This window comes from Cerasicoccus maritimus (assembly GCA_031296935.1).
Classification (GTDB): domain Bacteria; phylum Verrucomicrobiota; class Verrucomicrobiia; order Opitutales; family Cerasicoccaceae; genus Cerasicoccus; species Cerasicoccus maritimus.
This window is the reverse complement of the sequence record JAVDPD010000015.1, coordinates 1-57,671: the sequence shown is the minus strand read 5'-3', so window position 1 is coordinate 57,671 and position 57,671 is coordinate 1. Positions and strand designations below refer to the sequence as shown.

41 protein-coding genes and 4 tRNA genes (1 of these 45 running past the window's edge) are annotated in these 57,671 nt (G+C 56.8%); 20 read left to right on the top strand and 25 right to left on the bottom strand.

What is annotated here, in order from left to right:
- The 6 genes from RBB62_RS11145 to RBB62_RS11120 form a co-directional block, all read left to right on the top strand.
- Positions 1–221: the final stretch of a vWA domain-containing protein gene (locus RBB62_RS11145; protein ID WP_309398917.1), read on the top strand. The gene continues 1,405 nt to the left of window position 1, outside the view; only the last 221 of its 1,626 coding nucleotides appear in the window; its start codon lies off the left edge, out of view; the stop codon is at positions 219–221.
- Between the two features lie 155 nt (positions 222–376).
- A tRNA-Leu gene (locus RBB62_RS11140) sits at positions 377–463 on the top strand.
- Positions 464–468: 5 nt separating this feature from the next.
- Positions 469–554 (top strand) — tRNA-Leu (locus RBB62_RS11135).
- A gap of 368 nt (positions 555–922) precedes the next feature.
- Positions 923–1,348: a hypothetical protein gene (locus tag RBB62_RS11130; RefSeq protein ID WP_309398916.1), complete on the top strand. Its 426-nt coding sequence runs from the start codon at positions 923–925 to the stop codon at positions 1,346–1,348.
- Between the two features lie 177 nt (positions 1,349–1,525).
- Entirely contained in the window at positions 1,526–2,566 is a 1,041-nt protein-coding gene (gene rtcA / locus RBB62_RS11125; protein ID WP_309398915.1) for an RNA 3'-terminal phosphate cyclase, read from the top strand.
- 7 nt (positions 2,567–2,573) lie between these two features.
- Entirely contained in the window at positions 2,574–3,974 is a 1,401-nt protein-coding gene (locus tag RBB62_RS11120) for an RtcB family protein (RefSeq protein WP_309398914.1), read from the top strand.
- Between the two features lie 211 nt (positions 3,975–4,185).
- On the opposite strand, the gene RBB62_RS11115 is transcribed toward RBB62_RS11120, so the two are convergent.
- Positions 4,186–5,412 carry a Rieske 2Fe-2S domain-containing protein gene (locus tag RBB62_RS11115; protein ID WP_309398913.1) on the bottom strand — a complete coding sequence of 409 codons (1,227 nt, stop codon included), beginning with the start codon at positions 5,410–5,412 and terminating at the stop codon, positions 4,186–4,188.
- 259 nt (positions 5,413–5,671) lie between these two features.
- Between RBB62_RS11115 and RBB62_RS11110 the strand changes: the two genes are divergently transcribed.
- Positions 5,672–8,572, top strand: a complete 2,901-nt coding sequence (locus RBB62_RS11110; protein WP_309398911.1) for a glycoside hydrolase family 2 protein — start codon at positions 5,672–5,674, stop codon at positions 8,570–8,572.
- A 396-nt stretch (positions 8,573–8,968) separates the two neighbouring features.
- Here RBB62_RS11110 and RBB62_RS11105 read toward each other — a convergent pair whose 3' ends face one another.
- Positions 8,969–9,700: a hypothetical protein gene (locus RBB62_RS11105; RefSeq protein ID WP_309398909.1), complete on the bottom strand. Its 732-nt coding sequence runs from the start codon at positions 9,698–9,700 to the stop codon at positions 8,969–8,971.
- A gap of 156 nt (positions 9,701–9,856) precedes the next feature.
- Here RBB62_RS11105 and RBB62_RS11100 point away from each other — a divergent pair, with 156 nt between their 5' ends.
- A complete protein-coding gene (locus RBB62_RS11100; RefSeq protein ID WP_309398907.1) occupies positions 9,857–10,720 on the top strand; it encodes a bifunctional transcriptional activator/DNA repair enzyme AdaA in 864 nt (287 codons plus the stop codon).
- Between the two features lie 6 nt (positions 10,721–10,726).
- Here the strand turns inward: RBB62_RS11100 and hspQ are convergent, their stop codons facing one another.
- From hspQ to RBB62_RS11005, 19 genes are all read right to left on the bottom strand, one after another.
- Positions 10,727–11,086 carry a heat shock protein HspQ gene (gene hspQ / locus RBB62_RS11095; protein WP_309398906.1) on the bottom strand — a complete coding sequence of 120 codons (360 nt, stop codon included), beginning with the start codon at positions 11,084–11,086 and terminating at the stop codon, positions 10,727–10,729.
- Between the two features lie 103 nt (positions 11,087–11,189).
- A complete protein-coding gene (locus RBB62_RS11090; RefSeq protein WP_309398905.1) occupies positions 11,190–11,750 on the bottom strand; it encodes a hypothetical protein in 561 nt (186 codons plus the stop codon).
- 82 nt (positions 11,751–11,832) lie between these two features.
- Positions 11,833–16,539 (bottom strand): M56 family metallopeptidase, encoded by a 4,707-nt coding sequence (locus RBB62_RS11085; RefSeq protein WP_309398904.1) that lies wholly within the window; start codon positions 16,537–16,539, stop codon positions 11,833–11,835.
- 9 nt (positions 16,540–16,548) lie between these two features.
- Positions 16,549–16,941 (bottom strand): BlaI/MecI/CopY family transcriptional regulator, encoded by a 393-nt coding sequence (locus tag RBB62_RS11080; RefSeq protein WP_309398903.1) that lies wholly within the window; start codon positions 16,939–16,941, stop codon positions 16,549–16,551.
- 614 nt (positions 16,942–17,555) lie between these two features.
- Positions 17,556–21,719: a DNA-directed RNA polymerase subunit beta' gene (gene rpoC / locus RBB62_RS11075; protein ID WP_309398902.1), complete on the bottom strand. Its 4,164-nt coding sequence runs from the start codon at positions 21,717–21,719 to the stop codon at positions 17,556–17,558.
- Positions 21,720–21,738: 19 nt separating this feature from the next.
- Positions 21,739–25,563 (bottom strand): DNA-directed RNA polymerase subunit beta, encoded by a 3,825-nt coding sequence (gene rpoB / locus RBB62_RS11070; protein WP_309398901.1) that lies wholly within the window; start codon positions 25,561–25,563, stop codon positions 21,739–21,741.
- Positions 25,564–25,786: 223 nt separating this feature from the next.
- Positions 25,787–26,173, bottom strand: coding sequence for a 50S ribosomal protein L7/L12 (rplL, locus tag RBB62_RS11065; RefSeq protein ID WP_309398900.1), 387 nt, complete (start codon positions 26,171–26,173; stop codon positions 25,787–25,789).
- A gap of 111 nt (positions 26,174–26,284) precedes the next feature.
- Positions 26,285–26,806, bottom strand: a complete 522-nt coding sequence (gene rplJ, locus RBB62_RS11060) for a 50S ribosomal protein L10 (protein WP_309398899.1) — start codon at positions 26,804–26,806, stop codon at positions 26,285–26,287.
- Positions 26,807–26,820: 14 nt separating this feature from the next.
- Positions 26,821–27,516, bottom strand: coding sequence for a 50S ribosomal protein L1 (gene rplA / locus RBB62_RS11055; protein ID WP_309398898.1), 696 nt, complete (start codon positions 27,514–27,516; stop codon positions 26,821–26,823).
- A gap of 17 nt (positions 27,517–27,533) precedes the next feature.
- Positions 27,534–27,962, bottom strand: coding sequence for a 50S ribosomal protein L11 (gene rplK / locus RBB62_RS11050; protein WP_309398897.1), 429 nt, complete (start codon positions 27,960–27,962; stop codon positions 27,534–27,536).
- A 55-nt stretch (positions 27,963–28,017) separates the two neighbouring features.
- Positions 28,018–28,596 carry a transcription termination/antitermination protein NusG gene (nusG, locus tag RBB62_RS11045; RefSeq protein ID WP_309398896.1) on the bottom strand — a complete coding sequence of 193 codons (579 nt, stop codon included), beginning with the start codon at positions 28,594–28,596 and terminating at the stop codon, positions 28,018–28,020.
- Between the two features lie 45 nt (positions 28,597–28,641).
- On the bottom strand, positions 28,642–28,845 hold the full coding sequence (gene secE, locus RBB62_RS11040) for a preprotein translocase subunit SecE (RefSeq protein ID WP_309398895.1): 204 nt from the start codon (positions 28,843–28,845) through the stop codon (positions 28,642–28,644).
- A gap of 99 nt (positions 28,846–28,944) precedes the next feature.
- Positions 28,945–29,020, bottom strand: a tRNA-Trp gene (locus RBB62_RS11035).
- Between the two features lie 85 nt (positions 29,021–29,105).
- Entirely contained in the window at positions 29,106–30,296 is a 1,191-nt protein-coding gene (tuf, locus tag RBB62_RS11030) for an elongation factor Tu (protein ID WP_309398894.1), read from the bottom strand.
- 45 nt (positions 30,297–30,341) lie between these two features.
- Positions 30,342–30,417 (bottom strand) — tRNA-Thr (locus tag RBB62_RS11025).
- Positions 30,418–30,549: 132 nt separating this feature from the next.
- On the bottom strand, positions 30,550–31,317 hold the full coding sequence (locus RBB62_RS11020) for a hypothetical protein (protein WP_309398893.1): 768 nt from the start codon (positions 31,315–31,317) through the stop codon (positions 30,550–30,552).
- Entirely contained in the window at positions 31,314–31,814 is a 501-nt protein-coding gene (locus RBB62_RS11015; RefSeq protein ID WP_309398892.1) for an ExbD/TolR family protein, read from the bottom strand. Before RBB62_RS11015 ends, RBB62_RS11020 begins: the two co-directional genes overlap by 4 nt.
- A gap of 24 nt (positions 31,815–31,838) precedes the next feature.
- Complete coding sequence (locus RBB62_RS11010; protein ID WP_309398891.1) at positions 31,839–32,561, bottom strand: MotA/TolQ/ExbB proton channel family protein; 723 nt, start codon at positions 32,559–32,561, stop codon at positions 31,839–31,841.
- Between the two features lie 40 nt (positions 32,562–32,601).
- Positions 32,602–35,262, bottom strand: a complete 2,661-nt coding sequence (locus RBB62_RS11005) for a tetratricopeptide repeat protein (RefSeq protein WP_309398890.1) — start codon at positions 35,260–35,262, stop codon at positions 32,602–32,604.
- Positions 35,263–36,509: 1,247 nt separating this feature from the next.
- Between RBB62_RS11005 and RBB62_RS11000 the strand changes: the two genes are divergently transcribed.
- The 5 genes from RBB62_RS11000 (at position 36,510) to RBB62_RS10980 (ending at position 42,103) form a co-directional block, all read left to right on the top strand.
- Positions 36,510–36,836, top strand: coding sequence for an ArsR/SmtB family transcription factor (locus RBB62_RS11000; RefSeq protein ID WP_309398889.1), 327 nt, complete (start codon positions 36,510–36,512; stop codon positions 36,834–36,836).
- 26 nt (positions 36,837–36,862) lie between these two features.
- Complete coding sequence (locus tag RBB62_RS10995) at positions 36,863–39,334, top strand: FAD-dependent oxidoreductase (protein WP_309398888.1); 2,472 nt, start codon at positions 36,863–36,865, stop codon at positions 39,332–39,334.
- Between the two features lie 363 nt (positions 39,335–39,697).
- Positions 39,698–41,080, top strand: coding sequence for a magnesium transporter (mgtE, locus tag RBB62_RS10990; RefSeq protein ID WP_309398886.1), 1,383 nt, complete (start codon positions 39,698–39,700; stop codon positions 41,078–41,080).
- Between the two features lie 31 nt (positions 41,081–41,111).
- Complete coding sequence (locus RBB62_RS10985; RefSeq protein WP_309398885.1) at positions 41,112–41,489, top strand: VOC family protein; 378 nt, start codon at positions 41,112–41,114, stop codon at positions 41,487–41,489.
- A gap of 2 nt (positions 41,490–41,491) precedes the next feature.
- Positions 41,492–42,103, top strand: coding sequence for a DJ-1/PfpI family protein (locus RBB62_RS10980; protein ID WP_309398884.1), 612 nt, complete (start codon positions 41,492–41,494; stop codon positions 42,101–42,103).
- An 85-nt stretch (positions 42,104–42,188) separates the two neighbouring features.
- On the opposite strand, the gene RBB62_RS10975 is transcribed toward RBB62_RS10980, so the two are convergent.
- Together RBB62_RS10975 and RBB62_RS10970 are read right to left on the bottom strand one after the other, a co-directional pair.
- Complete coding sequence (locus RBB62_RS10975) at positions 42,189–42,863, bottom strand: PEP-CTERM sorting domain-containing protein (RefSeq protein WP_309398883.1); 675 nt, start codon at positions 42,861–42,863, stop codon at positions 42,189–42,191.
- A 69-nt stretch (positions 42,864–42,932) separates the two neighbouring features.
- On the bottom strand, positions 42,933–43,538 hold the full coding sequence (locus RBB62_RS10970) for an acyl carrier protein phosphodiesterase (RefSeq protein WP_309398881.1): 606 nt from the start codon (positions 43,536–43,538) through the stop codon (positions 42,933–42,935).
- A 333-nt stretch (positions 43,539–43,871) separates the two neighbouring features.
- On the opposite strand from RBB62_RS10970, the gene RBB62_RS10965 reads away from it, so the two are divergent.
- From RBB62_RS10965 to RBB62_RS10935, 7 genes are all read left to right on the top strand, one after another.
- Positions 43,872–44,480 carry an SET domain-containing protein gene (locus tag RBB62_RS10965; protein ID WP_309398879.1) on the top strand — a complete coding sequence of 203 codons (609 nt, stop codon included), beginning with the start codon at positions 43,872–43,874 and terminating at the stop codon, positions 44,478–44,480.
- Positions 44,477–45,625 (top strand): glycosyltransferase, encoded by a 1,149-nt coding sequence (locus tag RBB62_RS10960; protein ID WP_309398878.1) that lies wholly within the window; start codon positions 44,477–44,479, stop codon positions 45,623–45,625. The genes RBB62_RS10965 and RBB62_RS10960 overlap by 4 nt, the downstream gene beginning before the upstream one ends.
- 37 nt (positions 45,626–45,662) lie before the next feature.
- Entirely contained in the window at positions 45,663–46,112 is a 450-nt protein-coding gene (locus RBB62_RS10955) for a hypothetical protein (protein ID WP_309398877.1), read from the top strand.
- Positions 46,113–46,127: 15 nt separating this feature from the next.
- Positions 46,128–46,916, top strand: coding sequence for a hypothetical protein (locus tag RBB62_RS10950; protein ID WP_309398875.1), 789 nt, complete (start codon positions 46,128–46,130; stop codon positions 46,914–46,916).
- Complete coding sequence (locus RBB62_RS10945; RefSeq protein ID WP_309398874.1) at positions 46,913–48,145, top strand: aminotransferase class III-fold pyridoxal phosphate-dependent enzyme; 1,233 nt, start codon at positions 46,913–46,915, stop codon at positions 48,143–48,145. The genes RBB62_RS10950 and RBB62_RS10945 overlap by 4 nt, the downstream gene beginning before the upstream one ends.
- Before the next feature lie 126 nt (positions 48,146–48,271).
- Positions 48,272–49,789 (top strand): sulfatase family protein, encoded by a 1,518-nt coding sequence (locus RBB62_RS10940; protein WP_309398873.1) that lies wholly within the window; start codon positions 48,272–48,274, stop codon positions 49,787–49,789.
- The gene (locus RBB62_RS10935) at positions 49,789–50,532 is read left to right on the top strand and encodes a winged helix-turn-helix transcriptional regulator (RefSeq protein ID WP_309398870.1); all 744 of its coding nucleotides are present in this window, start codon (positions 49,789–49,791) and stop codon (positions 50,530–50,532) included. Before RBB62_RS10940 ends, RBB62_RS10935 begins: the two co-directional genes overlap by 1 nt.
- Positions 50,533–50,573: 41 nt before the next feature.
- Here the strand turns inward: RBB62_RS10935 and RBB62_RS10930 are convergent, their stop codons facing one another.
- Both RBB62_RS10930 and RBB62_RS10925 read right to left on the bottom strand, forming a co-directional pair.
- On the bottom strand, positions 50,574–56,243 hold the full coding sequence (locus RBB62_RS10930) for an Ig-like domain-containing protein (RefSeq protein ID WP_309398869.1): 5,670 nt from the start codon (positions 56,241–56,243) through the stop codon (positions 50,574–50,576).
- A gap of 108 nt (positions 56,244–56,351) precedes the next feature.
- On the bottom strand, positions 56,352–57,344 hold the full coding sequence (locus RBB62_RS10925; protein ID WP_309398868.1) for an AraC family transcriptional regulator: 993 nt from the start codon (positions 57,342–57,344) through the stop codon (positions 56,352–56,354).
- Positions 57,345–57,671 lie beyond the last annotated feature (327 nt).

Here is a 57,671-nt window from a genome sequence, read left to right as displayed (position 1 = left end):
AGGAGTGGGAAAAGTTCAAGCGCTACAACCCGAAGGCGCGCCTGGTCTGCATCGACCTGCAACCCTACGGAACCACACAGGCACCGGAGCGCGATGACATCCTGAACATCGGAGGCTTCTCCGACCAGGTATTCAAGATCATCGAAGCCTTCGCCAAGGGACAACTCGACAACGGACATTGGATTCAGCGAATCGAGCAATCGGTTCAACTGGTTAAATGATAACTCAGCCGGGGCTGCACTTCCCCAGCCCCGGCTTTCCCCCTCGTTCTTTAAAATACATTTTTCTCAACTTTGATGCGAATGCACGAAGGACTACATCGCTATGAACGACGTGGACGTGGGTTCGAGTCCCACCCGCCCTACTCTTTGACCATGGCCGAGTGGCGAAACTGGTAGACGCACCGGACTCAGACTCCGGCGCCCGCAAGGGCATGCAGGTTCAAGTCCAGCCTCGGCTACCAACATTGCTTAGATGGTGGAATGGCAGACACACTACCCTGAGGTGGTAGCGCCCGACCGGGCATGAGGGTTCGACTCCCTCTCTAAGCACCATTTTCAAGGGGCGGTAGCTCAGTGGATAGAGCACGTAAAACGTCTTTCGAAATCTTGTCGCATCATTTTATTTCTGGAGCCATCCGGCGCGAATGCCGAAAGGACTACATCGATTCTTAATTGCGAGACGTGGGTTCGACTCCCACCCGTTCCGCCATTGAAGCGCTGGTTCGCCAGCGTTTCACCGTGGGACGGTAGCTTAGTCGGCAGAGCGCGTTAGTGCGTCTTTTCAACCTCTCGTCGCGTCGGATCGCTCCAACTAATTTTGCCAGAATGCCGCTGGGGAGTACATCGCTGTAAACGAAAATCCCTCTCCGCAAACACTTGTCCGGCAATCCATTTTTCCAAGCCATAAACCAACAGCTACTATGCAAAAATTAAACTTAGAACTCCAATGGGGCGGCATTTACATATCCCGCAATCCCGAAGATTCAACCTATGGAATTTTCCGAATACTAGACTTCAATCGCGATGCTTACCATATCGCCATCTATCAAGAAAAGTTCACCACGCCGCCTTCCCTTACCGAAATACTCAAGTTGAAGCCTTTCATTGGCCATGCGCCGATGGCTTTAAGCGCCCTAATGATCAATGATGAGCTTCAGTTAGTTGGCGGTCAGGAACTGAGCAAAGAAGACCTGGAAGGCTACAACTACTATCTTGAAGCCCATGATGTAGAGCTAAGCGAAATAGAAGATTTAACTCAACGACTCATAGGCTTCAGCAAAGAGCCACCCATGCAGTTAAGCTTAGCAAAACAGGGTGATTCCATTGAAATCCTGGAAACCGAGTAAACATAATTTTCCCAAGCCATAATCAAATATCTGCGAATGCTGAAAGGACTACATTGGTAGAGTCGCAAGACGTCCGAGTTCAATCCTCGGGGCTGAGGCGCCCAGTCATGGGCGCGCAGCGCGAGTCTTTTCAATTCTTGTCGCAGATTCCCATTTATTCTCACAAACTCACGATCTATGAAACCCGCAAAGAACAGTCACATCATCATCGATGGAAGCGCCGGAGAAGGCGGCGGCCAAGTACTGCGCAGCTCACTGACGCTATCGATGCTGACCGGCAAGCCGTTCACGGTTCAAAACATTCGTGGCCAGCGCAAGAAGCCCGGGCTCCTGCGCCAACACCTGACCTGCGTGCACGCCGCACAGCGCATTGCCGCAGCTCAGGTCACGGGCGACGAGATGGGTTCCTCCGAGCTGAGCTTCGAGCCGGCGATTGTTTCCGGTGGGCACTATGAGTTCTCCGTCGGCACGGCGGGCAGCACCATGCTGATTCTCCAGACGATCCTGCTGCCACTTTGCAATGCAAAGCAAGCGAGCGAAGTGGTGCTCAATGGCGGCACACACAATCCCTTCGCGCCGACCTATGACTTTATCCAGCACGCCTTCCTGCCGCTGCTAAACCGGATGGGCGCCAAGGTCAGCGCCAAGCTGGAGAAGCCCGGGTTCTTTCCGGCCGGAGGTGGACGCGTCCGCATCAGCATTGAGCCAACGAAGAAGCTAAAGCCGATAGAGCTCGACGAGCGCGGCGCACTCAAGTCCGAACGCGCAGTGGCGATGATCAACAACCTGCCCAGCGACATCGGCGACCGCGAGCTGAAGGTCGCGCGTGACCGCCTGAACTTGCGCCGCGATCAGTTGATCAAGCTGGACGACTTGCAGGCCGATGGCCCCGGCAACGTATTTCAACTATTCGAAGTTTATGAACACATCAGCGAAGCCTTTGTTGGCTTTGGCGAGGTTGGCAAACCGGCCGAGCACATAGCCCGCAGAACCTGCGACCAAGCTGAGCGCTACCGCAGCTCGGATGCGCCGGTGGGCGACTACCTGGCCGACCAGTTGTTAATTCCATTCGCACTGGCAGGCGGCGGTTCTTTCCGCTGCACCGCCCTCACCCAACACTTCTTAACCAACGTCGAAACCGTGGAGCGCTTCCTCCCGATTCGCATTAACACCGAGCGCGAAGCCCGCCTGGCTTGGCGCGTAAACTTCTACCAATAACTTTACCATGAACGCACAAGATCTAGAACGCTGGGGCGTCCCGAAGGGCGACGCAACCCGCGCCGCTTTCCAAATCATTAAGCGCCTGATGAACGAAGCCGTCTCTCCGGAAACGGTCCGCTCGCAGCTGCTCAACGTGATCCGTAATCCCGATGAATATGCAGAGCATTCGCATTGGGCGCCGCTCGCCGATGAACTGCTGTCGGCGCCGAAGTTCACTCCGCGCAAGGAGCCAGCGCCTTGGCGTCAATGGGGAGACGACCTCGACGACAACGCCATCGAGCAAATGCGCAACGCCTGCGATCTGCCTGTAGCCGTCGCCGGCGCGTTGATGCCCGACGCCCACCTGGGTTACGGCCTGCCGATCGGCGGCGTGCTTGCCACGGACAACGCGGTCATCCCGTATGCTGTCGGCGTGGACATCGCGTGCCGCATGAAAGTGACGGTGCTCGACATCCCGCTGCGCGAGCTGCAGGACGAGCGCGGACGCCAACGCCTGACCACGGCGATCGAGAAGGAAACCCGCTTCGGAACGGGCGCTGAGTTTCAAAAGAACCATAAGCGTCAACACGCAGTGTTGGACCGGGATTGGTCGGTCTCCGAAGTGACAAGCCACCTGAAGCCCAAGGCTTGGGCGCAGCTGGGAACGTCCGGTAGCGGAAACCACTTTGTCGAGTTCGGCGAGTTGACCATTGAAAACCAGACCGAGCTGGGCTTGGCGCCCGGAACGTATTTGGCGCTCCTGTCCCATAGCGGAAGCCGCGGAACGGGCGCGGCAGTTGCTGGGCGCTACAGTAAGCTGGCCATGGAACAACACCCAGAGCTGCCCGACCACCTGAAGCACTTGGCGTGGTTGGATATGGACACGGAGCTCGGCCAGGAATACTGGGCAGCGATGAACCTGATGGGCGAATACGCGGCGGCAAACCATGCCTGCATCCACCAACACGTGGCCAAGCACCTGGGCGCGGAAGTCCTGCTCGACGTGGAGAATCACCATAACTTCGCATGGAAGGAAATCCACGACGGACGCGAAGTCTACGTTCACCGCAAGGGGGCGACCCCGGCCGGTGAAGGCGCTCTCGGGATCATCCCCGGCTCCATGGCGAGCTCGGCCTACATCGTTCGCGGCAAGGGGCAACCCGAGTCGCTGCACTCTGCGTCCCACGGTGCAGGCCGCGTGATGTCGCGCACCAAAGCCAAGCAAAGCCTGGATTGGAAAGCCGCCAACGCGCTCCTGAAGGAACGAGGCGTTACGCTGCTGTCCGCCGGCATCGACGAAGTCCCAATGGTCTACAAAGACATCGAGGAAGTCATGGGTGCCCAGAGCGATCTGGTCGACAAGCTAGCTCGCTTCCAGCCCCGCCTCGTCAAGATGGCCGAAGCCGGCGAACGCCCGGAAGACTAGCAGCCAACCTTCAAAGAAAAACCAAACCTCAAGCACGGTCGTGTCATCCACGGCCGTGCTTTTTCATGCCTTCAAAGAGCACGGCCTTCTCCGCAGTTAAACGTCCTGCCTGCCTACCTCAACTATGGCCAGGCCACTCCCGGCACCCAACTCATTAAGCACCTAACCAAATGAGAGTCTCCTACTCGGTCGATCCTCATCAGATACGTATTTACCCTTCACCGCCGGCGGCTTTTTGCTCAGCGGCTTCGTGGCGAGCGCGGACGTGCTCGGGGGAGGATTTGCTGCCCTTCCAGCTCGTGCGGATCGGCACACTGTTGCTGGTAATGACGCGGCGCACGCTTTGGATCGCGGGGAAAATTTCGTGGTTCCAGTCTTCTCCCTGGGCGTCGAAGGCGGCTTGTTCAAGCTCGCAGATCCACTTGTCTTCGTTGAAAATACCGTTGGTAAACCAGATGATCGCCGGCCAGAAAACATCGAGCAGAAAGCCAACTTTTTCCGGGCGCTGGATGCACATGAGGCCGTAGGTTTGGTTGATGCGCTGCTCGCGGTCGACCGGGTAATAGAGGTTCCACAAATCGAGCGCGGGCTCCTTGCTGCCAGCGGTCCAAAACTTGAGGCGCTGGTAGGGATACTCGGTGCGAATCGTCATGATGTCGCGTGTCTTCACGCCCTCGGCTTCGGCCTCGGCCTTGGCGTCGGCTTCCTTGATTTCCTTCGCCTTGCCGCTGCGCTGGATCATGACCTTTTCGCCGAGCGATTGCTTGCCGCCCTTGCGGTAGAATGAGTAGTCGACCTCGACCCAGTTGTCGCCCTCGCGCTTGCCGAGGAAGAGGGTCTTGATCTGGCCCATTAGCTTGCGGTGCAGGAACTGGTGGTTCATGTCCATCAGGTTCTCGTGCATGAACGACCAATGGCATTCGATGCGGCGGTCGAGCGTGCGCACTTTGTAGCGCGGGTCTTCGGCGGCGGGTGTCTCTGGGAAGGGGACTTGCTCCGCCTTGGCCGGGTCTCCGGGGAAAACAAAAATCAGCCCATAGCGCTCCTGGCACGGGTAGGCCTTGATACTGTTCGGATGGAGCGTGCACTTGTCCAAATACGGGACGCTGGTGCAACTGCCAGTGCAGTCAAATTTCCAGCCGTGGTAGCCACACTTGATGCCACCGTCTTCTACCACGCCAACGCTCAGTGGGACTTGGCGGTGCGCGCAGCGGTCCTCCACGGCGAACAGCCCGGCCTCCTTGCTGCGGACCAGGGCGATGGGCTCGCCCGCAAACGATACCGCATGCGCCTTGCCGAGTTTGACGTCCTGGCTGCGCGCCAGCGGGTACCAGAAGTCTGGATCGAGGCCGGCTTTGCGGATGTCGGGAATATTTCCGCGTTCTTCGTAGGGGGGAACCGGCGTCGGCTCGTTGATGTGGAGAATTTTGTGGCTCATAGAGGCGGGGCCAATTTAACAGCGTGAATGCTGCTGGCAATCACGAATACTGATGAGCAAGTTGCGTTCCGGTTATCGGTCTAGATTCACTTTCATGAGGTGCTGGAGGTTGAACAATGTATTTCACTGTAATCAGTGTCTCTGGATCCCTGTGCGATTTCAGATTCTTGAAATATCTCTTCGACTCCTAAAATCAAGCGATAGATAATTGCCTTGACTTTTTGCTTGGAAATCTAACGATTTTGGTGATGATTGCGGAATGCACCTAGATTACACGATTGCTTTACCTCCCCAGATCCGCCTTAACCGTGAGCTTAACGGCATCTGGGACATCGCATTTGACCCCGAAAATCGGGGTAAGGCCGAGGCTTGGCATCAACATTTTCCGGCGTCCGAGAAGATTGCGGTGCCTAGCACGGTGGAGACGATACGGCCGTTCTATGATGGGGTGGTCTGGTACCGCACTAAATTTTCCGTTGAGCGACAGCCTGGGCAAGTGCACCGCATCTGCTTTGGCGCTGCTCAATATTACGCTGAGGCCTGGCTCAATGGCGAGCGTTTGGGCGACCACGAAGGCGGGCTGTTGCCGTTTGAGTTTGATGTTTCCCAGGTGCTGCACGACGGTGACAACGAACTTATTGTGCGCGTGATAGCTCCGCCAATGGATCGGGAGATCGACGGCTTCCGCTGCGGTGCCCCGCTCAACCAAGCAGAGATCCCCATCGCTAAACTAGGATGGTATTTTAACGTGGGTGGACTGTGGAAAGGCGTCTCGTTGCTGACCTCGAAAACAGCGGCGATCAAGGATGCTTTTCTGGAGCCCTGGCCAAGCCAGAATGTGGTCAAGGCCCATGTGGAGATTGACTCGCAGGAAGCTTTGAACGGTGTCGAGCTCAAGGTATCTATTGCCGATTGGAAGAGCGGCGATACGGTTGTGGAACACGTCGAGCATGTTTCGCTGGCCGCTGGCCAAACTAAACTAAACCTCACTGTGCCGTTTGCAAATGCACGGCGCTGGACCCTGGCAGACCCACACCTGTACCAGGCCTCGATTTTGGTGGCCGCAGGTGACGATGCGCTCGACGCGCATTGCGTGCGTTTCGGTATGCGTGAGTTTGACTACGTGGATGGAGAATTTCAACTCAACGGCGAACGCATTTGCCTGAAGGGCTTCTTGCACCAAGGTGATTTTCCACGCACAGCAATCTATCCGGACACGACCGAAATCGTCGTCAAAGAACTACAGCAGCTCAAAGACCTCGGCTTTAATTTCATCCGTTGCCACATGCGCCCGCATTACGAGGTGTTGGACGTTGCCGACGAGCTTGGCTTGCTCGTTATGTCCGAGCCGCCGATTGGCTGGATTGCCAATTCGCCGCACGCGGTCGAGCGCTGTTGGCGGGAAATCAGTGGTTTGGTGCTCAATGACCGCAACCGCCCGTCGGTCGTGATGTGGGGCCTGATGAATGAAGTATTTCACCTGAAGGGCTTCAAGCCAGAGGAAATGCTCAAGCTTGTCGCCCAGTGGATGCAGGAAGTCTATCAAATGGACCCGACACGCCCGGTAATCGATGTGTCCGGTGGCCACAGCCTGGTGGAATACGGTGGCGTATCCGACATGCTGCCTGATACCGCGCACGATGGCAACGTGGCCTACATGCTGAGTCCGAGTCAGCCCGAGCCAGTAGCGATTACCGATACCCATAGTTACCATCGCGTGCCAACGCAGGATCATGACTGGAACGCCTTCCGCACGCTGGGTAGTGACGGCAAGAGCGTCTTTGTCAGCGAATACGGCGCCGCGCAAGTGCCTCCGCAATTCGACGATGTACTGGCGGCTTACAGCCCCGCTGATCGCGAAATCGGTCTGGAAGACTACTGCATGAACGTAGACTTTAACGCCTCGCTGGAGGAAGCGTTTGCCAACGATTGGCTGCGCGCTGCAGTGGGCGAAAAGCGAGACTGGATTCAGCACACGAACGAACTACGGGCGTCAGATATGAAGCTGGTGACTCTCGCAATGCGCGCCAACCCGCGTGTATCTGGCTTGGTCTTTACGCAGTTGGCGGACGCCAGTGGTGAACTTTTTGGCGCAATGGATACTTGGCGTAATCCCAAGCCCATGCTGGCTGCATTGGCTGAGGGCTGCGCCGATGACACCATCGCACTGTTTCCAACGAGTCGCATCCTTGAGCCCGGGCAGAAGTTTGGCCTGGAGGCGATGCTCTTGCATGAATCGTCGGTATCGCCGCAAGCGTGGTCCGTCTCCCTGAAGAGCGAAGGCGGTGAGACTGTGCAGGCCTGGAAGGGCGTCATTGCCGCTGATGCAAAACACCGTGCACTGCTGATCGAAGAAGGCGAATTGAGCTTGCAGGATGCCGGCCTCTATACCGTGGAGGCGTCACTCACTCTGGCTAATGGCAAGACAGTTGCCAACTCCGTACAACTGCGCGTGGTGGCGCAAACGCCGATTTGCGCGAAGGCAGTAGCTGTGGCGGGCGAACGCGGAGGCACTATTACGAAGCTCATCCAGGAATATGGAGTAACAAACCTGCCATTCAGCAATAATTTCCGTGAGCCGCATGCGCCGATTGTCTTCGACTTTAAAGGCATGGCCGATAAGCGTGGTGCAAACATTTTTGAGGATTATCACCAACTGCGCAAGGCAATCAAGGGTGGTGGCTATGCGATCCTCTTTGAGCCTGAGCCGCTGACGCTTTATCAGTACGTAATCCCGGGGCTGATTCGCCAACGTCCGGTCATGCAGCCAAATTGCTACACAACTTGCCCGGACCTGTTCGAAGGTTTGGGTGGCGCGGGCGTGAATGACTTTGGTCAATCCAGTCTTGCTCCCACGAAGTTTGACCGCATTCAGGACGTCCTCGACTTGGGCGGACGCATCATGATGGGTGGTCTCTCCGCTCACATGTGGACGCGCCCCGCGGTGTTCTTCCACGGTGCCGCGATTTACGAACTGCCCTTGGGCGAAGGCGAATTGATGGTCTGCCACGTGCCGCTGCCAACCCTTGCTGAGCAATGCCCGGTAGCCCGCCGCCTGCTCTGCAATTTGATCAACTACGCGCAGTCGAAGATTACCAATCCAAGCATCGACGGCCTCCTTTCCCGCAGCATCGACCCACTGCCAGGCGAGGAGTTTTAATCACGTGGAACCAATTCCCAACCAGTTCTTTCTGGAAAAGTTTATATTGCCTGAATGTTGATTAGAGTGTTTCAGAAAAGGAGCAAATATATGCGGCTAGTCGCACAGTAGGCAGCGTAGAGTCGACAATTTCGAGGTCAGCAAGTCGAATGATTGCCAAGTGGATGACGCATTCGCCGGTACTGCGACTTACCCGCTCGCGTGCGCTTTACCTTGAAAGCGCTAAAGTCAACGCGATCAACCGCCTCCAAGATGAAATGCACCGGCTCGTCCTCAGCAACCCACTCACGCATATAAACCGGCAACAAAAGAGGCGTGTCACGATCTACTGTCACAAAATCCATCCGAGCAACAAATCAAACTCATTCGGACAGTTCGATCAGTTCCGACAGGCTGCTAGGCGATACGCATACGTTGCCAACGAAAGCTCAAGCCTGCGCGCAACCGCGCCACGCGCTTACGCACACCGCTTGGCACTTCGTAACCTGGGCAATGCACCGCCCGCAATTGGCCAGACATGAGTAGATACTGGTCTAGTGAGTGATACTGGTAAGGGTGGGTATGAATACGCACCCCAGGGAGGCCAGCAAGGCGCCCGGCATCCACCACATCTCGCTCACAACCACCACCCACGTGAATGGCATAGCGTGTCTTCCCATTGCCCTCTGCGAGCACTTTCCCCAAATCCAAATAAGCTTCAGGAAAATCCGGGAATTTAAATAAGAGCAGCCGAACACGCTTTGCCCAGACTTTTTTTTCCGCCTCAGGCAGGCACATTTCACCCGGAGCAAAGCTCGTGTAGGGAGCGATTGCTATAACATCATCCGCCTGTAGCAGGCTCCCATACAGGAGCGCGGGAAAACCGGACGTCGACGCGCCACACACCAGTAGGCGACGCGGCTGCACCGTGGAAACAATCTCCCGCAAGCGGGCCAGTACAGAGGCAAAATCTAGAAACTCGGGACGCATGCCAGCGAGGCTCTGGCAGCCGCTCGGGTCAAAGACGCGAACGCAATTACGCCGCTCCAGACCCAATGCCCGAAAATAGCGCTGATTGTGGCGCGTAGCCGTATTCAAGAACACAACGACGAGTTCATCCGAGGAGACCTGGCGAGTGAACTTTAGCATAAGCAGTAACTCAACAACTACAACAAACGCCACTGCGGCAATCAAGGCTATTCCCCACCACACACCAAGCCGAAATCGGCTCCCAGAGAGAACAGACATCCCGCAAGAATCGGGTCGAAATTTGTCGGCGTTTTTTGCTAAGCTGGTTACTCACGCATGACGACCAACGCGCCCAATCAAGAACAGACCTACGCGACTATTGCACGGGCAATTGCCTGGCTACAGGAGCACTACCGCGAGCAGCCGACTCTGGACGAGGTCGCCGCGAGCGTGAGCGTGAGCCCGTTTCATTTTCAGCGCTTGTTCACGGATTGGACGGGTGTGAGTCCGAAAAAGTTTTTGCAACACCTGAGCCTCATGCACGCCAAGCAACTGCTGCGTGATGAACAGGCCACGCTGTTTGACGCCGCGCTGGCTACTGGCTTTTCGGGCCCGAGTCGGCTGCACGATTTATTCGTCAACATCGAGCAGATGACGCCTGGCGAATACAAAAACGGCGGCGCGGAACTGACCATCGACTACGCGCTCGCGCTGACGCCGTTTGGGCAAGCCATCCTCGCCGCCACGCCGAAAGGGCTGACTCAGCTGGGCTTCGTCGAATCGCTCGAAGAAGGCATCGACTGGCTACGCGAGGCGTTCCCCAAGGCAACATTGCGCGAAGGCGAAAGCGTGCATTTTGCGGCTGCGCGACAGCTCTTTCGTGCCGACTGGTCGCAGCTGGACCGCATCAAGCTACACCTGAAGGGCACGCCGTTTCAGCTCAAGGTCTGGCAGGCGCTGTTGCAGATTCCCTCCAACCGCTTGGAGACCTATGGCAGCCTCGCGCAGTCAATTGGCGACCCGAAGGCCAGCCGCGCGGTTGGAACCGCCGTAGGCGCAAACCCGATTTCCTATCTGATCCCCTGTCACCGCGTGATCCGCGCCACGGGCGAAATCGGTGGCTACCATTGGAACCCCAACCGCAAGCGCCTGCTCATTGCATGGGATCAATGCGCGGGGGAGTCAGCAAGCGCCGGTTGACGCCGCCTATTCGATGCCTGGGTCCCAGGGCTTGTCATTGCGCTCGTATTTACCGTCGTCAAAGCCGCTGAAGTATAGATTCACCCACGGGTGCATGATGCAGTCTGTATCTTCGTCGAGCTTCAGGCTACTTTGCGCTGCGTAGGTTGTCTGGTCGGACTCATCGACGAGCACGTAATACCAGGGCTGCTCGCGGTCCGGCTGAGTCTGGTTGCTCAGGTACCACTGCTCCGACGCCTGGCAAACAGTGTCACGATGCACCACTACGCCACGGTAGCCGTAGCGGCGATGCCGGACGAGGTCGCCCGGTGCAAAGTGCGGCTTGGACTCGCCGCCCTGCTCAAATGCTTCTCGCGGAGCGATCATTGGGAATGCAAAATGATAAATTAAAAAGGCAAAAGCCAACAGGTCGCCAATTCTGGATTCCTACTGGCTTTTTAGAATTTTGCATTCTGACTTTTGAATTTCCCTACTTCCCGATCGCCCCCAGGAGCGCCTTGATGCGGTTGCCCCAGTTAGCTTTTTCCGTGGCGCTGGGCGCCGGAGCCTTGAGAGCATCTTCATCCCACCACTGTGGCGCCTCGGTCTTGAGGCCGGTTACATTGCGGAAAGTAAAGAGGAGCACCGGCACGACTTCGCGTGGGTCGATGACAAAGCTCTTGCTGAAAATCAGGTCCATCTGGTGGACGTAGTTCTCACTGCCGCGCATGCTCGCAGGTACGGAGGTGATCGACTGAAGCGCTGGCAACTGCATCTTGAAGGACGACACCTTCAGCTTGTCGAGGGTGGCCTCAATCAGCTTTTCCAACTCAGGCGTCGGTGTATCGACCACGAAGGTCAAACACATGTAATTCACGCGTGCGCTCTGCGAACCGGTTTCAGGGCGGGCGACCTTGCAAATGCCTTCCAGCGTGCGCTTACCACCCGGCGCGGGCTGGTAGAAATTGAAGAAAGCCAGAAACTCTTCTTGAGAGAAAAAGTCCTGCAGTTCGTCTTGCGCATCCGAATTGGGTAAGGGTAAGTCGCTCACAGTAATGTCAGTGTTAATGATGGATTTAACACTAACTTAAAGCCCTTCCCGGTATTGACTAGCTTAAAAATGGCTTTCCCCCTCAGGGAGATTTTTCTTCAACGATGCCCAAGTCCACCGTTTCACGATCAACCACCGCAGCATGTGCCGCCGCGTTTGGCTTAGATCGCCACTGGTAGCCACGCTCTGTAATGATGGCATATTCAGCCGAGCGGATCGGCCCCATTTGAAACTCGCCGTTGGCCAGTGTCGTGATCTTGGGTTCCTCGTAGATGCCACCGGCATGGTCCAATGGGATCGCGCGCACTGTAATATCAGAAGCCGGCTGACCCTCGGCATCCACCACACGCCCCTTCACGAAGCCTCCACCGAGCATCGAAAGATCGAAGGTGAATAACTCACCCGCCTTGGACTCAAAGGGCGCGCTGATTGCCGCGGGTAGCGTCCGCCGTTCATCAGAGTTACCATAGATCGTGTGATAGACACACAAGCGATAGGCAATGCCATTACCCGCCGGCAAAAAGGCCGCAAACTTGCCCGTTTCGCGGTCCACTTTAACATTCGCCCGCGAGTCGCCCGAGAAGCTACTGCGTCTATCACGAACGGGCGCAATCGTCGCCGTAATCGAGCCATCCGGGATCTCCTCCGGCAGTTTCACCGTGCCAGAAACACGAATGCCGCGTTCGGCCGTGATGTTGAACTCGTTCAGGCCCTCCTTGAGATCGACAACCATGTCGTTGGTGCCGTCTGGTCCAGTGGGGGGCATCGAATCAAACCTGGCGTGCTGCTCTCCGAAAAAAACATGCTGGTGTGACCACCAGCGCGTATATTCACATTTGGTTTCGCGGGCCACCCAGGAGGCGATCGAAAAACGGGTTTGCTGAACAGGGAGGTGCTCCCAGATGGCTTGACCGTTCTTATCCGTTACCCGCATACTATTCTTGCGAATGCCTCCATGGTAGGGACCAATGCGTTCACCGACATAAATCGGAAAGCCCACCACTGGCTCACCAGTTTTGCTGTCCCGCAGCGTGAAGACCACTTCGGCGCCAGCGGACATTTTTGCCGGTAGCTCATTAACAGCTCCTTCCTTAACTTCCAGAGAATCGATCACCAGGCTGTAGCCGCGCTCGCTCTCCGCGACCAAGCGATAGCGCCCGGGCGAAATCATGAAATCGTAGGCACCGTTTTCATCGCTTTCGACATCGTAGAAAATGTCATCCATCTCACGCGGTTCGCCACGAGAGTCCCGCCAAGGACGCCGGGCTTCAAAGCGAAAACTCACCTTGCCGGTCAGCTCGCCATTGGGCCCTTCCATCTGACCTTGCAAGCGCGTCTGCTGATGAAGCGTGATCGGCGCTGCCTGACCTTCAGGCACGAGGGAAATCCACTGCGGCGCGTAATCTGGATGCGTTATCTCGATATAGAAAATGCGCAAATTACGCGCATTAGGCAAAATACACCAGCCGTCCACGTTAGACTCTCCGGAGACAGAATCGCGCCCACGATGCGGATCATTGACTACTTTAGCGCCAGCAATGGGATTGCCGTCCACATCCTGGATATACAGAGCAATGTCATCCGCGCCACAGGCTTCAGGCAGGGGCAAACCATCAGCTTGCTCAATGTGCTCTGCAACGAGCTGTAGCGTATTCGAGAATTCCGGGAAAACGCCCTTAACCGATGTCTGCACGCCGTCTTCGAGCTCTGCCCACCAGTCACACTTAGCGCCAGGGCCGTAAAACATCACCTTCTCCTTGGCAATGCTGCGCCAGCCGGCCTGCACCTGCTCCGCGCTTAAGCCATCGGTGGTCAACGGAACATAGGCATGCTCGTTTTGCCCGATCAAACCGCTTGCAGTCGTAGCCAACTCTTTAATTTGCAGCGCCTCACCGTCGGGACCAATAAACTGAACCCACATGCGGTCGCTCAGAGTATACACCAACGGCTCATTTCCTTCCAACAATGGAGGCAATACGCGCTTCCAGGAAACGGCGACATCCGCCAGCCAGAAGTCCATTGAATAGCCCGGTATGCACGGTCGTAGTTCTACCATTCCCTGACCATCCGTCTTCAAACGATGTTGCAATCTGCGGCTCACCGGAGCCACTGATATGGTGCGGTCCAGTGGTTCACTACTGAGCTGCGGACCATAATCAATCTCAACGTTTTTCAATGGTGCCCCATCGATATCCACGATTTGAATAGTGCGCTTCAGCGCGGGCTCTAGCTGGATATCTGGCAACGTTTCTCCATCGGCCTCGATTGCCGGCACGTCAATCACTCTGGCAAAATCGCCTTTCCTCACCACCGCCTGTAACGCCACCCCTATTGGATATTCTTTGCAGACAAACTCTCCCAAATCATTGGTTTTCAAAGATGGCAACGTCAACGTTTTCATCGTATCACTGACGATCTGGCTACGCGATACATTCAGCCGGAAAATGACTTCAGCATTCACAGCGGGCGAACCATCGGGCATCAACACCCGCCCCTTGGCAGAAACCATTGGCTTAACCGCACTCGGTGCATAGATTTTAAGATCGAGTTTGGTCTGATAAACTTCAAACCGCATGAAATGTGGCCGGGCATCATCGTTTGCTCCATTGACAAAATACTCACGAGCGGTTGGTGCCCAAACACTGATGTAAGCCTCACCAGGCGGCGCCCGAAAATCAAATTCACCGTCTTCTCCCGAGAGTAGATACAGCTCACCTCCTGCATGCCTCACAAAGATTCTGATCCCGGCCAATGGCTCCAGGCTCACCGGATCCAGGATCACGCCCTGCACCGGCGTTCCACTTTGCGCCACAAAGTTAATGCCTTTGATTGCTTGCCCGGAATCCAACTGCACCTGCTGCGATTGCGCATCCAGCATCGGGTCCTCCACGCCCATAGTAAAGCTGCCCGTGCCGCCACTATCATCCCAGGCGTCCCCCTTGCCGTAGAGCCCGGTCAGGTTGTATCGCCCCTGCGCGTCGGTGCGCGTAAAGGTATAGTCGGAGAGCGGCCAGTTAGGCGTCGCATAGACCATTATGCCCGCCGCCGGTTGTCCATTGGGCATCCGGACTACTCCGCTTACCGATGCGCCTGGGCGCAGGCACACCGTCGAGGGATTATCCTTGCCCGAGCCGCAGCCCGACCAGTTGGGCGAAAGCCCGGCTTTCTCCGCAGCAAAGACCACCGATCCTTTCGGCAGTTGCTTAAACTCCACCTTGCCCGCGGCGTCCGTCTCCGCCCGCATGGAACCAAAGGCCGGTTGAAAAAACGCCCCATGCCCATTGGCCGAAATAGAGTGCACCCACACATCGGCGCCAGCCACCGGTTGGCCATCCTTGTCCTGCACCATCACCGTGCGTAGCTCGGGCTCGCTTAGCTGGAGCTGCATATCCTGCGTAACAGTCGTTGGCTTGATCGCACGCACATCAAGCGCCAGTCCATCGGCTTCCGCCACTACGTAATAGCGTTCACGCTCGGGGTCCGATTGCCAGGCATTGAACAACAAATCATCCGAAAATTGAAAGCGTCCCTCCTCATCGGTCCGCACCGAATCAACGACGCCATTTTCCAGTCCATAAAAGTATTTCAGGTGGTACAGTGAGACCTGCGCGCCGGCGACTGGATTCCCATTAGGGCCAACAACTGTCCCAGTGGGAGGGGCCTGCCGATGTCGCACAAAGGCATCCGTTTCCGCATTCAACTCGCTCGAATAGACCGCCAGCGAAAGCCCCAGTGACAGTGAAAAAACCGCCGCCAAGCTGGCGATTGCCCGCACGTTTGGCCCTTCTAATGTCGATTGCCCGGCCAGGGCGCGTATCCGCTGAAGCAATGAACCATCGCTCGCAGCCGTCGCCAGCGTGGGTGGGTTCTGCCGCCAAAATTCCAATGACGCCAACGCTTGAGCGTATTCCGCATTGTTAGCAAACTCCTCTGCGCTCATCGCATCGCAGCAGAGCTCGCGAGTGGCAACCGTCTTCCTGTTTAGCCACCAAACCACTGGATGGTAAAACAGGATCGCCGTGACGTACGACTGGACGAAATTAACCAGGTAATCGTGGCGCCTGATGTGAGCCAGTTCGTGCAGTAAAATCGCCTCAACTTGCTCGGGAGTGAGCATCGTTAAAAATCCAACCGGAATGAGAATCACCGGCTTCAAAGCGCCTACCACCATCGGCGCCTTAGCATAGACGCTTTCCAGCACACGCACTGTAGCTGTGACGCCCATGCGCTGCTTCAGACTTTGCAGATCGACCGGCAGGACAATCTCTTTGCCAGCGCTTACCCACACGCGGGTCATGCGCCAGCCAATGGTCAGCCTTAGGCTGAGCAAGACGGCGATGGGGAACCAGCCAACGACCAGCCACGGAACATAAGGCGCCGCACGCTGCGACCATACTTCCCGCCAATCCGACTCAGGTGGATTTTCCACGATTAGCGCACTCGCCTTAGGAATGCCAAGATCATTGGCGGCCGGCACGGCTTGAACGACGGTTAATGGTTTGACGGGCTCGGAGTGGGCAACAACCAATGGCTCGGGCGGAGCGACATCGGATTTGACCACCGCCATCGGCTGGACGACGTAAAACGTCGCCATGGGCGCCAAGGCACAGAGCACGAGCGACGCCACGCTGATCGCATAGCTAACGGACGCTCGGCGCGCAACGGGCAGGCGGAACAACAGGCCTGCCAATAAATCGATCAGCGCACCTTGCCACACAAAGTGGAGCAGCGCCCAGCCGATGCGCTGCATCACGGGCAACTCGATTAGGTACTCCAGAGTATTCGACATGCTGCCTCCTCAACGTTTAGGCTTTTTCGGTGACTGCTCCATGGCGTCGATCAGCTGGCGCATTTCCGCGAGCTCCTCCGGCGACGCTTTGCCTTGGCCCAACGCCTGCATCGCGAGCTTTAAGCCACTCCCGCCAAAGAGTTTTCCCGCCAGTGACTGGACCGCCTGCTGCTTCGTTTCCCCCTCGTCGATGGCAGCTGTATAAACATGGGCGCGCTGGCTCTCATCACGCACCACCAAGCCTTTCTCCGCCATGATCTGCATGAGCTTGAGCACCGTCGTGTAGCCCGTCTCGGTCACGAGGCGCTCATGCACCCCACGCACGGTCAACGCCCCATGCGCCCATAACACTTTAAGAATATCCAGTTCCGATTCCGTTGGTCGCAGCGGTTTTGCTTTCATACACCTATCTACGAACACTTTCGTAGGCCTGTCAACGAAAAGCTTCGTAGTTAGATTATTTTAATCTTTATTCAACATGTTCGACTATAGGACACCTCGATTAACCAACCATGGCCGAGATTGCGTAGGTTAATCGAAGTGGCCTATAGGCATTGGCAGAGTCACCCCTATGCACAGCTTCTGCCTAACCGTAGCAGAGTCCATGTTACTACCATGCATTTGTAAAGGAATCGCCGATCCGTAATTGGGGAGTCGGCGATACACAGGGTGGGAGTCAACTTAAGCCGACTAGGGAGTCGGCGTCTCCCGATTACTGCCTTCAATTCGTGACATACCGAGCGTCAACGGCAGGTTTCGGTATTGGTCGAAAACACAGGTGGATTTTAGCACAAAGGGTCGGACATATAGAGGGGAAGGCCAATTTTTCTCCACTAGAGATAATATGAAGTTGCCGGGGCCAGCACTTGCTCAACCCGGCAACTTCATGTTATCTCTAGGACTCCCCCATTCACCCAACTCGAAACTCACCACTCTCTCCTCCGAACTACCGCAAAAAAACGGCGCCTCCGAGAACGGAAGCGCCGTGTAAAGTTTTAGATCGTTGACGATCGACCTTAGCCGACTTGCGGCGTGAAGGAAGACTCACTGGACTCGTCGTCGCTCAGGGAGTAGTCGCGCTCAACCATCGGGTTGTTTTCAACCGGAGTGCCCAGTGCATTGACGCTGAGGCGGCGATACTTCGGAAGGCCGGTGCCAGCAGGGATGAGGTGACCCATGATCACGTTTTCCTTAAAGCCGGTCAGGCGGTCCTTCTTGCCGAGGGTCGAAGCGTCGGTCAGCACGCGGGTGGTTTCCTGGAAGGAAGCCGCGGAGATGAACGACTCGGTCTCGAGCGATGCCTTGGTGATGCCCAACAGGATCGGCTCACCTTCGGCCGGCTTACCACCAGCTTCTGCGATGCGCTCGTTCTCGTTGAGGAAGTCACTCTTGTCGATCTGCTCACCCCAGAAGTAATCGCTGTCACCTGGATCGGTGATGCGCACCTTGCGGAGCATGCGGGCGATGATGAGCTCGATGTGCTTGTCGTTAATCGGCACACCCTGCATACGATAGACCTTTTGAATCTCGGACAGGAGGTATTCCTGAACGGTATTCGGCCCAAGGATGTCGAGGATTTCATGCGGATCGGCGGAACCTTCGGTGAGGTGCTGGCCCTTGTGGACCACGTCGCCAGCGTGCACGATGATGTGCTTGCCGTGCGGGATCAGGTGTTCTTCCTGCTCGCCGGTTTCCTCGTTGGTCACGATCAGCTTCTTCTTGGAGCGAACTGCGCCGCCAAACGAAACAACACCGTCGATCTTCGCCATTTCGGTGGCGTCCTTCGGGCGACGGGCTTCGAAGAGCTCAGCAACACGCGGCAGACCACCGGTAATGTCCTGCGTCTTGGACGCCGAACGCGGAGTCTTGGCCAGCAGGGCGCCCGGGGCGATGGTGTCGCCGTCGGAGACGGAAACCTGCGCGCCCACCGGAATTGCGTAGGTCGCAAGGACCTTGCCGGCGTCGTCACGGATTTCAACCTGCGGGTTGAGGTCTTCCTTGTGCTCGATAACCACGGTGGCGATACGGCCGGTGGAGGCGTCAAGCTCGCGCTTAATCGTCACACCCGGAATCATGTCCTTAAAGGCGATGTTACCAGCTTTTTCCGAGAGAATCGGAATGTTATGCGGGTCCCACATGGCCAGAACGCTGCCCTTTTGGATCTCGCCGCCGTCTTGAACGGTCAGCACCGAACCGGTGACAATCTGGTAGTCTTCCATGACGCGGTCGTCTTCGTCCAGGATCTGGACCGAACCGGTCTTGTTGAGCACGATGCTAGCGCCGTCAACGGTCTGCACGAGGCGGAGGCCGGTGTAGCGGACGAAACCAGTGTTGCGGACCTTGATTTCCGGATTCTTCATCGAACCGGTAGCAATACCACCGATGTGGAAGGTACGCATGGTCAGCTGGGTGCCAGGCTCACCAATCGACTGCGCGGCGATGATGCCCACAGCGGAACCGGGCTTGACCATGTCGCCCGTTGCCGGGTCGAGGCCGTAAGAAAGCGCCGGGATGCCGTTCTTACGCATGTGCGTCAACGGCGACATGACCTTGATGCGCTCGATGCCCACGTCGACGATCTTCTTCGCCATTTGCTCGGTGATGATCTCACCATTCTTGGTGATGATTTCGTCCGGCTCAAGCGGGTTGATCACGTCTTCGCTCGGGCAACGACCGGTGATGCGGTCTTCCAGAGGAACGATTTCGTCGTCACCTTCGTAAATGGCGTGCTTCCAGATACCGTCGCGATTGCCGTCGTCAGCTTCGGTGATGACGCAGTCCATTGCGACGTCACAAAGCTTACGGGTCAGGTAACCAGCGTCCGCGGTCTTAAGCGCGGTGTCGGCCAGACCCTTACGAGCGCCGTGAGTGGAAAGGAAGTATTCCAGAACGGACAGACCTTCGCGGAAGGAAGACAGAATCGGACGTTCGATAATATCACCGGACGGCTTAGCCATCAGACCACGCGTTCCGCACAGCTGGCGAACCTGTTGCTTGTTACCACGAGCACCGGAGTCCATCATCAGGTAAACCGGGTTGATGTCCGGGCGGCCCTGGTTGGTGTTCAGTTCGCGGAATACGGAGTTGGCAATCTGGTCGGTAGCGCCGGTCCAAATGTCGATGATCTTGTTGTAGCGCTCACCGGTGGTGATGATACCCTTGGAGTATTGAGCTTCAACTTCGTCGATCTTCTTACGGGCTTCGGCGATGATGTCCTTCTTGTCTTCGGGGATGATCATGTCACCGATACCGACGGAGATGCCGGCGCGGGTCGCCATCTTAAAGCCAATGGTCTTGAGGGCGTCGAGCACAGGCACAACGTCACGCTTACCAGCGGTCTTGTAAGAGTTCATGATCAGGTCACCGAGCTTCTTCTTGGTGACAGCGAAGTTCACGAAACCGATCTTCTCCGGCCAGATTTCCGCAAAGAGAATGCGGCCAATGGTGGTGCGGATGATCTTCTTTTCGTGGTTACCGTAAATGGTGCCGGGCTTGCCGTAGTCCGGGTTCACGAAGTCAACCCAGGTGTGCAGATTGAAGTCTGCGCGGGTGGACTCGGCCAGGATCGCTTCGTTGCGGGTGGCAATCAGCGGCACACGCTCGCCCTTGGCGGGCTTCGTCTTCGGGTCGGCCGTGGTGTAGTAAGAACCGAGAACAACGTCCTGCGACGGAGTCAGAATCGGCTTACCGGAGGACGGCGAGAAGATGTTGTGCGTGGCCAGCATGAGCAGCTTGGCTTCCATGACAGCTTCGACCGACAGCGGAACGTGCACAGCCATTTGGTCACCGTCGAAGTCCGCATTGTAAGCGGTGCAGACGAGCGGGTGCAAGCGGATTGCGTTACCTTCAATCAACTTCGGCTCGAAAGCCTGGATCGAGAGGCGGTGCAGCGTCGGCGCGCGGTTGAGCATGACCGGGTGCCCCTTGGTCACTTCTTCCAGAATGTCCCAAACTTCCGGCGACTTCTTTTCGATCATCTTGCGGGCGCCACGAACGGTGTGGACAAAGCCCAGCTCCTTCAGGCGACGAATGATGAACGGTTCGAAGAGCACGAGGGCCATCTTCTTGGGAAGACCGCACTCGTTGAGCTTCAGTTCCGGACCGATGACGATAACGGAACGACCGGAGTAGTCCACGCGCTTACCGAGCAAGTTCTGGCGGAAGCGGCCCTGCTTGCCCTTGAGCATGTCGCTGAGGGACTTGAGGGGGCGGTTGCCAGCGCCGGTGACTGCGCGTCCGTGACGGCCATTGTCGAAGAGCGCGTCCACAGCTTCCTGCAGCATGCGCTTTTCGTTGTGGATAATCACGTCCGGGGTCTTCAGTTGCAACAGGTTCTTGAGACGGTTGTTGCGGTTGATGACGCGGCGGTAAAGGTCGTTCAAGTCGGAGGTCGCGAAGCGGCCGCCTTCAAGCGGAACGAGCGGGCGAAGGTCCGGCGGGATGACGGGCAGGACGTCGAGCACCATCCACTCGGGACGGGTGCCGCTGTCGATGAAGCCCTGGATCACCTTGAGGCGCTTCGCCAGCTTCTTCTTGATCTGCTTCGAGCGGGTGCTGTGCATTTGCTCGTGCAGGGTGCCGATTTCCATCTCGAGCTCGAGCTGGGCCAGGCTGTCGCGGAGTGCTTCCGCGCCCATCTTGGCCACGAATGCGTCTTCGCCGTATTCGTCCTGAGCCTGAATGTATTCCTGCTCGGTCAGGAGCTGCTTGGGCTCCATCGGAGTCTTGCCCGGATCGACCACCATGTAGTTCTCATAGTAGATGACCCGTTCGAGGCTGCGAGCGGTCATGTCGAGGAGCAGACCGAGGCGGCTGGGCATCGACTTGAGGAACCAGATGTGGCTAACCGGAACGGCGAGCTCGATGTGGCCCATGCGCTCACGACGGACGCGGGCGACAGTCACTTCGACGCCGCAGCGGTCGCAGATGACGCCCTTGTACTTGATGCGCTTGTATTTGCCACAGGCGCACTCATAGTCGCGGACCGGCCCGAAAATGCGCTGGCAGAACAGGCCGCCCGGCTCGGGCTTGAACGTGCGGTAATTGATGGTTTCAGGGTTTTTTACTTCCCCGCGCGACCAGCTGCGAATCGTGTCCGCGCTGGCGACGGTAATGCCGACCGAGTCAAAAGACTGGTCTTGGTCGAATCCAAGTGCTTCGCGTGCTTCTTGCGTGCTCATGTTTGGTCCCCTCCCCTAATTAGTTGGCTTGCGTTTTAAATTCGAGCGAGTCGTCGCTACCCAGACGGACGTCGAGGCAGAGTGACTGCATTTCCTTAACGAGCACGTTGAACGACTGAGGCGTTCCGGCGTGCAGCGTGTTGTCGCCCTTGACGAGCTGCTCGTAAATCTTGGTGCGGCCTGCAACGTCGTCGGACTTCACCGTCAGGAGTTCCTGCAGGGTGTAAGCCGCGCCGTATGCTTCGAGCGCCCAAACTTCCATTTCCCCGAAACGCTGACCACCGTATTGGGCCTTACCACCGAGCGGCTGCTGGGTAATGAGACTGTAGGGGCCAACTGCGCGGGCGTGGATCTTGTCCGCGACGAGGTGGTTGAGCTTAAGCATGTGCGTGTAGCCGACCACGACCTCTTGGTCGAAGGCGTCGCCCGTGCGGCCATCGTAGAGTCGGCTCTTGCCGGACTCAGGGAGGCCAGCCTTGAGCAGGAACTCACGAACCGTCTTCGGCTCGTCGGTTTCGACGTTAAAGCCTGGGCGGACTGCTTCACCAATACCGTCGAAGACCGGAGTCGCAACCTTGAGGCCGAGGACCTTACAGGCCCAGCCAAGGTGACACTCCAAGATCTGACCAACGTTCATTCGGCTGGGAACGCCCAGCGGATTGAGGATGATTTGGATCGGCTCGCCATTGGGCAGGAACGGCATGTCTTCCTCGGGAACAACCTTGGCGATAACGCCCTTGTTACCGTGACGACCGGCCATCTTGTCACCAACCTGAATCTTGCGCTTGGCGGCGATGTAGACCTTGACGTTCTTGATCGCGCCGGACTCGTCGAGAGCGCCGGACTCGATGCCTTCGATCTTGCGGCCCTTTTCGTCCTCCATCTCGTCGAACTTGCGCTGGTAGTTCTCGACGATTTCCATGATCTTGATGCGAACCGGGCTCGGGTCGATCGAGATGCTCTTGGAAACCTGGGCGAGCTTACGCAGGAGGGTCTTCGTGATCTTGCGGTTGGCCGGGATGATGACTTCGCCGGTGTCGCCGTTGGTCACGTCGAGCGGAATTTTTTCACCGAGCAGGATGTTCGACAGCGCTTCGGTGAGGTCTTCACGGAGCTTGTCGGTCTGCGAGCGGTACTCTTCGGTGATCTTCTTGGTCTGGCGGCGGCGGTCAGACGGCGAAAGCTTTTCGCGTTCGCGGTCGGCGCGGCTGGAGACCTTGACGTCCATCACCATGCCATTGCAGCCGGACGGAACGATCAGCGAAGTGTCCTTAACATCCGCAGCCTTTTCACCAAAGATCGCGCGGAGGAGCTTTTCTTCCGGAGCGAGTTCGGTTTCGGACTTCGGCGTGATCTTACCGACGAGGATGTCACCAGGCTTCACCTCGGCACCAACGCGGATAACGCCATCGCGGTTGAGGTTCTTCAGGGCTTCATCACCGACGTTCGGGATGTCACGGGTAATTTCTTCCGGACCGAGCTTCGTGTCGCGGGCGGTCACTTCGAACTCTTCAATGTGGATCGAGGTAAAGACGTCGTCCTTGATGAGCTTTTCGGAGATGATGATCGCGTCTTCGAAGTTGTAACCGTTCCACGGCATGTATGCGACGAGGACGTTGCGGCCCACGGCGATTTCACCGTCTTCGGTCGAAGCGCCGTCAGCGATGACCTGACCAGCCTTAACCGGCTGTCCCTTGGCCACGATCGGCTTTTGGGTGAAGCAAGTGGCGGCGTTAGAGCGGAGGAACTTGCGCAGCTCGTAAACGTAAACGCCCTTCTTGGCGTCGGTTTTGAGCGTGCGGCTGGTCGGCATTTCGCCGTCTTCCGTCACGATGATCCGGTTAGCGTCGACGGAGGCGACAATGCCATCCACAGCAGCAACTGCCACCGTGCCGGAGTCAATCGCGATGCGCTCTTCTACACCGGTGCCGACAAAAGCGGACTCCGTGCGGAGAAGCGGCACACCTTGGCGCTGCATGTTAGAGCCCATGAGCGCGCGGTTAGCATCGTCATGCTCAAGGAACGGAATCATGCCTGCGGCAACCGAAACCAGCTGCTTTGGCGACACGTCCATGTAATTCACTTCCGTCGGGTCGGCTTCGTAAACTTCGTCCAGCTTGCGGACGGTGACGCGGCCCTTGAATTCGCCCGTATCTTCGTCAACGATCGAGTTAGCCTGCGCAATAACGCTGCCCTCTTCTTCGTCGGCGGTTACGTAAACGACTTCGTCAGAAACCTTGCCATCCTTCACCACGCGGTAAGGCGTCTCGATGAAGCCAAACTCGTTGATGCGGGCGTAGGTCGAAAGCGAGTTGATCAAACCAATGTTCGGACCTTCCGGAGTCTCAATCGGGCAGATACGACCGTAGTGAGAGTTGTGAACGTCACGCACTTCGAAGCCGGCGCGCTCACGATTCAAACCACCCGGCCCGAGAGCCGAAAGACGGCGCTTGTGGGTGAGTTCGGCGAGCGGGTTGATCTGGTCCATGAACTGGGACAGCTGGCTGCGAGCAAAGAAGTCGCGGATCACGGTGGACAGAGCCTTCGGGTTGATCAGCTTTTGCGGCGTGATCGTGTCAACGCTCTGATCATAAAGTGTCATGCGCTCCTTGACGAGACGCTCGGTGCGGGCCAGGCCGATGCGGCACTGGTTGGCCAAGAGCTCGCCGACGGTGCGGACACGGCGGGAACCGAGATGGTCGATATCATCGATGGTGCCCTCACCCTGCTTCAGCTTGCAGAGGTAGCGGGTGGCTTCGACGATGTCTTCAACGGTTACGGTGCGGACTTCGAGGTCCGTCTTCAAGTGAAGCTTTTGGTTGATCTTGTAGCGACCAACGCGACCGAGATCGTAGCGCTTCGGGTCCTGGAAGAGACGCTTGAGCAGGGCCTTGGCATTGGCGACTGTCGGCGGCTCACCGGGGCGGAGGCGCTTGTAGATGTCACGCAGCGCTTCTTCGTCGTTGCGGGTCGGGTCCTTCTTGAGGGAGCGGATGATCGCGCCATCGTCGACGGTGGTGTCGATCACCTTTACGGACTCGAGACCAGCGGTTTCGAAGGAACGGATAATCGTCTTGGTCAGCGGCTCGAAAGAACGTGCTAGAACCACACCGCGCTCGGCGTCGACAATGTCTTCAACCAACACGAGGTTGGAGACATTTTCCATGCTCAGAGCCTTGCGGATCTTGAGGTCGCTGATCTCGTAGAAGAGATTCAGGATGTCAAAGTCAGTGCTGTAGCCGAGTGCGCGAAGCAGCGTCGTGATGAGGAACTTGCGGCGACGGCGACGGCGGTCGAGGTAAACGTAGAGCAGGTCGTTTTGGTCGAACTGCGTTTCGATCCAGGTGCCGCGGTCAGGAATGATGCGGAATGCGTGCAGTGTCTTGCCACTGGTGTGCGTGCTGTCCTCGAAGCAGATGCCCGGCGAACGGTGCAGCTGGGAAACGACCACGCGCTCGGCGCCATTGATGATGAAGGAGCCACGCTCGGTGCACATGGGCAGCTCGCCCATGTAGATCTCCTCGTCCTTGACCATTCCTTCGTTTTCACGGAGGCGGAGCTTCACGTAGAGGGAAACCGAGTAGGTAACGCCTTCGCGAATGCACTCCATCTCGGACAGTTTCGAGAGGGTCACGTTGTAGGAAACATACTCGAGGGTCGATTCCTCGTCGTAGCTTTCAATGGGGAAGACTTCCCGGAACACAGCCTCGAGCCCGACCGCCTTGCGTTGCGACGGGGGGACGTCCAGCTGGAGAAACTCCCTGTAGGAGTTAATCTGGTTCTCGATAAGATTGGGCGGAGCAATGACCTCCTTCAGCTTCCCGAAATTGATGCGTTCTGCCATGGTGCTTCTGATGGGACTGGTGTTGTTCGGTTAACCTGATTGGTTGCGGTTGAAACGGCCGCCGACAAGGCGCTGGAACAAATTTCCAACGCGCTGTCGGCGAGCGTCGTCACCGAGAGGTAGAAAACGCCGACAGCGGACCCGCCGATTGGCGAGCCCGCTTGCCTGCGGAAATAAAGGATGCTTGAAACAAATTTCTGCTTCCTGAGATGCGTAAGGAGGGTTACTTGACTTCGACTTCGGCGCCAGCGTCCTTGAGCTTCTTTTCGAGCTCGGCAGCTTCTTCCTTGGATACGCCTTCCTTGATGGCCTTCGGTGCGCCTTCAACCATTTCCTTGGCTTCCTTGAGGCCAAGACCGGTGATTTCGCGAACAGCCTTAATGGAGGCAATCTTGTTGGAGCCAGCAGCCTTGAGGATGACGTCGAATTCGTCCTTCTCTTCAGCAGCAGCGGCTTCGCCACCTGCAGCAGCGCCGCCAGCGGCAACAGCAACAGGAGCAGCAGCGCTAACGCCCCACTTTTCTTCGAGGTCCTTAACGAGACCGGCAACTTCAAGAACGGACTGATTGCTCAGCCATTCGATAACTTGATCTTTGGTGATGTCTGACATGATGTTTCCTTGAATGACAGGTCGCCGAAAAGCGATTTAAGGGACGCATCCCCCTGAACGGTTCTTTGGATGTTTGTTTGTTTCTTACCTGTTGGGTAAAAGTGATGTGGATTACTCCGCGCCGCCGTCCTTGTCGACCTTGGCTTGGAGAACGTTGAGCAGGCCTTGCGGGCCAGCGATAAGAACGCGAACGGTCTGCGTAGCCGGCGTGTTGAGCAGGCTGAGGAACTTGGCACGGAGCTCGTCGAGGCTCGGAAGCTTCGAGAGTTCTTCGACTTCTTCCTTGCTAAGCGTTTGCTCGCCGAGCAGGCCCTTCTTGACTTCAACCTTTTCCTTGTCCTTGAAGAACTTGATCAGAACCTTGGCCACTTCCGAAGGATTCGGGCCACCAACCACGATTGCGGTCGGGCCTTCCAGCACGTCTTCGACGCTCGGAAGCTCGCGCTCCTTCATGGCATTGTTCAGGATACTGTTCTTAACGACGTGGAACTCTGCGTTCTGGGTGGCGAGCTGGCCACGCAGTTCAGCGGTTTCCGCCACGGTCAGGCGGTTGAAGTCGGTCAGGAAAACGTATTCGCTCTTGGCGAGGTAGTCGGAAACTTCCTTAACGAGGTATTGCTTTTCTGGTCTCATGGTTAAGCGCCTCCTTAGTTATTTTGAGCGGCCTTGACGTCGATCTTAACGCCGGGGCTCATGGTTGAGCTGATGGTGAGGCTCTTCAAGAACGCGCCGCCCTTGAAGGTTTCAGGCTTCGACTTGGCGAGGCTATCGATGACGGTCTTGGCATTGTCCAGGATTTGCTCCTTGGAGAACGAACGCTTACCAACGACAACGGCAACATTCGCAGTCTTGTCCATCTTGTATTCGACACGGCCGGCCTTCACTTCGTTCACGATCTTGGCAACATCGTCACCAACCGTGCCCGTCTTCGGGTTCGGCATCATGCCGCGCGGACCAAGAACGCGCGCAACCTTGCGCACTTCCTTCATCGCGCCGGGAGTGGCTACTGCGACGTCAAAGTCGAGCCAGCCGCCCTGGACCTTTTCGATCAGGTCATCGAGGCCAGCGAACTCAGCGCCGGCAGCCTTGGCTTCATCGGGGTTTTCGGTGAAGACGGCGACTACGACCTGCTTACCACTACCGTGCGGCAGAGCGACCGTTCCGCGAACCATTTGCGTGGTCTGGCGGGGGTCGACGCCGAGGTGGGCGTAAACTTCAATGGTTTCGTCGAACTTGGCAGTCGGGAATTTGCTGAGCGTATCAACAGCTTCGTCGAGAGTGTAGGCCTTGGTGAGATCAACGCCTTCACGCGCTGCGGCCATGCGTTTGGATAATTTGGACATGGTTATAATCTCCTGGGTTAGCCTTCTACTTCAATACCCATCGAGCGCGCGGTGCCGGCAATCATGCGGGCGGCCTGCTCCGGATCGGATGCATTGAGGTCGTTCTTCTTGATTTCGACGATTTCGAGGAGCTGCTTGTGGGTGACCTTGCCGACTTTTTCTTTGTTCGGCACGCCAGAACCCTTAGCGATTCCTGCTGCTTTGCGCAAGAGAACCGCTGCGGGCGGGCTCTTGAGGATGAAGGTGAAGGAACGGTCTGCGTAAACCGTGATAACCACCGGCAGGATCATACCAGCCTGGTCCTTTGTCTTCGCGTTGTATTCCTTACAGAAGCCCATGATGTTCACGCCATGCGCACCCAGTGCCGGACCAACGGGCGGCGCAGGGTTGGCGGCTCCAGCGGGCAGCTGTAGACGAATCTGTCCTACTACTTTTTTCTTAGCCATTGTATATTATGCGGTGATTGCGAATGCCTTTTGCGATAACCAGAGTGGTCGACGCTTAGGACTCTTCCGCTCGTTCGACTTGCCAGTATTCCAGCTCGACCGGCGTAAAGCGGCCAAAAATGGAAACGGAAACTTTGAGTTTTCCACGCTCCGGATCGACCTCGTCGATACGGCCCGTGAGATTGAGAAATGGTCCGTCGGTGATTTTGACTTCTTCGCCGACTTCGTATTCGACCTTGGGCTTTTCGTGCCCTTCGGCCTGCTTCACCTGGTCCAGGATGCGGTTGATTTCTTCCTGCTTGAGGGGGGTGGGATTGTCACCACCAATGAAACCAATGATGCCTTGCACGCCGCGAACGAAATACCACGGCTTCTGCAGAACCTTGCCGTGGTCGTCATACACCCGCATGTGGATGAAGACGTAGCCTGGGTAAAGCTTGCGCTGCTTCGTGTATTTTTTGCCGGACTTGACCTCGGTAACGGTCTCGGTCGGCATCAGCACTTCCTTCACGAATTCGCCCATCTCCTCAACTTCGATGAACTTGTCGAGGTAGCGCTTAACTTTCGCTTCCTGGTTGGAAAGCGTCTGTACGGCATACCACTGGAGTTCGCTCAACTGTATAGGGCTAGGCATGAATCAAGGACCGGTTGGAAATAAAAATGAGGGGAGGAAAAAGACTTAGCCCACCAGCTTGGTGAACAACGATACAAAGTTATACAGCGCAAAGTCCGCGAGGGAAATAAATGCGCCAATAATAACGATCCCCACACATACCACAGCCGTCAACTCCCGGAGTTCCTTGGCGTTTGGCCACTGGGACTTCTTGAGTTCAAGCGCGGTTTCGCTGTAAAAGAGACGGATCTTGGCGAAGGGATTTGCCATCGGTATCAGTGTGAATGAGTGGAGGTGGTTTCGATATGCGTAGGCGTCAAAAGCGCTGACAAAAATCAGCGCGGTGACACTTTCTCACAATCTGGAAAGTGGCAGGGCGAGAGGGAGTCGAACCCCCAACTTGCGGTTTTGGAGACCGCTGCTCTACCAATTGAACTATCGCCCTACGTAAAAAATGAAAATTTGTTTTTAAAACAACCAAGCCGGAAGCCCGATACGGGGCTTCCGGCGAAGGCTGGAAAAGTAAAAACTTACTCGATGATCTTGGTCACACGACCAGCGCCAATGGTGCGGCCACCTTCGCGGATCGCGAAGCGCTTGCCTTCTTCCATCGCGACGGACTTGCCGAGCTCAAGAGTGATGGTAAGGTTATCACCGGGCATCACCATTTCAACGCCTTCCGGCAGATTGACCACACCAGTCACGTCGGCGGTGCCGAAGAAGAACTGCGGGCGGTAACCCTTGAAGAAAGGAGTGTGGCGGCCACCTTCGTCCTTGGTCAGAACGTAGATTTCGGCTTCTGCCTTGGCGTGCGGATTAATGGAACCGGGCTTGGCAATGACTTGACCACGCTCGATCTTGTCCTTGTCGATACCACGGAGAAGGAGACCAACGTTGTCGCCAGCTTGACCCTGATCGAGAAGCTTGCGGAACATTTCAACACCGGTAACAGTGGTCTTCTGAGTGTCGGAGAGACCAACGATCTCAACTTCTTCACCTACCTTGATGATGCCGCGCTCGATACGACCGGTAGCAACGGTGCCACGACCGGTGATGGAGAACACGTCTTCGACAGACATCAGGAACGGCTTGTCGATGTCGCGCTCTGGCTCAGCGATGTCAGCGTCAATGGCGTCCATGAGGTTGCCAATTGCTTCAACACCTTCCGGCTTGCCGTCGAGGGCTGCAGTAGCGGAACCACGAACGATGGTGATGTTGTCACCGTCATACTGGTACTTGGAAAGGAGGTCACGGACTTCCATTTCGACGAGCTCGAGGAGCTCTTCGTCGTCGAGGAGGTCAACCTTGTTCAACCACACAACGATGTTCGGAACGTTCACCTGGCGGGCGAGAAGGATGTGCTCGCGAGTCTGCGGCATAGGGCCGTCAGCTGCGGAAACCACGAGGATAGCACCGTCCATCTGAGCAGCGCCCGTGATCATGTTCTTAACGAAGTCAGCGTGCCCAGGGCAGTCAACGTGCGCGTAGTGACGATTTGCGGTTTCGTATTCTACGTGTGCGACAGCGATGGTGACCGTCTTGGTTTCGTCACGGACCGTTCCGCCCTTAGCAATATCAGCATAGGACTTGAACTGTGCCAAACCCTTGTCGGACTGAACCTTAAGGATAGCAGTGGTCGTCGTGGTTTTGCCGTGGTCAATGTGACCGATGGTGCCCACGTTCACGTGAGGCTTCGTGCGTTCGAAGGTTTCTTTAGCCATGTTTGATGTTCGTGTGTGTGTGTGTGGAAGGAAGCTAGACTGGAATGGAGCTCCGGAGCGGACTTGAACCGCCGACCTCGTCCTTACCAAGGACGCGCTCTACCTACTGAGCTACCAGAGCATTAAAAACCGTTCCCTCCCAGTTAGCGGGAAAAAACGGAAAGCTGGCGAGATTGCTAAGCCTATTCCTATCCGTCAATGAAAATTTAAAATATTTTTTCGGCCGGAAAAAGTTCAGGCCGGAAAAACGGGTTTAAGGGCCGATAACAACACGATAATAGCCCGGTGCCAAGCTCCATTGTGGGATATTTTCATCTAAATACTTAGCCGCAGCAGCATCGACCGACTCAAGTCCACTGCCTCGAATTAAAAGTGGCTCGCCGACAACACCCGTATCCCCGATCTTGAGCCCCCACTCTTGTACGCCGCTCAAATTATCCGCCGCCTCTTCAAAGACCCCTCCAATAAGCTCTTTTTCGAGAACGACTTGTGACTTCCCTTCGCGGTAGACCTCTACGGAACCACCCCGAGCCGGGAGCGCCGTTTGCGCATCTACCAATTGTCCAAACGCCCCGAAACTTCCGGCAGCATCGCGCTCTAGCATCTCTGGCGGATCGCTCAAAGGCGCCACCTTATCACGCCCTACCTCCGGAAAACGCTCTTCGCTAATCAGAAGTCGAGGCGGTAATTCCGTAAACGGCTGCGTGCGCTCGACGAGCTGCTCCCAACCGAGATAAACCGAGGCATTGCGGGAAGTCGGCAGAAAGAGTGGCTCAAAATCCAACAAGTCTGACTGTTCCTGCATCAAGTCGTTCAGCTCGTCGTTGGCACCCAGATAATAGATTTCCGGTGCCGGCGGGGCCATCACTTGCTCGGACGGTAACTCCAGGTTGAACGCAAAAAAGCCCGCCAAGTGCGCAATTACGCCCAAAACCAAAGCCCAGATTGCAATTGGGTTGCGCCAGATACTCTTTTCGCGACGCACTACCCCAACCGGCTCGACTGCCGACGCGCCGCTCATTGCAGAATAACTCCGCCACGGTTGCTCGATGATTGCAGCTCAGCAGCCCCCTTGGCTGGGCGCTCGGCAATCTGAATCCGCGTGTAGCCCGCCTGACGCGCACGGTCGGAAATCCGTAGAAACGCCTGCAAGCTGATGCGCCCATCAGCCTTGATTAGCAAAATCGCGTTGCTACTCCGGCGCACCTCGACCATGCCATCCTCAAGGGCCAGGGACCACGCTTCCGCGGTCATAAACTGACCATCGTAGATCACGCGGTCGTCTTGCAGCAGCGTCAGCACGTCCACTGTCGGCACGCCAGCAAGCTCGCTAAAGCTCGATTCCGGCAATTCGAAATCCTCCAAGCCAATCGTGCTGCCCGGGGCAAAAACAAAACGCGACCCCAGCAACGACAGCATCACCACAATCAGCAGGATATCAAACAAGGCCGCGACATCCGCGCCCGTGGGCGGGGTCCGCAAGCGGCTTTGCAATTCCAATGGCTGAACGAGCGACATCTCTTCTTATATATAGAACGAAAATTACGAGGCGTGCTTACCTGGTGTCTCATCATCCGACGGCGGCGGAACACGCGGGTCTTCGATGCCAGTTTCGCTGGTTGCCTCTTGGCCAGCCAGCTCATCTGGCAAATCCAACAACAGAAATTGCATGATCTCGTTCGCCACCCACTCCATGTCGTGGACGAGCGCACGGACGCGGCCGTACAAGAAGTGGTGCGCCAGATAAGCCATAACGGCGATCGATAGTCCGGCCGCCGTCGTGATCAGCGCTTGGGCAATTTCGCCAGAGAAAATCGAGGCATTCGCATATGGCCCCTCCGCCTGCATGACGGAAAACGCGCGCAGCAGAGACACCACCGTCCCGAGCAAGCCCAGGATCGGCGAGGCCTTGGCAATCGCGGCAATAGTCCCAATGCGGCGTTCGAGTGCCGGGATTTCAATGATCGCCGCCTCCTGCACGGACGAGCGGATCTTCGCCTCCGGCTGGTCAAAGTTCATCAGCGCCGCCTTCACAATCGCCGCCGTCGGCCCGGGCGTTTCTTCGCACACGGTCAGGGCTTCGAGCACGCGCTGCTTGCGGACGAGGTTCTTAATGCCGTCCAAAAACGAACTGGCGGCGATCTGTCCGCGGTGCAAGTAGAGCGCGCGCTCCACAAAGAACACAAAGCCCAACAGGCTAAGCGCCAGCAACGGCCACATGATCGGGCCGCCTTTTTCGATGAGCGATAGGTCCAGGTAATTCACAGGAATTCGATTTGATCAGGCTAAGATTAAAAGACCAACTTCAATTTTGCGCCGGCGCGGCGGCGGCGAGTTGACGGAGTTTTTCGCGGCGGGCGGAGGCCAGGTTTTTACCCGGCAGACCGTATTTGCCGATCAGTGAGTAAACCTCGCGCGCATCCTCCACGTTCCCCGCGCGCTCCTGAATGTCGCCCAGCTCAAGCAGGCAGCGGGACATCCAATACTTGCCATTGGCGCCGAGCTCGGCGGCGGCGGCGGGGTCGCGCAGGTAGCGAGAAATGACGAGCCACAGCGTTTCGGCGGCGCGCTGCGGGTTGTTTAATTGCAGCTGAATGCGGCTCAGCGTGTAGCCGGCTTCGACGCGGACATCAATCGGCACACTCGGCTTATCTAAGCCTTCCAAGCCGTTTTGCGCGGCGTCGAGCAGCGCCGGGTCATTGCCTGAGCGCGCCAGCAGCGTGTTGGCGCGATAAAGTTGGGCCAGGTAAATCTCCGGGTGGTCGGCGAAGTCGCGCAACACGGTTTCATAGACCAGACGCGCGTCGCCAAAATCGCCCAACTGCCGGGCAATGTTGCCTTGCAGCAGACGAGCGCGGAAGACCAGCGGATGATTCGGGTAGCGCGTGATCAGGTCATTGAGAATCGTGATCGCCTCGCGGCGGGTCGACTCCAAGCCCTGGCGGTCCGCCAGAATCGCGGCTTCGTAAAGTGCAGCCGGAGCATGGGGGCTGTCGCGGTAGCGGTCAGCCAGCTCACGCAGACGGCGTTGGGCCTCGGCGTCGCTGAACTTGCCCGCGAAATAGCGCGCCTCTTCCAATATAGAAAGAATTGCCGGGTCGCTGCCGGGGAAATCCTCGCGAAGCTTGGCGAGCATTGCCAGCCCCTCCTCTGGTTGGCCAGAGCGGATCAAGGCCTGCCCTTCCAGCAAACGCAGGTGGCTGACGATTTCCGGGCCAATGACCGGCCAACCCTCTTCCTCCGCCAAGGCACGCTCGACCTCGCTCGCCAGCACGCGCGCTTCCTGAGCGGCTTCTTCCGAAGCGCCAGTATCGTAGGCCAGACGGGCGCTTAGCCACTCCACCCGCCAGCGCAAATCCTGGTCAATTGGCAGCGGATTGCTTGCCATCAGACGACTCAGGCGGTCGCGCGCGGCTTGCGCTTGCCCATCGGCTCGCAGGCCATCAAGCAAAATCCATTCTGCGCGCCAGCGAATGTCCGGAGGGCAATCATTCGGCGCATCGAGCAGCGCGCGAGCGTTGTCCCAACGCTTTGCCAGCGTGTTGGCGAGCACTGCCTGATAAAAGAGCATGTTCTCAAAGAGCGACACCTGCTTCTCGCTGAGCACGCCAGAATACATGTCGGCCGCGGCAGCGTAGTCACCTTTAAGGAACAGCACGTCACCGATCTGCTCACCGATGCGCACGCGGGCCGGGCCAGCGGGCATCTTGTCGCGAATCTGCCCCAGGGCCTCTGCGGCGCTGCGGTAGCGACCGTCTTTCCAGGCAATGTAGGCGCGGAGCCACAGCGCCTCGTCCACCAAAGGCGAGGCCGGGTAGCCTTCAATCAATTCACGCACATCGGCTTCGGCGCCCGCGGCGTCGCCGCTCTCCAAACGCAAGCGACCGCGCATCATCAGGAGCTCATCGCGAAGCGGGTGACCCGGCTGCGCCACCAACTCGTCCAAAGACTTGCGAAATGCCTCACGCGTGTCGCCTGGCTGAGTGGCCGATGCGGCCAATAAATACAAGGCCAGGCGCTGCGTATCCACTTCGCCCTTGCCGCCCAAAATTTCGCGGAATGCCAATTGACCACGTGCGGAGTCGCGCCCCGAGATCAGGCCGATCAAAAGCAACATCTGGCCAGCTTCCGCCTTTTCCCGATCCGTGATCATGCCCATCTGGTCGCGCAGCACGGCGATGGCCTCATCTTTCCGATTCAGACGGTCCAGCACCACGGCCATCTGACGCGCAAAGTCAAAACCCGCGCGCGTGCCCCTAGAGTCAGCAACGCGCCTCTCAAGCTCTTTGAGCGCCTCCAAATCGTCCTCTCCAGCCATGACGACGCCCTTAAGCCTCACGGCTTCAATCTGCGCTTGCTGGGCGGGCGACACCGAACGCTCCAGGGCCTCTTCCAAAGCCACCGCACTCGCAGTCTGGTCTCCCCGCGCACGCGCCTCCATGCCGATCAGCAGGTAATACCACGGCTGGTCGGCCAGGCTAAGGTCACTGGGCGCAATGCGCGAGAGCAGGCTAGCGGCACGCATCAATTCCCCATCATGATAGGCCAAAATCGCCTGACGCAACCGAACGGCTTGTGCGATGGCACCTTGCGCCGGAGGAAGCATCTCTTTGGCCTCAGCAAAACGCCGTTGGGCAATCAAAGCCGAAGCGAGCTTTACCCTCAGCAAAGCCTTGGCCTCCTCATTCAAGTCTGGATTCGTGCTCAACACCCCGCGATAAAAGCCTTCGGCTAACCCCGGTAAACCAAGCTGCAAGGCGTCGTCTCCCGCCAAAATCTTCAGGCGCCATTCCGGCCAGTCGGAAATCATCTGCACCGGCATTGCGCTGAGCGATGTCGGCTCCGCCACTGCTACGGCTTTGGGCTCGGACTCATCCTGCGCGAAAAGACCCGCCGCCGAAAGTAACAACAAGGCGACAGCCACCCTACCCTGACGGAGGGATAATCTGCGAATCAGTCCAGCCATATAAATTTGCCACGCAACAATGAACGCCCCCGCCAACCAATGGCAAATGCATTCCGAATCGTGAGCAACTTACTTCACCAACCCCGTAAAGCAGCTAAAAGTTCGATGAGATCGGGTTCGGGCTCAGCGCTTAGAAGATTAAAGGAAAAAGTTTAAAGGAAAAAGCAGGCTCGGTCATTTTTGGCCGGGCCTGAAATCCCACCGAGACGCCAGCCACTTTATGGAGTGCGCCAGTCCTCTGGCGCTTTGGCATGGAACGCAGCGGATACGAACCTTTTCCGCTCGCGCAAAATGCTAAAAGCGCCAGAGGGCTGGCGCACTCCATATCGCAAATTCGCGCACGGCTACTTCTTCCCTTTTCCTGTAATCGTTCTCCTCGCAAGGGGGGGGTAAAAACTGTTTTTCCGTTTTCAAAGAACACTGGGCTACCCGCCCGCTCGCCGGAAACGAGGCGCAGGTGGGGCGCAGGCGGCTCAGGGGCCACCGGCTGGAGCGTCGATCAACGACAGCTCACACGTCGACGCTGCGCTGGGCAGGCTGGCATAGTCCGTCGGGCGAAGTGCGGTTCGCGCAAACATTGGGCGTCGGTTAACTGCTTGCTGTCACCAAGGCAGTCAGCGAATGGGCCCGTTTACGCGACGCGAACAACCCTCGCGGAGCGAATGCCCCCGCATGGCGTCGACTGGGATACCTCCCAACCTGCGGTTGGATCCAGAGTTTGCCGCAATGCGGCAAAGGCGAAATTGATGGGAGAAGAGTGCATGGCGAAAAAGTGATGTGTTGGTGAGGCGGGGAAAGGGGTGAGGCGGGGAGAAGATGAAGTGGGAATTGAAGTGGTTGGAGCGCGAAGCTTTAGCGAGTGCTGCGTTTGATGTGTGCGACACTGAGGGGCAGCATAAACACTCGCTGAAGCTTCGCGTTCCGGCAGTGAGGCAACGCAGACCGCCGAATAAGTGATCAATTAAACACTAGATCAAACGCCATTTTCCGCCAACAAAAAAGTGAACGCACGAGCATTTTATTAGTGAGTAGCTCTCACTATTAATCTGCGTTGGGGTTCAACGACTTACACACGCAGAAAAGGCCCTCCCACCAAACCAACCAACTACTGCAACGACAAAGCGTTGCCTTCCGCCAAACCAACACGCCCCACCACCGGCTTTCGCCGAAAAATCACATCCCGCGCATTTTTTTGAAAGGTTTACGTGCAAAACTTAACTATTATCGTATATTTACGATATACAATCATGGCATTCTCTAAATCCAACATCTTTACCCGCGAGCAAATTGCGCTGGCGGACTTCGCCAAGTGCCTCGCCCATCCGGCGCGCATCGCGATCATTACCCTCCTGAAGGAGCATGGCGACCGGACCTGCGGCGAGCTCGTGGAAGCCCTCCCCCTGGCCCAGCCTACCGTTTCCCAGCACCTCAAGGCGCTGCGCGAAGGCGGCCTGCTGCTCGCCGAGAACCACGGCAACTCGATCCGCTATTCCATTAACTGTGAGAACATTAAGCACTTTTGCCACTCGTTCCAATGCACCCTCGGCACCGTGGCTGATGGCGCAGGCATCTAACCAATCTAAAAATCCGAACAAGCACTATGAGCACCCAAACCTCACTCACTTCACCGCAACGCATCGTCATCGTTGGTGGCGTTGCCGGTGGCGCATCTGCCGCCGCCCGCGCCCGTCGCCTCAGCGAAGACGCCGAAATCACCGTCATTGAGCGGGGGCCCGACGTGTCCTTCGCCAATTGCGGCCTACCCTACCACATCGGCGGCGAAATACAGGACCGCTCCAAGCTCGCCGTCCAAACCCCGCAATCGCTCACCGCGATGCTCAAGCTGAACGTGCGCAACTTGACCGAGGCCGTGTCCATCGACCGCGACGCCAAGACGCTGAAGATCAAGGACCTGAAGTCTGGCACCGAGGAAGACCTGACCTACGACAAACTCGTCCTCTCGCCCGGTGCCTCGCCGCTGCGCCCGCCGCTGCCCGGCATCGAGCTACCGCAAGTCCTCACCCTGCGCAACCTGCAGGACATGGACCGCATCAAGGCCGCCGCCAGCTCCGCCCAGCGCGTGCTGATCATCGGCGCCGGCTTCATTGGCCTCGAAATGGCCGAGCAGCTCATTCATATTAAAAAGAGCGTCACCCTCGTCGAATTACAGGAGCAAGTGCTGCCGCAAATGGACCCCGAAATGGTCCAAGCCGTCCAGGCCGAGCTGCGCGACAACGGCGTGAACCTCGTGCTCGGCGATGCCGTGGAGTCATTCAAAGCCGCCGGCAACGCCGTGTCGGCCAAGCTCAAGTCCGGCCAGGCTGTCGAGACCGACCTCATCATTTTGTCCATCGGCGTGCGCCCGGAAAGCGGCTTGGCCAAGGATGCGGGCCTCGAGCTCGGCACCCGCGGCCACATCAAGGCCAATGCCCACCTGCAAACGAACGACCCGGACATCTACGCGATTGGCGACGTCTGCGAAACCGTGGACCCCATTCTCGGCGGCCCCGCCGCGATTCCGCTCGGTGGCCCGGCTAACCGCCAGGGCCGCGCGGCAGCGGACCACATGTTCTCCGGCGACAGCGCCCGCCCCTACCCGGGCTCGATCGGCACGGCCATTGTCCGCGTGTTCGACGTCACGGCGGGTGTCACCGGCCACACCGAAAAGCGCCTCCAGCAACTGGGCGTCGATTACGGCAAAACCATCGTTACCGACTACAACCACGCGGGCTATTTCCCCGGCGCGACCCACGTAACCGTCAAGCTGCTGTGGGACAAAGCCACGGGCAAGATCCTCGGCGGCCAGGCCTTTGGCGCGGACGGCGTGGACAAGCGCCTCGACGTGCTCGCCACCGCGATTAAGGGCAAGCTCGGCGTCGAAGACCTCGAGCACCTGGAGCTCGCCTACGCGCCGCCCTTCGGCTCGGCCAAGGATGTGCTCAACACCGCCGCCTTCTCGGCCAATAACTTTAGCGACGAGCTCGTAAAGCCCGTTTTCACCCTGGCTGAAGCCCCCGAAGGTGCGCAGCTCATCGACGTGCGCCCGAAGGAAATGGTCGAGCTGCAGCCGATCCCCGGCTCGCTGAACATCCCGTTCAACGGCCTGCGCACCCGCCTGAGCGAGCTCGATAAAGGCAAGCCCGTGGTGACCATGTGCGCGCTTGGCAAGATGAGCTATTTCGCGGCCCGCATCCTGGCCCAGAATGGTTTCGAGACCTACGCCCACGTCGGCGGACGCCGGGTCGAACCATCTTTGCAAACGAACGAATCCACCCTCACACCTTCAACGCAATCACCCGCCCAAATCATGGCCCACCCACTTGCCGAAAACCTCGAAACGATCAAACTCGACGCCTGCGGCCTCGCCTGCCCGGGGCCGATCCTCAAGGTCAAAGACGCTGTCGCCGCGCTCCAGCCCGGCCAGGTGCTGGAGGTCACGGCGTCCGACGCCGGCTTTAAGAAAGACCTGCCGGCCTTCTGCCGCGCCAACGGCTACGAGTGCCTCGATGTGATCAAGGAAAAGGGCCTGGTCGTGGGCCGCGTCGCCCTGAGCAATGCCCCGGCCCCCACCAGCAGCGGCGCGCCGGTCAGCAACACCCGCAAGGGCGCAACGCTGGTCTGCTTCTCTGGGGATCTGGACAAGGCGATGGCCACCTTTATCATCGCCAATGGAGCGGTCGCAATGGGCGGCGAGGCCACGATCTTCTTCACCTTCTGGGGCCTGAATGTTCTCCGTAAGGACCAGGCACCTGCAATTCCGGAGAAGACCTTCATGGACAAAATGTTCGGCTGGATGCTCCCGCAAGGACCTAACAAGCTCCCGCTCTCGCAGATGCACATGGCCGGCATGGGCACCGCGATGATGAAGCAACGTATGGCCGACAAAAATCTGCCCAATCTGCCCGGGCTAATGCAGGAAGCCGTCAAAAACGGCGTCCGCCTGGTTGCCTGCACGATGTCGATGGACGCTATGGGCATCCGCGAAGAAGAGTTGATCGACGGCGTCGAACTCGGCGGCGTAGCCGAATTCCTCGGCGCCTCCAGCGACACCGGCACGAACTTGTTTATTTAGGCAGCGTGCCGCTGCACCCAAGGATTTGCGCATTGCGCAAATGCCAACAATACGCCTCAGCCAGCCGGTTGGGGCGTTTTTTGTGACCCAAAGGTGGCGCGGATCGTCTCGATCCACACATCGACTTGCTGGCCAACAGACTGAAACTGCGGATCGAGACGATCCGCGCCACCTTTTGGCCAGCCCTTTCATCGCCACCACACGTTACCGCATCCACTAAACGTCCTAATAAGCCCATTTTCACAATGTGACGAAGCTTGCGGAGATGGCGGAGCAAAATCTTTGGGTGCAGCGGCACGCTGCCGGGATGTTGGCTTGAAGTTGTGAAATGGGCCGACATGGTGTTAGGCCGGAGTCGACGTTATGAGCCAGACTGACATGCCTTTTCCCGAGAGCCCGGTATCGCCCGATGAGTATTCGTTGGACGAGCTTTTGCAGTTCGCCGAGGCCAATACGCTCAACGCACTGGAAAAGGAGAAGCTCGCCCGAACCTCGCCTTATACGGTTGGCCGCTTGCTGACCCGCCTGCCCGTCGACGACCGACGCGTCGTCCTGCGCCTGCTCAACATTGAGGGCGTGGCGGACGTGCTCTCCGAAATGGACAGCGAGCACGCGGCGGAGGTCATCGAGGCGATGCGCCAGTCCCGTGCGGTGAAAGTCCTCGAGGCCCTCGACCCGGATGACTCGGCGGACATCGTTGCCGACATGGAGGAGGTCAATCAGGACCGCCTCCTCAAGGACGTCGACCCCGAGACCGCGGAAACCGTCCGCACGCTGATTAGCTACCCGGAGGACTCCGCGGGCGGCATCATGACGACCGACGTCGCCACGGTGACCAAGGAGTGGACCGTGCGTCAGGCCGTTGACCACCTCCACACGCTCGACGACGAGCTGGAGCATATTTACTACGTTTATGTGGTCGATGCGGAGAACCACCTGGAGGGCATTGTGTCGATGCGCGACCTCGTGATGGCCAAGACCAACGAGATTATCGGCGACATCATGAAGACCGAGGTCCGCGGCGTGCTCAACGTGCTGACCGACCAGGAAGAAGTCACCCTGATCATGGCGCAGCACAACTTCCACGCGCTGCCCGTGGTGGACGATGACAACCAGCTGCTGGGCATCGTCACGGACGACGACATCATCGACATTATTCAGCAGGAGGCCACGGAAGACTTTCAAAAGGCCCTCGGCGCGGGTGGCGACGAAGCCCTCAGCGACGCGATCACGGAGAGCGTCAAACGCCGCAGCCCCTGGCTGTTTGTTAACTTGCTCAGCGCGTTTTTCGCCGGCGGCGTGATCTCAATGTTTCAAGACCAGATCAGCCACATGACGATCCTCGCCGTGTGCATGCCCATCGTCGCCAGTCTCGGCGGCAACGCCGGCGGCCAAACGCTGGCCATCGTGATCCGCACCCTGGCGCTCGGCGATTTCGAAGACCAGGACGCGCGCAAAGTGCTCCTCCGCGAAGCCGCCAAAGCCGGGCTCAGTGGCATCCTGGTCGGCATCACTGCGGCGTTCGCCGTGGGCATCCTGGCCGGGCATTGGGATGTAGCGGGCGTTATCCTGGCCGCGATGATTATCTCGATGACTTATGCCGGGCTCGCCGGCGCGTTGATCCCCATCACGCTGCGCAAGATGAAGCTCGACCCTGCGCAGAGCAGCCAAATGTTCCTCACCGCATCCACGGATATCGTCGGCTTCGCGGTCTTCCTCGGTCTCGGCAGTTGGATACTACTTTAACTCTGCAACACAAAGTAACCACACACCCATCATGAAATTTAACAGCGTTACCCCCGGCATTTTTTACACCGACCTCAACCCAGCGAAGGCCTTCTTTGTCGACTTCATGGGCTTTAATATACTCCATGAAGAGCCCGGCCTATGCGTCGTGCAACGCGACGGCGTCAAGTTTCACCTGGCCATTGACGAGGCGGAATACGCCAAGAATCCGGCACCGCTCTTTCGCATCGAAACGGATGATATCCAGGCCATCTGGCAAGAGCTCCTCGCGAAAGATCCGGACAAAAAAATCCTTCACCCGCGCTTTCCCAACGGCCCGGAACTGCGCCCCTGGAACGCATGGGAATTCGCCGTCGGCCACGGCGAGGACCGCGTCTGCCTGGTCTTCCAACAATGGGTCACCGAGTAACGATGAGCGCGCCACTCACCATCGGTATGGTCCTCTTCGAAGGCTTCGAGATACTCGACGTTTTTGGGCCGCTGGAATTTTTTGGCCGCTACCCGGAGCAGTTTAAAATCGTCATGCTCGGCGAATGCGTTGGCCCGATCCAAAGTGCTCAAGGCCCAACCGCCGTTGCCGACACCGACCTCACGACACACGTCGACATCCTCATCGTTCCTGGCGGCCAAGGCACCCGCCGCGAAGTGAACAACGAGGCATTCCTTGCCGCTCTTCGCACCCTCGCCGACAACGCGCAATACGTGTGCTCGGTTTGCACGGGCGCGGGGTTGCTCGCGAAAGCTGGCCTACTCAACGGCAAGCGCGCGACCACCAACAAACTCGCCTACGCCTGGGCTACATCGCAAGGCCCCGAGACCGAGTGGATCGCGGAAGCGCGTTGGGTCGCCGACGGCAATACCTTAACCAGCGCCGGCGTCACCGCAGGTATGGATATGGCCCTCGCGCTGATTGCCGAAATCATGGACCTCGACGCCGCCCGCGAAGCCGCCCGCTACGCTGAATACACCTGGAACGAAGCCCCCGGCAACGATCCATTCGCCAAACTCGCGGGGCTGGTGTAACGAATTTTAAACGCTAGAGATAACATGAAGTTGCCGGGTCCAGCACTTGCTCAACCCGGCAACTTCATGTTATCTCTAGTAAGCGCTACCGCTTCCGACGACGGACAGCAACCAGTGTTAGCAAGGAAGCCCCCACCAACAAGGCATAGGTGGTCGGCTCGGGAACCACTGTGGTCATTAGCACTGCATTGATGCCCGTTGAGTTAAAGGTCAGCGGTTCTTTTGTGCTACGGACGATAAACTGATCATTCAAATCCGGAGAAATATCGTCCCAGATAAGCCAATTCTGCGGCGCGAAACCATCGGTCTTAAAGTTCCAATCTTCGGAGGGAACCGGAGTCCCTTCCACCGTGCGGCTTGGAGCTTGGCCGTTGATCGTGAAGGTAGCGCCGTATTGGTCATCCGCAAAATTAGCGGATAGGAGCACTTCCAAGGTATAAACGCCAGGTGTCACATCTTTAAAGTAAGCGATATTGGCAACATGCTGCGTGGTAAAAAATAAATCTCCGCTTGCCTCCGTCGTTACCCAATCCTTCGCGAAGGAGCCACCGGCGCTAGCAGGCGTGCCACCGCTGCCGGCCAGGATTCCAGTAGCCAAGCCAGTATTGTAGTCGACCATAGCGAAATCGGTTAGACTAGTCGTGACATTGTTCCAGTTTCCGCTGGACAATGTGGAGCCGTAATCAACGCGAATCTCGATGCCAGCCTTCAGACCACCGGCCAATGACAGAAGAGCAATAGTAGTAAGCAGTTTCTTCATTAACAATAACCACCTACACAAATCTGAAACCAATGACAAGCAATAAGCCCCAAGGGATATACTGAATCATCAACAAAACATAGCCTTGGGCTCCTCCGCAGCGTTCGCGTGCGCCATGAGCTGCGGAAAAAACTCCAGGAAATCTTCTTCGATGCCGTCGTAAGCATCGACCAAGAGCGGGATGTATTGAGTCATGGTTTCACGGCGGCGAATGCGCTCGGAAAGGCGCTCGTCAATGCGCGCCATCGCGAGGTGGATGGACTTTGGGTCGCCGTAACGCCCGAGCCGATCACTCTCCACCAACGACTCCACAAAGGCACGCGCATCGTCCGGCAATCCCTCGGTGTGTTGCTCAGTTTCGACGTAGAAGTCATCCAGAAAGTCACGCATGCTTTGCGTTGCAAAGTTCATCCAATGCTTCGTCAGAAAGTGGTCATACACCACGTCGATCACCACCCCGCGCAAGTAACCGCGCTCCGAGAGGCGACGGCAACTGCGCTTCCACAGTTCGTGTGAGTCCGTGTAGTGGTCGATGCGGTAGTGGAGTTTGATCCCCGCGCTTAGATCGTCGCTCATCTCCGGCCACTTGCGGCCCTTGAGCAGATCGGCCAGCAAATTACCAAGCTGCATTTCGCAATTTGGCGGCGAGAGTGTTACGTGCGCGAGCCAGTTCATCTAATAATTTTACCTAAGCAAGTTATCGGCCGTTTTGTGGCTGCATTAAAAAATATCTCCGATGCCAAAACAGGAAACCACCGAAAGTATTTTCGAACAGAAGGCAGCAAAGAGAGCAAAGCCAGCAAGACATTTATTTAAGATTAGCGTGAATCGGTTAAAATTCTGAACTTCACCGTCCTACCGCCTTTCCACCCTCCGCTGCCTTCTGCTCAAGAAACATACGCCCCGCCCATTTGCCCAATGGGCAAATCCTCCGGTCCAGCAGGATGCTGGGATTTGCGCTTGTTAAATGGGGCCGCAGCGGCTTCAATGCGCGCGATACTGGCAACTATGGCAAAGAAAAAGAAACCGGTCTGGGAACTGCGCGGCTCCTCAATTCACAATCAGGGGATGTTTGCGCGGGTCGACATCAAGGAAGGCGAGAAGATCATCGAATACGTCGGTGAGCTCGTGCCGAAGGCCGAGTCCGAAAAGCGCTGCCTCGAGTGGGACGCCAAGGCCCGCAAGTCCGGCGAAGGGCTCGTTTACATTTTTGACCTCAATGAGGAATACGACCTCGACGGCAACACCGACAACAACCCCGCCAAATACATCAACCACAGTTGCGAGGAAAACTGCGAGGCCATCAACGAAGAGGACCGCATTTTCATCTACGCCAAGCAGGACATCAAGAAGGACGACGAGCTGTCCTTCGACTACGGCTACAGCATCGAGTGCTTCCTCGACCACCCCTGCCGCTGCGGCAGCGAAAAGTGCGTCGGCTACATCGTGGCCAAGTGCGATCGCCCGAAGCTGAAGAAGATTCTGAAAAAGAAAAAGGCCAAGGCCGCCGAAAAGGCGAAGAAGAAAAAGCAGGCGGCCAAAAAGAAGAAGTCCGCCAAGAAAGCCAAGACCGACAAGCAGGCCAAAGCCGCTAAAAAGAAAAAGAAGCAGTCGTGAAGCTCCTGGTGCTGACATCGAGCACCGGCGGCGGTCACGACATGCGCGCGCGTTCGCTCAAGGCCTGGGCCGAGCATCCTTCCGCCGCCAGCCTCGGCATCCAAGTCGAAGTTTTCCAGACACTTGAGAGCCTCGACGGCCTCTACAAGTTTGGCGTCGAAACCTACAACTGGATCCAGCTCCACGCGCCCTGGCTGCACCACGGGTATTTCAATTTCCTCGAGCTCGCCGCGATGCACCGCAAGGCCTCCGCGATCAAGGGCCGCGAGCGCTTTGCCGAAGAGCTCCTGCGCGTTCGGCCGGACGTCATCGTCAGCACGCACGCGCACCTGAACCACGGCTTCTTCGCGCTGGCCAAGGAGGTCCTCGGCGCGGACAAGGTCAAGTGCCTCACCTACTGCGGCGAGCTGTTCGGCGGCTACGGCTTCAGCAAGCACTGGGTCAACCCCGCGAGCGACGGCTTTATCGGCGCCGTGCAGGAGACCTGCGACTGGGCCGCGCACCTCGGCATGGCCGCGGATAAAAACCACGTCGGCGGCTTCATGCTCAACCCCGGCTTCTGGGTCGACCCGCTCTCGCCCGAAGCCAAACGCCAGTGGATCACCGACACGCTCGGGCTCGATCCCGACCAGTTCATTCTCGTGCTCGCGACCGGCGCCAACAGCGCCAACAATCACCTCGACCTGCTCGACGGATTGGCCCGCGCCAAGGTCTGCCCACAGGTCGTCGCGCTCTGTGGCCGCAACGAAGTCGCGCTCGACGCGCTCAACGTGTGGGGCATCGCGAACCCGGAAATCAGGATCAAGCCGCTGCCCTACTTCACCGAAATGTTCAAGCTGCTGCAATGCGCCTCAGCGGTCGTCGCGCGCCCCGGCACCGGCACCACGAGCGAAAGCATTCTCGCCGGCTGTCCGATCATTTTCAACGGCCTCGGCGGCATCATGCCGCAGGAGTGGATCACGGTAAAGTTCATGCGCGCCCACGGCATCGACCTCGTCATGAACCGCGCCGGCCAGCTCCCCAAGCTGGTCAAGCCGCTCCTCGACAACCCCGAGCAGCTCGCCGACACCAAGGCCAAGATGGTCCTCGTCCGCCCGCAACAGCACCCGCTCGACATTTTGAAAAGACTGGCGTCGCTGGCCTAGATCGATACGCTTCAATCGCATCGGTCAACACAAACCAATGAAACGCAACAAAAACAACCTGCTGGGCATCATCGGCTGCATACTCGGTTTTATTGCGCTGGTCGCAGCGTTTTACTCACCAGAGATTGCGGCTGCGATTGGCCCACCGACAAAGCCCCTCGAAGAAAACGTGGTCGATTTCGCCATCAAGTTGAAAGAGGCCGCCGAATCTAAAGCCAAGGGTGTGGAGTATCATGCCGAACCTACAGAACCCCTGCCTTCAGCAATCGTCATCGACGCAATCATCGCAGCTGGTCTAATTGCCGCAGGCTTCGGACTGGCATCGCTGATTCGCAAGGAACAGCGAGCGATTGCAGCCGCAGCCATGTGTCTAGGCGTTGGGGCTGCAGTAGTTCAGATTTCTATCCTAGTGGCGGCAGCTCTCATTTTCGTCATCTTGGTAATTGCGGCGCTAAGCTACCTCGGTATTGAATTCCCTTCCGCTTAAATTGAAACTGCGATCATGAAGTCCGTCGTTGCCCTGAAGCATCTCCAAGCCCGCCTGTTTTTGCACGCGGTGTTTCCGACATTGGACGATGTGATCAAGGCGTCGCCGAAAGCACAGACGCTGCTCAAAGACAACGGCTTCTCGCTCTGCTTCCGCACGCGCTCGGGGTTGCGCGCGAGTTACTTCTTTAAGACGACTGGCTGCGAATACATTGCGGGTGATTCGCAAACGGGCATCGAGCTGATGTTCCTCAGCGACGGCCAAGCCGCAGCAACGTTTTTTGAAAAGCCCGCCCTGCCCCCGCTTCCGCTCAAAGGCTTCAGCGCGCTCGGCAAGATGAAGACCTTCATCGCACTGACCAAAGAGATGGAGTCGTGGCTCAAGCCCAGCGACGAACAACTGGCCGATGAAAACTTCCGCCAAGTCTTTGCGCCAATGTCGATCGGCCTGGCGCTGCGCGCGACCTGCCAACTTTGCGTTGCAGAGCGAAAGAGCCGCGAATGGCTGGCCAGCGGACCGCAGGGCCTCGCCGCCTTCCAACTTGGCGAAAGCGGCACACCGCGCTGGATCAACTTTGTGAGCGGTGCCTTAAAAAGCGGCACTGGGGAACCACCGACCGAGCCCGCCGTCCGCGTGATTTTCAAGGACTCCACCATCGCCGCCAACGCCGTGCTCAACCGCCTCGATTCGATGGCCGCCGTCGGCCGCGGCGACATTAAAATCGTTGGCCTCGCGCCCTTGGCCGACCACCTCAACGCCCTGATGGAACGCGTGCAGGGCTTCATCGATCCGCCAAAGTCATGAGTTCGCATTACGAAAAATCCCTGTCTTTGTTTGAGCGCGCATCGAAGGTCGCGCCAGGCGGCATCTATGGTCACATGAGCCCCGCGGCCTGCCTGCCCGGCGCCAGCCCCTACTACGCGGCCAAGGCCGACGGCTGCCGCTACTGGGATGTGGACGGCCATGAATACATCGATTTCATGTGCGGCTACGGGCCGATCATCCTCGGCTATAATCACCCGGAAGTCGACGAGGCCGCCGCCAAGCAACGCGAACTCGGCAACTGTTTTAACCACCCCACCGAACGCTTCGTGGAGCTCGTGGAAAAGCTGGTTTCGCTGGTCGACTTTGCCGACTGGGGCGTGCTGGCCAAGAACGGCGGCGACGTGACTACGTGGGCAATCCAAGTCGCGCGCGAGCACACCAAGCGCAAGAAGATCATCCGCTTCAAGAGCTCCTACCACGGCGTTGATCCTTGGTGCACGCCGGGTCATGGCGGTCTGATCGACGAAGACCGCGAGCACATTCATAGTTTTGCCTTCAACGACCTGACCGCGTTCGAGGGGCTCGTCGATAAATACAAAGGGCAGATTGCCGCGCTGATTGTCAGCCCGTGGCATCACCCGGTGTTTGCCGATAGCGCATTCGGTGCCGATGGCTTTTTTGCCGGCCTGGAAAAGATTTGCCGCGCAGAAGGCATCGTGCTGATCAGCGACGACATTCGCGGCGGCTTCCGCTTGAACATCGGCGGCAGTCACGCGGAGTTTGGCTACACGCCGGACATTGTTTGCTTCTGCAAAGCCCTGGGCAATGGCTACCCGATTTCCGCCGCACTCGGCGCCGAGCAACTCCGCGTCGCCGCGAGCAAAGTCTTCCTGACCGGCAGCTATTGGAACAGCGCGGTTCCGATGGCCGCCGCCCTCAAAACGCTGGAGATCATCGAGCGCGACGGCGTCATTGCTCAACTCCAACAAACCGGCCAACGCCTCGCTGACGGCCTGGTGAAAATCGGAGAAAAGCACGGGCACGAAATCCGCCCCAGCGGCCCGCCAGCGGTCCCCTTCTACCGCCTCACCGAAGAAACGAACTTCGTGCGGCAGCAGCAATGGTGCGCCGAGGCCATGAAGCGCGGTGCCTTCCTGCACCCGCACCACAATTGGTTCCTCTGCGCCGCCCACACCAACGCCGACATCGACGCCGCGTTGCAAATCGCCGACGACGCGCTCGCCGCGTGCGTGGAAACGTGGGCCTAAGGCAGCGTGCCGCTGCACCGGAGTCTTGCGCCACTGGCGCTGGAACTCAACCACCGTTCTGTTCGCCTTGATATGCATTTTACGGTTATGCTTGCGTTTTCGTTATTAACTTTCGTTATTGAAACCATGCAAACAAACCCGCGCCCCAACATTCTCTTGATCACCAGTGACCAACAACATTGGATGACCATGGGCTACAACAACCCGGAAATTAAGACGCCGAACTTGGATCGACTCGCCGCACGCGGCCTGATTTTCGACCGGGCGTATTGCCCCAATCCGACTTGCACACCGACGCGTGCCAGCATCCTGACCGGCATGTATCCGAGCCAACACGGCGCTCACACGCTGGGCACCAAGCTCGACGAGTCGGTGCCGACGATGAACGACTCATGGCACGACGCGGGTTACCAAACCGCGCTCATCGGCAAGGCCCATTTCCAGCCACTCAAATCGACCGAAGAATACCCGTCGTTGGAATCTTATCCTATTTTGCAGGACCTTGAGTTTTGGAAAAACTACCAAGGGCCGTTCTACGGATTTGATCGTTTCGAGCTCGCGCGCAACCACGCCGACGAAGCGCACGTGGGCCAGCACTACGCGATTTGGATGGAAGAGAAGGGTTTCACCGACTGGCGCAAGTGTTACCAAAAGCCGACCGGCACCTCCGGCGAACAGTATGGCGAGTGGAACATTCCGGAAGAATTTCATTACAACACGTGGATAAGCGAGCGCACAAACGCGATCATCGAGGACTTCGCCGCAAGCGATACGCCGTTCTTTGTATGGTCGAGCTACTTCGATCCGCACCCGCCCTACATCGTGCCCAAGCCGTGGGTCGACATGTATGATCCGGACAGTCTCACCCTGCCCGAAGGTCGCGAGGGCGAGCACGACAAGAATACGATTTTCCACCAGATCACGCAGATGGAAAACCCGGTCTTGGCCGAGCATGGACTTGCCGCGGGTCAGTGGATGCATGGCGTGAGCAGTCACCTTCGCTCCGAGGCCGACAAGCGTAAGGACATGGCCATCTATTACGGCATGGTTTCGTGCATGGATCACTACATCGGCAAGACGCTCGACAAGCTCGACGAGCTGGGCTTGACCGACAATACGCTGATCGTTTTCACCACTGACCACGGGCATTACTACGGGCAACACAACCTCATCGCCAAGGGTCCTTTCCATTACGAAGACGGCGTCAAAGTGCCAATGATCGCGACCTGGCCGGGACACGTCCCAGCTGGTACGCGCACCGATGCCTTGCAAAGCCTGGTCGATTTGCCCGTCAGCTTTCTGTCCGCTGCGGGCATTGGCAAGCCGCAGAAAATGACCGGCCTCGACCAACTCAATGTCTGGACCGGCCAACAGGAAAAACTGCGCGATTGGTGCATCGTGGAAAACAACCACGAGCCCGGCGTTTGCGAGAACAAGACCTACATCGAAGCCGACTACAAGCTGACCGTTTTCCGCAACCTCGAAGCCGGCGAGCTCTATGATTTAAAGAACGATCCCGGCGAGTTTGAAAACCGTTTCGACGACCCAAGTTATCTGGAGATAAAATCGAAGTTGCTCCAGCGCTTCATGCAGGCTGAGATGGCAAAAGAAGTTATCAGCATGCCACGCATCTCAGGCGCCTAATGTCCGACGGAGTTTCCAAAAACGCACTGCCCGCGCTCGACCGCGGTCTCCACATTCTCAACCAGATCATTCGTGCTGGCGGCGCGGTGCGCTACTCCGAGCTGCGCGCAAATCTGCCGGGCATTCAGGACTCCAGTCTTTCGCGAACGCTGAAAGCGCTTGAGGCCTATGGCTACATTAGCCGCGACGCGGACATTGGCTACAGCATCACCGAACAAGTCCGCGCGTGGGGCAGCTACCTGAATAACGAGCGCCCCACCCTCGCCACGCTTGCGCAAAAAGAAGTCGACCAGCTGACGAGTAGCGCTGATGAATCCGCGGCGGTGGTGATCCTCGAGGGCGACCACATTACCACCTTGCACTCGAAATCCATGAGCGGCGGCATCTCGGTATTGCCGCCCGGCGGGCTGCTTCACTTCGAGCCCGACCACGCCGCGGCCATAGCGGTGCTCAGCGAATTACCGGCAAGCGAACGTAACGCATACCTCAAGGGACCACTGAGTAAGTTCCCGACAAAGCCCGCCTTTCGCCCGCACCTCGATGCCATGCGGCAAGACAGCGACTGCTTGATCGATCGCTCACAAGAGCGCCCGGGCGTTTGCCGCATCGCCCGTAGTTTTAAACATGGCGCGCAAATCGGCGCGGTCTTTTTCTGCCTGACAATCGAAGCCTGCCTCGCCAAGCAAGCAACCTTGGAATCACTGCTTTGCGGGGCAACGGACCAGCTCGGGCAAGGGGCTTAAGCTTTTATAACGACCGCATCGGGACATCCCCCAAGAAGCTTTTACGGAATATCCGCTTCCACCTTGAAGAACAGATTGGAAGACGACATTTCCAGATCGAGTATATCCTCCGGTGGACTAACAGCATTTTCCCAATCGCGCGCAACTGTCCAGTCAATCAAATCCGAACTAATCCAAACCCTGTACTGCACGCCAGAAACGCTGGGCCAGCCAATTCTAAGCATGCCGGATTCGGGAATCATCACGCAAGAAGTGATCGCAAAAACAGAACTCGGATCATGAGGGTCCGTGCCCAATGCAATTTCATCAGCATCGTTCCAACCATCGTTATCCGCATCAGTATCCTCACCAATATCCGTCACTGCGAGGGCTACAGAGAGGACCCCTACCGTTTCTGTAGCCGCATCGATGTTTAGCTGAATGTGATCAACAGCGGCAAACTGAGAGTCGCTGTTTTTTGCGCCAGCCAACCCACCCACTAACACCGCGATGTAATCGTAGTCATTTACGAGGGCGACCGTTTCCTGAAAGACTGTGTAGTCGCTCCCCGAGAGCTCTGCATCGGTGAGCCTCCGCTTGGCCACCAAGTCATCAAAGGCGCCACCGGTAAATGCATATCTACCGCCGATGTCCACGCTCAGATCAGTGAAGCTGTTGAAGCCAACAATTTGGTAGCAGCCTACATCATCCAAATTCTGTAACTCACGTCCCGGTGTCGCAAAGGAAGCGGAAAAGGTAAGTTCCTTGCCTGATAGATCGACAGCAGTGACGTCAACAATCTGAACGAGCCCCCGCTTTGAGGTGGATTGAAACAACATAGAAACGCTGCCGTCCTGACCACTCACAATCGAGCTAATATCAGCAAGATCCATGTTACTATCCTCATTCACCTCCCGCGTAAGCCATTGCCCAATCATGTCCACAGTCAGAGGTAAGTCCCCGGCGTTCCCGGTGAAGTTGAAGTTTGCCGCTCCAGACTCAAACGAACCGTTTACCAATAAATTGAGCGAAGGCTGAGGAGCCGCAATCACCGCTATCGTTACAGTGGCAGGATCACTAATATCCTGACCGTCATCCACCGTAAACGTAAAGCTGTCAGCGCCACTGTAGCCAGCACTTGGAGTGTATGTCAGATTGGGCGCCGCACCACTCAACTCACCATGAGAAGGAGCCGATGAAACACTGTAAGTCAGTGAATCATTTTCTTGGTCTGAACCGGTCAGTGTAATGACTACAGAGTCGCCTTCGGCAACTGACGCAGAGCCATCATAGGCGACAGGAGGGGTATTCGAGGCCGTCTTAATTGCCAGCATGACATTATCAACGGCCACATATTGAGCGTCGTCGTTATTCGAGCCAGCCAAGCCCCCGACCAGCACCGCAATGTAGTTGTAATCATTTTGCACGCTAATGGTTTCACTGAATACCGTGTAAGTGCTTTCCGAGAGTTCGGCATCCGCAATACGGCGCTTAAACATCAGCTTGTCATAATTGCCACCACTGAATCCATAGCTTCCACCAATGTCCACAGTCAGGTCAGTAAAATCATTGAAGCCAACAACCTGATAGCAGGCCATGTCGTCCGATTCGAGCTCACCGCGCCCTGGCGCAACAAATGATACAGACAAAACCAAATCGCGCCCGGAAAGATTCATTTGCGAAACATCAACGACCTGAACCAAACCTCGCCGGTATGCCGATTGAAATAACATCGACACGCTGCCGTCCTGGCCATTGATGTTCGAACTGATGTCGGCAAAATCCATGTTACGATCCTCATTCTTCTCGCGCGTGATCCATTGCCCAACCATATCCAGCGTCAAAGGCAGATCGCCAGCGTTGTCAGTAAAGTTGAAATTAGCCGCGCCTGACTCGAATGAGCCATTAACCAACAAATCAGATGATGCAGGCAGGTCGAATGCGGGTTCGAAAGTAACTTGTATCGAGTGCGCCGTCGTTACATCACTGAAAGTGTAAGCGACAACAGCTCCGACGCTCACGCCATCCACCACGACATCTGCCACTTGATAACCAAAGTCTGACATAAACGTAAAAGTCTGGCTCGCCCCTTCCGCAAGCTCGACAGCATTCGCGGGAAGTACCGAACCATTGGCGTTATGCGTTACACTCAGGCTGTGCGTCACTGGGTTATCCGGATTATTTGGATCAACTGCGGACCTAAAATATTCTGCTGAAATCGTTTCCCTTTCGATGCCCGGACCTTCCCAATCCAAGGAGAGTTCGTTGGTATCATAGCCCTCGAAGGTTTCGGTATCCAGCTTGTGCAACCCCTGCTCCAGGTAGAGCTTCAGCGGAATGTATAAGTGACTGTCTTTAACACGCGCAGAGTCGACCACCAAGGTGTCGTCAATCCATAAGCGACCTCCTCCGCAGTGGAAATAAAACGTGTAGAGTCCAGTAGTGGGGATGTCGAGATAGCCCTCGGCTTTCATTGCACTATAGGTGTTCGCCGTCAATGGATTGGATAGCTGCGCTACGTTTCGCAGAGTCGCAGGTGTCCCCCAATCATCAGATTCAGAAACGACCCCACTGAGCCCCGGATGATCAACCCCCTGGTATTCGCTGATCCATATTCCCTCACGCAATGACACCGCAACGGACTGCGCCGGGAACATGGAAAAAACCTGGTATTCATTGATTACCGACGGATAAACGCCATCCGCATTTTCCTCGGTAATGCGGACCGTCGAGGCAAGGTTACTCGGCGCCAAATAGGTGCTGGTAGCTGTCGCGGCAGCAAAGGCGCCGCCATCAACAGAAATCTGCGTATTGCCTGAATCCCCATTAGTCATCCACTCAAAATCGCCACCATTGGTCAGTGCGATTTCAGGAGTGAATTCCAAAGGGAAGAAAAGATCGTCGCCCAACAGTTTTGGCGTGGGAATCGAAGAAACGCTGTTAGCCATGCGTAGATTGATATGGTGCGCTTCACGCCAATTCTTATAGCCTTCAATTACGGTATCACCATCGATCGTGAAGGCGACATCCTCCTTAACCACGACTCGCTGCTCGGCGCCTTCTTGCACCACGTTCAACACCGTGAACCCATTGACAAAAATGACATTGCCGGATACATCACAGAATTCCAACAGAGCAACTTCTCCGGCTAATTCCTCACCGACAGGCAACCCTGCATCGGTAAGAAAGCTGTCTTGGCTGTCACCATCCTGACGGCGGGTGGGGCTCGAAACCGCTCCCGTAAACTCTGCCACCGAACTGGTGAGTGTTTTCCCGTTGGCGGATACGGAAACACCGCCAACCATCCAAAGATCCGTATTGTCTCCATGAATGCTGGCCATTGCGCATTGGGCATTCGCGCTCACCGGACCGTATGACATTTCGGCCTGTCCACTGAACGATAGCAGATAATAGTCGGACCGTCCACTCGTGGTTGTAATGGTCACGCCAAGTGTATTGGCGCCAAGCCATTCCTGCTCAACTGACTGGATCGACGATGCGCCATTCTTTAACTCATGAACCGCAACGAAAGTAGATTCCAAATTGCCCGCCGAATCTTCGCGACGAAGAACGATTTGGGCAGAGTTTCCCGAGGCTCCACCAAACAGCGCCTCGCCACGCGCAATGATGAGTTCGGTTGATTCATCCTGAAAGAAATGACTACGCGTTCCAACGCTGGGATCACTGTCAAAAGACAGCTCCACGTAGCCACTTTTATCGAGCGGCCCTGATACGGTCTCGCTTAAGCCGAGTGATTGAATGTCGGCATCATTTTGCAAGTTGAAATTAGTTGAGAAAGACTGAACTTCATGAGCCGACCCAACCAGGCGGTAATCATGCGTACTGCCACCGGCTACCTCAAAAACGTCCAGCACATAAGGATGTGCCAGGTCCATAGTGTTAAGCGCAATGGTGCGGCGATAGCGATTAGCCCGAGTCGACCCGTTATCATGTTGCATACCGGGAAGTCCATCCGTCCGCGTGATGGATATTCCCCTGAAGTTGGGTGTATACCATTCCAGATTGCCCCGATTGTCGTGGGAGAGATCGTTGCGGTAGGCTGCGTTACCATCGACATAAACCAAAGAATGCTGCGCACTGCTTTTAGAAAGCCGGTCGCCAAACAATTCGCGTCCGTGCCCCCAGAGATACAGATTCAGCATGTCCATATGGGCGTGATTATTGCCACCCGACCAGTGCAAATGAGCCTCGACCTGCTCGTCACCAGCACCATCTGCCAGCACCACTTGCCCCAGTCCTGGTAAGATTCGAGTTTGGGTTTCTCCAATCAATCCGTGCAAATACGGCCCATCGAGGATATCAGCAGCATCGTGCCAAGGCAGATCATTGCCATCCGGGAGAATCAGTGAACGCCAATTCCAATTCAACCTTTGCATATTGGGCGATGTGCGTGGATCGAAATAATCAAGCCGCACACCATCCTCATCCACATAGCCGACCGGGTCGCTGTAATGCGCCAAGGCATAGGAAGCCCAAACCGGGTTACTCATCCAAAGGCGATGATACCATGGCCCCTGTGTTGAAACAGCATCCCAGCCAAGGTCATACATGCTTTCAGAATACGCGATCACATCACGAACATACCGTGCATAATCCGGGCGCCCGCATATCGCCGCCAATTCAGCCACCTTGCGAAAGTGCGACTGAGTGTTGCCGCGGATATGAAACGTCCATTCATAAGCCTGCACATAGTCAACTGCAGTATCAAAGATGCGGTCCTCGATCAACTCACGCAGCGTCTGGCCCCAACCCGGAACCGTGTCGTCCATGCCCGGAGAGGCATAGCAAATATCGTAAACATACGCGAGGTCACTGGGAATTGAGCCTGTCCACGGCCAACGCACCCACAAGGAACCCGTATGTGGATATGCGGGTCGCCAATCTTCGACTTCCTGCCCATCCAAAACTCCTGGGGCGCCGGTGTCGTAGTAGATGCGATTATATTCGTCGACTGGCAGATACGTCGGATACACCTTGGCGTATTCAAGCAGCACAGCTTGTACGCGCTCAGCGTAGTAGGCGGCTTTTTCTGGGTCAGTATCCTTGTTTTGAAACCAAGCACGGGCCAGATCGAGGTATCCCTTCTGCATCGTTTCAAAGCGGCAAGTATCCAATTGCCCGCGAAGGTAGTAAACATTTCCTTCGCTATCCTCATAATATTGAATTGCCGTTTCGGTTCCCCAAGGCGTTTGCAAGACCTTCGTCTGCTCTGGGAAAGAGTCATTGTCCGGAAATTGTTCGGAGCAGTGGGCACAGGTAATGTGATCCGGATCATTGAAATCAAATTGCCAATCATGATTACCACAATTTGGACAATCCGAGGTCATACTTGGGACCTGTTCCGGCACAAGATCCGCCCACTGCTGTGGCGTCAAATCGTGGCTGCCTGCCGACTGCAAATAGGCCTCTCCATTGCGCATGTTATGGCTATAGATCGGATGCGCCTTCGCAAAATCAGGTGATAGTTGAACCGACACATCAGGATAATCCGGCGCCCCCAAGTCGAGGTTTTCGTTTTCTCCAGCCCAAGCAGTTGCCTGAGTGACCAACAATAAACCGAACAGAGCACTCAGCCTTTTGATGCAAGGCCTACCCACAGCATTGGAGAGTATAACTTCGAGAACAAAGGCGAACCACTGGCGGCGCAAAGAATACAGGGATAGATTGAGTATAGTAATCGACATAATACGAAGATTGGTTTCACACTGCATGGCATGGGAAGTTCAGTTAGTTACTAAACGACCTCACGCATGCCTACGCCTAAACTATACGCCGTATTATGAAGACAGAATATCCGAATTCGGACACGCTGTAGATATTCAGAGAAAATTAACGTTTAACCGTCTCAACGCATCGAGGTCACGGTACCGTGTTTCCCTGGGCAGCTCACCAAACAGCTCACTGTAAAACTGACTCGCGCGGGATAGATGCGTAAACCCATGATCGCTAAATGCGCGGGTGATGCGCCCCCTCCCAAGTCGGCTCTGTGTTAGTTGCTGGCGAACCCGATTCAGGCGTTTGCACAGAAAAAAACGCTCTGCCGAAAGTCCGGCCCAAAACTGAAATGCCCGATTGATGGTGCGCGGCGTAACTCCAACGGAATCAGCCAATTGGCTTACCGTCAAAGCTTCCCCCCGCTCTTCATAATAATCGGATAAAGCGATCGCTTCTTTTAAAATTTGATTGTAGCGGCTGGCAGTGGCGTTAACGGGAGACCGCTGTTCCAACTGCATGGCAAAGTGCGCATCGAGCACTTCTTTTAAATGTGCGAGCAAGCGATTACGCTGCAAGAGTGGGAAGAGCGGATCAATCAGTTGGTCAGCAGTTGGCAATGCATTAGCTAAGGCGTGACAACAGCTCAAAAGCGCCTGCAATGAATCTGGGTGCGGCCGAAACCAGTATTTATCCGAGACAAGCCAATTCATTTCGCCAGCTAAGGCTTGCGAAAGATGAATGAAGTATCCTTTCCCACCCGGAGGAGAAAGCATTTCAAAATCACCGAGCTGTGGACCAATTGCAATTTCTCCAGGCGCGCCGACATTAGAACACCATTTGAACGCAATGTGATCAACGTCATAGGGAACAATGAGGTGTATGCCGCTGCCTTTGAAATGCTGCTGCGTACGCATGAGAGTGAATTGTTGTACTCTCGTAAAAATCAGTTCTGGCATCATTAAAGTTTCCAATGATGTCAGGGCAGGACCAGGCGCCAACTGCGTCACCTCCTGCGTGATAAAAAAAGTTGGCTGAGTGAATTCCTCTGCATGAGTAATCCGCTGAAAATCAAATTTAAATGTGGGCTGCTGGTCCACGCATTCCAGCCTTATAATTTCAGGAACCAGGTCAACGCTGGTTTGCTACGCGTGCAGATTAAGCAGAAGAAGTCTGCCATCATGCTGCCCATCCTTCAACAGATATAACTTTGCAATGCAAAGTTATATCAAAGGTAAAAAACATCGGTCGAAGCATCGATCTACCCGCCTCCGAAAGCGAAGAAAATTTTCCAACTCCTCGCCTGGCACCCAAGGATTGATCGAGACAAAAATCTGCTCAACCCGTGAACTGAAGTAGTTACGAGGCAATCTGACAGTTGTGTGATAGACCATGGATTATCAGTCTGGTCCTAATGCAAGAACGAC

Bases quoted from the DNA above. Each gene is read 5' to 3' on its own strand.
- RBB62_RS10980 (WP_309398884.1), top strand. From the start codon at position 41,492: ATGAGCGCGCCACTCACCATCGGTATGGTCCTCTTCGAAGGCTTCGAG.
- nusG (WP_309398896.1), bottom strand. From the start codon at position 28,596: ATGCCTAGCCCTATACAGTTGAGCGAACTCCAGTGGTATGCCGTACAG.
- rplA (WP_309398898.1), bottom strand. From the start codon at position 27,516: ATGTCCAAATTATCCAAACGCATGGCCGCAGCGCGTGAAGGCGTTGAT.
- rpoB (WP_309398901.1), bottom strand. From the start codon at position 25,563: ATGGCAGAACGCATCAATTTCGGGAAGCTGAAGGAGGTCATTGCTCCG.
- rtcA (WP_309398915.1), top strand. From the start codon at position 1,526: ATGAAACCCGCAAAGAACAGTCACATCATCATCGATGGAAGCGCCGGA.
- rplL (WP_309398900.1), bottom strand. From the start codon at position 26,173: ATGTCAGACATCACCAAAGATCAAGTTATCGAATGGCTGAGCAATCAG.
- hspQ (WP_309398906.1), bottom strand. From the start codon at position 11,086: ATGATCGCTCCGCGAGAAGCATTTGAGCAGGGCGGCGAGTCCAAGCCG.
- rpoC (WP_309398902.1), bottom strand. From the start codon at position 21,719: ATGAGCACGCAAGAAGCACGCGAAGCACTTGGATTCGACCAAGACCAG.
- RBB62_RS11000 (WP_309398889.1), top strand. From the start codon at position 36,510: ATGGCATTCTCTAAATCCAACATCTTTACCCGCGAGCAAATTGCGCTG.
- RBB62_RS11100 (WP_309398907.1), top strand. From the start codon at position 9,857: ATGACGACCAACGCGCCCAATCAAGAACAGACCTACGCGACTATTGCA.
- RBB62_RS11110 (WP_309398911.1), top strand. From the start codon at position 5,672: ATGCACCTAGATTACACGATTGCTTTACCTCCCCAGATCCGCCTTAAC.
- RBB62_RS10935 (WP_309398870.1), top strand. From the start codon at position 49,789: ATGTCCGACGGAGTTTCCAAAAACGCACTGCCCGCGCTCGACCGCGGT.
- RBB62_RS10975 (WP_309398883.1), bottom strand. From the start codon at position 42,863: ATGAAGAAACTGCTTACTACTATTGCTCTTCTGTCATTGGCCGGTGGT.
- RBB62_RS10985 (WP_309398885.1), top strand. From the start codon at position 41,112: ATGAAATTTAACAGCGTTACCCCCGGCATTTTTTACACCGACCTCAAC.
- RBB62_RS11080 (WP_309398903.1), bottom strand. From the start codon at position 16,941: ATGAAAGCAAAACCGCTGCGACCAACGGAATCGGAACTGGATATTCTT.
- RBB62_RS11005 (WP_309398890.1), bottom strand. From the start codon at position 35,262: ATGGCTGGACTGATTCGCAGATTATCCCTCCGTCAGGGTAGGGTGGCT.
- RBB62_RS11020 (WP_309398893.1), bottom strand. From the start codon at position 31,317: ATGAGCGGCGCGTCGGCAGTCGAGCCGGTTGGGGTAGTGCGTCGCGAA.
- RBB62_RS11085 (WP_309398904.1), bottom strand. From the start codon at position 16,539: ATGTCGAATACTCTGGAGTACCTAATCGAGTTGCCCGTGATGCAGCGC.
- tuf (WP_309398894.1), bottom strand. From the start codon at position 30,296: ATGGCTAAAGAAACCTTCGAACGCACGAAGCCTCACGTGAACGTGGGC.
- RBB62_RS10955 (WP_309398877.1), top strand. From the start codon at position 45,663: ATGAAACGCAACAAAAACAACCTGCTGGGCATCATCGGCTGCATACTC.
- RBB62_RS11120 (WP_309398914.1), top strand. From the start codon at position 2,574: ATGAACGCACAAGATCTAGAACGCTGGGGCGTCCCGAAGGGCGACGCA.
- RBB62_RS10945 (WP_309398874.1), top strand. From the start codon at position 46,913: ATGAGTTCGCATTACGAAAAATCCCTGTCTTTGTTTGAGCGCGCATCG.
- RBB62_RS10995 (WP_309398888.1), top strand. From the start codon at position 36,863: ATGAGCACCCAAACCTCACTCACTTCACCGCAACGCATCGTCATCGTT.
- RBB62_RS10940 (WP_309398873.1), top strand. From the start codon at position 48,272: ATGCAAACAAACCCGCGCCCCAACATTCTCTTGATCACCAGTGACCAA.
- RBB62_RS11105 (WP_309398909.1), bottom strand. From the start codon at position 9,700: ATGCTAAAGTTCACTCGCCAGGTCTCCTCGGATGAACTCGTCGTTGTG.
- RBB62_RS11115 (WP_309398913.1), bottom strand. From the start codon at position 5,412: ATGAGCCACAAAATTCTCCACATCAACGAGCCGACGCCGGTTCCCCCC.
- RBB62_RS11015 (WP_309398892.1), bottom strand. From the start codon at position 31,814: ATGTCGCTCGTTCAGCCATTGGAATTGCAAAGCCGCTTGCGGACCCCG.
- rplK (WP_309398897.1), bottom strand. From the start codon at position 27,962: ATGGCTAAGAAAAAAGTAGTAGGACAGATTCGTCTACAGCTGCCCGCT.
- RBB62_RS10965 (WP_309398879.1), top strand. From the start codon at position 43,872: ATGGCAAAGAAAAAGAAACCGGTCTGGGAACTGCGCGGCTCCTCAATT.
- RBB62_RS10950 (WP_309398875.1), top strand. From the start codon at position 46,128: ATGAAGTCCGTCGTTGCCCTGAAGCATCTCCAAGCCCGCCTGTTTTTG.
- RBB62_RS10930 (WP_309398869.1), bottom strand. From the start codon at position 56,243: ATGCAGTGTGAAACCAATCTTCGTATTATGTCGATTACTATACTCAAT.
- secE (WP_309398895.1), bottom strand. From the start codon at position 28,845: ATGGCAAATCCCTTCGCCAAGATCCGTCTCTTTTACAGCGAAACCGCG.
- RBB62_RS10970 (WP_309398881.1), bottom strand. From the start codon at position 43,538: ATGAACTGGCTCGCGCACGTAACACTCTCGCCGCCAAATTGCGAAATG.
- rplJ (WP_309398899.1), bottom strand. From the start codon at position 26,806: ATGAGACCAGAAAAGCAATACCTCGTTAAGGAAGTTTCCGACTACCTC.
- mgtE (WP_309398886.1), top strand. From the start codon at position 39,698: ATGAGCCAGACTGACATGCCTTTTCCCGAGAGCCCGGTATCGCCCGAT.
- RBB62_RS11130 (WP_309398916.1), top strand. From the start codon at position 923: ATGCAAAAATTAAACTTAGAACTCCAATGGGGCGGCATTTACATATCC.